This is a genomic window from Hippea jasoniae, assembly GCF_000744435.1.
Lineage (GTDB): Bacteria > Campylobacterota_A > Desulfurellia > Desulfurellales > Hippeaceae > Hippea > Hippea jasoniae.
Genome location: NZ_JQLX01000015.1, coordinates 57,672 through 115,342, shown reverse-complemented (window position 1 = coordinate 115,342; position 57,671 = coordinate 57,672). Strand labels below are relative to the sequence as shown.

Annotated in this window: 60 protein-coding genes and 1 other RNA gene (2 of these 61 cut by a window edge); 6 read left to right on the top strand and 55 right to left on the bottom strand. The window is 38.8% G+C overall.

The features are described from left to right. A protein-coding gene (locus EK17_RS07580) for an aspartate:alanine exchanger family transporter (protein ID WP_035589294.1) crosses the window boundary here: on the top strand, positions 1-955 show its 3' portion. 629 nt of this gene lie to the left of the window's left edge; the window shows 955 of its 1,584 coding nt (coding positions 630-1,584); the start codon falls outside the window, past its left edge; it ends in the stop codon at positions 953-955. Here EK17_RS07580 and EK17_RS07575 read toward each other — a convergent pair. Genes EK17_RS07575 through EK17_RS07560 form a run of 4 tightly spaced genes read right to left on the bottom strand, consistent with a single transcriptional unit; the run spans position 947 to position 3,985 of the window. Further along, on the bottom strand, positions 947-2,143 hold the full coding sequence (locus tag EK17_RS07575; RefSeq protein WP_035589291.1) for an MFS transporter: 1,197 nt from the start codon (positions 2,141-2,143) through the stop codon (positions 947-949). The two genes, EK17_RS07580 and EK17_RS07575, sit on opposite strands and share 9 nt — an antisense overlap. Beyond that, positions 2,136-2,966 carry a tyrosine-type recombinase/integrase gene (locus EK17_RS07570; RefSeq protein ID WP_035589288.1) on the bottom strand — a complete coding sequence of 277 codons (831 nt, stop codon included), beginning with the start codon at positions 2,964-2,966 and terminating at the stop codon, positions 2,136-2,138. The genes EK17_RS07575 and EK17_RS07570 overlap by 8 nt, the downstream gene beginning before the upstream one ends. Continuing rightward, positions 2,944-3,432, bottom strand: a complete 489-nt coding sequence (gene rfaE2 / locus EK17_RS07565; protein WP_035589285.1) for a D-glycero-beta-D-manno-heptose 1-phosphate adenylyltransferase — start codon at positions 3,430-3,432, stop codon at positions 2,944-2,946. The genes EK17_RS07570 and rfaE2 overlap by 23 nt, the downstream gene beginning before the upstream one ends. Beyond that, entirely contained in the window at positions 3,422-3,985 is a 564-nt protein-coding gene (locus tag EK17_RS07560; RefSeq protein WP_035589282.1) for a D-sedoheptulose-7-phosphate isomerase, read from the bottom strand. Before EK17_RS07560 ends, rfaE2 begins: the two co-directional genes overlap by 11 nt. A 12-nt stretch (positions 3,986-3,997) precedes the next feature. On the opposite strand from EK17_RS07560, the gene EK17_RS07555 reads away from it, so the two are divergent. From EK17_RS07555 to prmC, 4 genes are read left to right on the top strand one after another with little or no spacing between them, the layout of a single operon-like run. Then, positions 3,998-5,026 (top strand): amino acid--tRNA ligase-related protein, encoded by a 1,029-nt coding sequence (locus tag EK17_RS07555; protein WP_198018174.1) that lies wholly within the window; start codon positions 3,998-4,000, stop codon positions 5,024-5,026. Further along, a complete protein-coding gene (locus tag EK17_RS07550; protein ID WP_035589278.1) occupies positions 5,011-5,907 on the top strand; it encodes a lysylphosphatidylglycerol synthase transmembrane domain-containing protein in 897 nt (298 codons plus the stop codon). The genes EK17_RS07555 and EK17_RS07550 overlap by 16 nt, the downstream gene beginning before the upstream one ends. Beyond that, a complete protein-coding gene (gene tilS, locus EK17_RS09125; RefSeq protein WP_051904514.1) occupies positions 5,864-6,835 on the top strand; it encodes a tRNA lysidine(34) synthetase TilS in 972 nt (323 codons plus the stop codon). The genes EK17_RS07550 and tilS overlap by 44 nt, the downstream gene beginning before the upstream one ends. After that, entirely contained in the window at positions 6,832-7,635 is an 804-nt protein-coding gene (gene prmC / locus EK17_RS07540; protein ID WP_035589277.1) for a peptide chain release factor N(5)-glutamine methyltransferase, read from the top strand. Before tilS ends, prmC begins: the two co-directional genes overlap by 4 nt. Here prmC and EK17_RS07535 read toward each other — a convergent pair. From EK17_RS07535 to EK17_RS07310, 47 genes are all read right to left on the bottom strand, one after another. Beyond that, positions 7,619-8,407 carry a TIGR00282 family metallophosphoesterase gene (locus EK17_RS07535; protein ID WP_051904513.1) on the bottom strand — a complete coding sequence of 263 codons (789 nt, stop codon included), beginning with the start codon at positions 8,405-8,407 and terminating at the stop codon, positions 7,619-7,621. The genes prmC and EK17_RS07535 overlap by 17 nt on opposite strands. Then, positions 8,397-9,959, bottom strand: coding sequence for a ribonuclease Y (gene rny, locus EK17_RS07530; protein ID WP_035589275.1), 1,563 nt, complete (start codon positions 9,957-9,959; stop codon positions 8,397-8,399). The genes EK17_RS07535 and rny overlap by 11 nt, the downstream gene beginning before the upstream one ends. Continuing rightward, on the bottom strand, positions 9,946-10,497 hold the full coding sequence (locus EK17_RS09120) for a 5-formyltetrahydrofolate cyclo-ligase (protein ID WP_051904512.1): 552 nt from the start codon (positions 10,495-10,497) through the stop codon (positions 9,946-9,948). Before EK17_RS09120 ends, rny begins: the two co-directional genes overlap by 14 nt. A 35-nt stretch (positions 10,498-10,532) precedes the next feature. Continuing rightward, positions 10,533-10,722, bottom strand: a non-coding RNA gene (gene ssrS, locus EK17_RS09295) — 6S RNA. 6 nt (positions 10,723-10,728) lie between these two features. After that, the gene (locus EK17_RS07520; RefSeq protein ID WP_035589272.1) at positions 10,729-11,475 is read right to left on the bottom strand and encodes a GltB/FmdC/FwdC-like GXGXG domain-containing protein; all 747 of its coding nucleotides are present in this window, start codon (positions 11,473-11,475) and stop codon (positions 10,729-10,731) included. Then, complete coding sequence (locus tag EK17_RS07515) at positions 11,468-12,595, bottom strand: class II glutamine amidotransferase (protein WP_035589269.1); 1,128 nt, start codon at positions 12,593-12,595, stop codon at positions 11,468-11,470. Before EK17_RS07515 ends, EK17_RS07520 begins: the two co-directional genes overlap by 8 nt. Before the next feature lie 12 nt (positions 12,596-12,607). Next, the gene (locus EK17_RS07510; protein ID WP_035589266.1) at positions 12,608-13,867 is read right to left on the bottom strand and encodes an NAD(P)/FAD-dependent oxidoreductase; all 1,260 of its coding nucleotides are present in this window, start codon (positions 13,865-13,867) and stop codon (positions 12,608-12,610) included. A gap of 10 nt (positions 13,868-13,877) precedes the next feature. Next, a complete protein-coding gene (locus tag EK17_RS07505) occupies positions 13,878-14,318 on the bottom strand; it encodes a 4Fe-4S dicluster domain-containing protein (RefSeq protein WP_035589264.1) in 441 nt (146 codons plus the stop codon). Between the two features lie 12 nt (positions 14,319-14,330). Beyond that, entirely contained in the window at positions 14,331-15,836 is a 1,506-nt protein-coding gene (locus EK17_RS07500; RefSeq protein ID WP_035589262.1) for a glutamate synthase-related protein, read from the bottom strand. Between the two features lie 118 nt (positions 15,837-15,954). Continuing rightward, complete coding sequence (locus EK17_RS07495; RefSeq protein ID WP_035589259.1) at positions 15,955-16,422, bottom strand: N-acetyltransferase; 468 nt, start codon at positions 16,420-16,422, stop codon at positions 15,955-15,957. Next, a complete protein-coding gene (gene hisD, locus EK17_RS07490; protein WP_035589256.1) occupies positions 16,388-17,680 on the bottom strand; it encodes a histidinol dehydrogenase in 1,293 nt (430 codons plus the stop codon). Before hisD ends, EK17_RS07495 begins: the two co-directional genes overlap by 35 nt. After that, complete coding sequence (gene coaBC, locus EK17_RS07485; protein ID WP_035589252.1) at positions 17,677-18,885, bottom strand: bifunctional phosphopantothenoylcysteine decarboxylase/phosphopantothenate--cysteine ligase CoaBC; 1,209 nt, start codon at positions 18,883-18,885, stop codon at positions 17,677-17,679. Before coaBC ends, hisD begins: the two co-directional genes overlap by 4 nt. Next, positions 18,869-19,588, bottom strand: coding sequence for a 3-deoxy-manno-octulosonate cytidylyltransferase (gene kdsB, locus EK17_RS07480; protein ID WP_035589250.1), 720 nt, complete (start codon positions 19,586-19,588; stop codon positions 18,869-18,871). The genes coaBC and kdsB overlap by 17 nt, the downstream gene beginning before the upstream one ends. Continuing rightward, positions 19,585-20,520 carry a D-glycero-beta-D-manno-heptose-7-phosphate kinase gene (gene rfaE1, locus EK17_RS07475; RefSeq protein ID WP_035589248.1) on the bottom strand — a complete coding sequence of 312 codons (936 nt, stop codon included), beginning with the start codon at positions 20,518-20,520 and terminating at the stop codon, positions 19,585-19,587. The genes kdsB and rfaE1 overlap by 4 nt, the downstream gene beginning before the upstream one ends. After that, positions 20,521-21,204 (bottom strand): flagellar brake protein, encoded by a 684-nt coding sequence (locus EK17_RS09290; RefSeq protein WP_035589244.1) that lies wholly within the window; start codon positions 21,202-21,204, stop codon positions 20,521-20,523. It abuts the gene before it with no gap. Continuing rightward, a complete protein-coding gene (locus tag EK17_RS07465; protein ID WP_035589242.1) occupies positions 21,201-23,729 on the bottom strand; it encodes a bifunctional uridylyltransferase/uridylyl-removing protein GlnD in 2,529 nt (842 codons plus the stop codon). The genes EK17_RS09290 and EK17_RS07465 overlap by 4 nt, the downstream gene beginning before the upstream one ends. Further along, the gene (locus EK17_RS07460) at positions 23,729-24,067 is read right to left on the bottom strand and encodes a P-II family nitrogen regulator (RefSeq protein ID WP_035589240.1); all 339 of its coding nucleotides are present in this window, start codon (positions 24,065-24,067) and stop codon (positions 23,729-23,731) included. The genes EK17_RS07465 and EK17_RS07460 overlap by 1 nt, the downstream gene beginning before the upstream one ends. Further along, the gene (locus EK17_RS07455; RefSeq protein ID WP_156957535.1) at positions 24,068-24,472 is read right to left on the bottom strand and encodes a DUF6115 domain-containing protein; all 405 of its coding nucleotides are present in this window, start codon (positions 24,470-24,472) and stop codon (positions 24,068-24,070) included. Further along, the gene (locus EK17_RS07450; protein WP_035589236.1) at positions 24,465-25,025 is read right to left on the bottom strand and encodes a PilZ domain-containing protein; all 561 of its coding nucleotides are present in this window, start codon (positions 25,023-25,025) and stop codon (positions 24,465-24,467) included. The genes EK17_RS07455 and EK17_RS07450 overlap by 8 nt, the downstream gene beginning before the upstream one ends. After that, entirely contained in the window at positions 25,018-25,869 is an 852-nt protein-coding gene (locus EK17_RS07445) for a 4-hydroxybenzoate octaprenyltransferase (protein ID WP_035589233.1), read from the bottom strand. Before EK17_RS07445 ends, EK17_RS07450 begins: the two co-directional genes overlap by 8 nt. Next, on the bottom strand, positions 25,856-26,374 hold the full coding sequence (gene pgsA / locus EK17_RS07440) for a CDP-diacylglycerol--glycerol-3-phosphate 3-phosphatidyltransferase (RefSeq protein ID WP_035589231.1): 519 nt from the start codon (positions 26,372-26,374) through the stop codon (positions 25,856-25,858). Before pgsA ends, EK17_RS07445 begins: the two co-directional genes overlap by 14 nt. Continuing rightward, positions 26,368-27,003, bottom strand: coding sequence for a lytic transglycosylase domain-containing protein (locus EK17_RS09115; RefSeq protein WP_084675119.1), 636 nt, complete (start codon positions 27,001-27,003; stop codon positions 26,368-26,370). Before EK17_RS09115 ends, pgsA begins: the two co-directional genes overlap by 7 nt. Then, positions 27,000-28,616 carry a tetratricopeptide repeat protein gene (locus EK17_RS07430; RefSeq protein WP_035589228.1) on the bottom strand — a complete coding sequence of 539 codons (1,617 nt, stop codon included), beginning with the start codon at positions 28,614-28,616 and terminating at the stop codon, positions 27,000-27,002. The genes EK17_RS09115 and EK17_RS07430 overlap by 4 nt, the downstream gene beginning before the upstream one ends. After that, positions 28,600-29,664 carry a flavodoxin-dependent (E)-4-hydroxy-3-methylbut-2-enyl-diphosphate synthase gene (gene ispG, locus EK17_RS07425; protein WP_035589357.1) on the bottom strand — a complete coding sequence of 355 codons (1,065 nt, stop codon included), beginning with the start codon at positions 29,662-29,664 and terminating at the stop codon, positions 28,600-28,602. The genes EK17_RS07430 and ispG overlap by 17 nt, the downstream gene beginning before the upstream one ends. Before the next feature lie 5 nt (positions 29,665-29,669). Continuing rightward, positions 29,670-30,746, bottom strand: a complete 1,077-nt coding sequence (rseP, locus tag EK17_RS07420; protein ID WP_035589226.1) for an RIP metalloprotease RseP — start codon at positions 30,744-30,746, stop codon at positions 29,670-29,672. Next, a complete protein-coding gene (gene dxr / locus EK17_RS07415) occupies positions 30,747-31,889 on the bottom strand; it encodes a 1-deoxy-D-xylulose-5-phosphate reductoisomerase (RefSeq protein ID WP_035589224.1) in 1,143 nt (380 codons plus the stop codon). After that, on the bottom strand, positions 31,868-32,647 hold the full coding sequence (locus tag EK17_RS07410) for a phosphatidate cytidylyltransferase (protein WP_051904510.1): 780 nt from the start codon (positions 32,645-32,647) through the stop codon (positions 31,868-31,870). The genes dxr and EK17_RS07410 overlap by 22 nt, the downstream gene beginning before the upstream one ends. Then, positions 32,644-33,345: an isoprenyl transferase gene (locus EK17_RS07405; RefSeq protein WP_035589222.1), complete on the bottom strand. Its 702-nt coding sequence runs from the start codon at positions 33,343-33,345 to the stop codon at positions 32,644-32,646. Before EK17_RS07405 ends, EK17_RS07410 begins: the two co-directional genes overlap by 4 nt. Then, positions 33,345-33,914 (bottom strand): ribosome recycling factor, encoded by a 570-nt coding sequence (frr, locus tag EK17_RS07400; RefSeq protein ID WP_035589219.1) that lies wholly within the window; start codon positions 33,912-33,914, stop codon positions 33,345-33,347. Before frr ends, EK17_RS07405 begins: the two co-directional genes overlap by 1 nt. A gap of 11 nt (positions 33,915-33,925) precedes the next feature. After that, positions 33,926-34,639: a UMP kinase gene (gene pyrH / locus EK17_RS07395; RefSeq protein ID WP_035589217.1), complete on the bottom strand. Its 714-nt coding sequence runs from the start codon at positions 34,637-34,639 to the stop codon at positions 33,926-33,928. A 2-nt stretch (positions 34,640-34,641) separates the two neighbouring features. Continuing rightward, a complete protein-coding gene (gene tsf, locus EK17_RS07390) occupies positions 34,642-35,238 on the bottom strand; it encodes a translation elongation factor Ts (protein ID WP_035589215.1) in 597 nt (198 codons plus the stop codon). Continuing rightward, positions 35,238-36,014 (bottom strand): 30S ribosomal protein S2, encoded by a 777-nt coding sequence (gene rpsB / locus EK17_RS07385; protein ID WP_035589213.1) that lies wholly within the window; start codon positions 36,012-36,014, stop codon positions 35,238-35,240. The genes tsf and rpsB overlap by 1 nt, the downstream gene beginning before the upstream one ends. Positions 36,015-36,127: 113 nt before the next feature. After that, positions 36,128-38,125: an STT3 domain-containing protein gene (locus tag EK17_RS07380; protein ID WP_035589211.1), complete on the bottom strand. Its 1,998-nt coding sequence runs from the start codon at positions 38,123-38,125 to the stop codon at positions 36,128-36,130. Further along, positions 38,122-38,733 carry a fumarylacetoacetate hydrolase family protein gene (locus tag EK17_RS07375; RefSeq protein ID WP_035589209.1) on the bottom strand — a complete coding sequence of 204 codons (612 nt, stop codon included), beginning with the start codon at positions 38,731-38,733 and terminating at the stop codon, positions 38,122-38,124. Before EK17_RS07375 ends, EK17_RS07380 begins: the two co-directional genes overlap by 4 nt. 11 nt (positions 38,734-38,744) lie before the next feature. Continuing rightward, positions 38,745-39,569, bottom strand: a complete 825-nt coding sequence (locus EK17_RS07370) for an MBL fold metallo-hydrolase (protein WP_035589207.1) — start codon at positions 39,567-39,569, stop codon at positions 38,745-38,747. After that, on the bottom strand, positions 39,566-40,291 hold the full coding sequence (gene hisA, locus EK17_RS07365) for a 1-(5-phosphoribosyl)-5-[(5-phosphoribosylamino)methylideneamino]imidazole-4-carboxamide isomerase (protein WP_035589205.1): 726 nt from the start codon (positions 40,289-40,291) through the stop codon (positions 39,566-39,568). The genes EK17_RS07370 and hisA overlap by 4 nt, the downstream gene beginning before the upstream one ends. After that, positions 40,288-40,911, bottom strand: coding sequence for an imidazole glycerol phosphate synthase subunit HisH (gene hisH, locus EK17_RS07360; RefSeq protein ID WP_035589202.1), 624 nt, complete (start codon positions 40,909-40,911; stop codon positions 40,288-40,290). The genes hisA and hisH overlap by 4 nt, the downstream gene beginning before the upstream one ends. 3 nt (positions 40,912-40,914) lie before the next feature. After that, entirely contained in the window at positions 40,915-41,661 is a 747-nt protein-coding gene (gene murI / locus EK17_RS07355) for a glutamate racemase (protein WP_035589200.1), read from the bottom strand. Continuing rightward, positions 41,645-42,283 carry a histidine phosphatase family protein gene (locus tag EK17_RS07350; protein ID WP_035589198.1) on the bottom strand — a complete coding sequence of 213 codons (639 nt, stop codon included), beginning with the start codon at positions 42,281-42,283 and terminating at the stop codon, positions 41,645-41,647. Before EK17_RS07350 ends, murI begins: the two co-directional genes overlap by 17 nt. Then, positions 42,255-43,361, bottom strand: a complete 1,107-nt coding sequence (locus EK17_RS07345) for an FtsW/RodA/SpoVE family cell cycle protein (protein WP_035589196.1) — start codon at positions 43,359-43,361, stop codon at positions 42,255-42,257. The genes EK17_RS07350 and EK17_RS07345 overlap by 29 nt, the downstream gene beginning before the upstream one ends. Then, entirely contained in the window at positions 43,339-44,649 is a 1,311-nt protein-coding gene (murD, locus tag EK17_RS07340; protein WP_035589194.1) for a UDP-N-acetylmuramoyl-L-alanine--D-glutamate ligase, read from the bottom strand. The genes EK17_RS07345 and murD overlap by 23 nt, the downstream gene beginning before the upstream one ends. Positions 44,650-44,651: 2 nt before the next feature. Then, positions 44,652-45,746, bottom strand: coding sequence for a phospho-N-acetylmuramoyl-pentapeptide-transferase (gene mraY, locus EK17_RS07335; protein WP_035589192.1), 1,095 nt, complete (start codon positions 45,744-45,746; stop codon positions 44,652-44,654). Further along, positions 45,743-47,035 carry a UDP-N-acetylmuramoyl-tripeptide--D-alanyl-D-alanine ligase gene (locus EK17_RS07330; protein ID WP_035589190.1) on the bottom strand — a complete coding sequence of 431 codons (1,293 nt, stop codon included), beginning with the start codon at positions 47,033-47,035 and terminating at the stop codon, positions 45,743-45,745. The genes mraY and EK17_RS07330 overlap by 4 nt, the downstream gene beginning before the upstream one ends. Continuing rightward, positions 47,020-48,396 carry a UDP-N-acetylmuramoyl-L-alanyl-D-glutamate--2,6-diaminopimelate ligase gene (locus EK17_RS07325; protein WP_051904509.1) on the bottom strand — a complete coding sequence of 459 codons (1,377 nt, stop codon included), beginning with the start codon at positions 48,394-48,396 and terminating at the stop codon, positions 47,020-47,022. Before EK17_RS07325 ends, EK17_RS07330 begins: the two co-directional genes overlap by 16 nt. A gap of 77 nt (positions 48,397-48,473) precedes the next feature. Beyond that, the gene (locus EK17_RS07320; protein WP_035589188.1) at positions 48,474-50,168 is read right to left on the bottom strand and encodes an AMP-binding protein; all 1,695 of its coding nucleotides are present in this window, start codon (positions 50,166-50,168) and stop codon (positions 48,474-48,476) included. A gap of 8 nt (positions 50,169-50,176) precedes the next feature. Beyond that, on the bottom strand, positions 50,177-51,850 hold the full coding sequence (locus EK17_RS07315; RefSeq protein ID WP_035589187.1) for an acyl-CoA synthetase: 1,674 nt from the start codon (positions 51,848-51,850) through the stop codon (positions 50,177-50,179). A 115-nt stretch (positions 51,851-51,965) separates the two neighbouring features. Further along, the gene (locus EK17_RS07310; RefSeq protein WP_035589185.1) at positions 51,966-53,315 is read right to left on the bottom strand and encodes a pyridoxal phosphate-dependent aminotransferase; all 1,350 of its coding nucleotides are present in this window, start codon (positions 53,313-53,315) and stop codon (positions 51,966-51,968) included. 253 nt (positions 53,316-53,568) lie between these two features. On the opposite strand from EK17_RS07310, the gene EK17_RS07305 reads away from it, so the two are divergent. After that, complete coding sequence (locus tag EK17_RS07305) at positions 53,569-54,801, top strand: hypothetical protein (RefSeq protein ID WP_035589183.1); 1,233 nt, start codon at positions 53,569-53,571, stop codon at positions 54,799-54,801. 56 nt (positions 54,802-54,857) lie between these two features. On the opposite strand, the gene speE is transcribed toward EK17_RS07305, so the two are convergent. From speE to EK17_RS07285, 4 genes are all read right to left on the bottom strand, one after another. Next, positions 54,858-55,712 carry a polyamine aminopropyltransferase gene (speE, locus tag EK17_RS07300; protein WP_035589181.1) on the bottom strand — a complete coding sequence of 285 codons (855 nt, stop codon included), beginning with the start codon at positions 55,710-55,712 and terminating at the stop codon, positions 54,858-54,860. Between the two features lie 83 nt (positions 55,713-55,795). Then, positions 55,796-56,368, bottom strand: coding sequence for a 2-oxoacid:acceptor oxidoreductase family protein (locus EK17_RS07295; protein ID WP_035589179.1), 573 nt, complete (start codon positions 56,366-56,368; stop codon positions 55,796-55,798). A gap of 15 nt (positions 56,369-56,383) precedes the next feature. Continuing rightward, a complete protein-coding gene (locus EK17_RS07290; RefSeq protein WP_035589176.1) occupies positions 56,384-57,331 on the bottom strand; it encodes a 2-oxoacid:ferredoxin oxidoreductase subunit beta in 948 nt (315 codons plus the stop codon). Beyond that, a protein-coding gene (locus EK17_RS07285; RefSeq protein WP_035589173.1) for a 2-oxoacid:acceptor oxidoreductase subunit alpha crosses the window boundary here: on the bottom strand, positions 57,331-57,671 show its final stretch. It continues 856 nt past the right edge of the window; only the last 341 of its 1,197 coding nucleotides appear in the window; its start codon lies off the right edge, out of view; its stop codon occupies positions 57,331-57,333. The genes EK17_RS07290 and EK17_RS07285 overlap by 1 nt, the downstream gene beginning before the upstream one ends.

Sequence of the window (57,671 nt, the reverse complement as noted above, 5' to 3'; positions counted from 1 at the left end):
ACTCACATCAACGGTAATCGAACGCATAGAATCCCAATACCCCATAGACCCAACAAAGGAGGATGTGATCCTGCATCACGGTGATATTGTAAGGGTATCTGGAACACCCCAGCAGCTTGAGCATCTTAAGATCATTTTTGGTGAGGAGATTGAGGGAGATGTTACATTTCACGACGATATGAAGTCATACAAAATGCTTGTAACAAACAAGGATATTGTAGGTAAAAAGATTGGCGAGTTGAAAGAGTTAAAACTACTTGGTGCAGTTATAACAAAAATCAGACGCTCCGGCATCGACATCCCACCCTATCCTACACTTACACTTATGCTTGGCGATAAGCTTTACATTGTGGCACCGGAAAAATACAAAAAGAAGGTATCAAAGATTATAGGTAACGATCTGTTAAAATACCCTGCCGCTGATTTTTTACCTATATCGCTGGGTATAGTGCTTGGCATATTTATAGGTAGCATACCCATTGGTATTCCCGGTGTGGGAAACATCAAATTTAGTTTTGTGGGTGGTATTTTGATCACAGCTTTGGTTCTTGGTCGTCTTGGTAGAACAGGAAAGATCGTATGGCAATTATCTCCCCATTCAAACTCTTTGATGAAGGTGTTGGGTCAGCTTATCTTTCTTGCAACAATAGGCACAAACTCTGGCAAATTTTTAATAGAATCCCTAAAAAATCACGGCTACATCTCTATAATCATCGGCATTGCAGGAATCTTGATACCACTTTATCTTATTGCGTTGCTATCAAAAAAGCTTTTAAAATTGAACATCATAGAAATAATAGGCATGATCAGTGGTGCGATGACTTCAACCCCGTCTTTAGGTATGGCAAACAGCTTTATAGGCAAAGATTATGCATCAATCAGCTATGCAGCTGTATATCCATTTGCAATGGTTATCTCTATTATCCTTGCCCAGTTAGGTTTACAGCTATTTTAACCTTAAAGAAAACAGAAGCGACAGCAATGCAAATGCAGATGAAATTACAAATAAAGCATCGTAGGATAATTTGTCAGCTATCAACCCGCCAGCTGTGGGTAAAAAATAGGATAATGCATTAAAACTACCACGAATACTCACATAGGTTGGACGTTTCTGTTGTGGCGCTATTTTTAAAAGGTAGTTGGTATAACCTATAAATACGCCGTGAATATAGGCTCCCATTAAGAAAAATACCAGGATAAAGGATAGCGGTGTTTTAAAAAGAGCACTCAAAACAGGAACAGAAACGGCAAGCAAATTAACGCTGATAATGATAAATTTCGCGCCCTTTCTATCTGCAAAATAGCCCCAGAACAGATTTGATACTATACTACCAACCATCTGAGCCGATACAAAATAGCCAATCATTAGACTTTCAAAATGCAGTTTTTTTGTTGTATAAAGCACGATAAACGGCATACACAAAAAGATAGAATGACTCAAAAACTCACTTGTAATCAAAACCCTGAAATCTTTATGGTTTTTAAAAATCTCATAGGCCTTTGATAGAAACTCTTTAAAACTCTTATTCTTTTTCTGTTGAACCCTGCCCTCATCCATCAAACCCAGACTCAAAGATGTTAATCCAAATCCAACCATTGCAAAAACAAACAGCAGCTCATAGCCTTCAGGATATCCGTATTTTGCAAGCACAATCTTTACAATCCATCCGCTACCAACAGCTAAAATTCCACCAACAAACTGCCTAACAGCCCAGAACCGTCCAAGTAGATCAGCTGGGATGTTGTATGAGATAATATCGTAAAACGGTATTACTGCAACGCCTGCTGCAAATGAAAATATACTGATACAAACAATAAACAAAATCAGCTCAAGCAATGGATGATCAGGCAAAAACAGATACGAACCAACAGCAATTGCCACCCAGGAGAGAAACCTCACCCACAGTGCAGCAACCAGATAAGGCTTTTTTCTTTTTCCTTCAAGATAGAAAGCGCTTATGAGCTGAAAGAATACCGATCCACCTCTGGCAATGGCTGCTACAAAACCGATCACCATATCTGAGTTGAGCAGATATTTTAAAAAACTTGGTAAAACGGTCGTATAATCAACAAACGCATTTGATGCAAAATAGAAAACGCCGTGCAATACGCCTAAGATATAGTTTTTTCTTTTTCTATTCATCTTTTGATAGTGGATGGCTGTTATCGTAAACCTTAGCAAGCTGCTTTAAGTTTAGATGCGTATAGATCTGCGTTGCCTTTATGGTGTTATGACCCAAAAATTTCTGCAACAGTCTTAAATCCATGCCGCTGTTTAAAAGATGTGTAGCCCTGCTGTGCCTTAAGGTGTGCGGTGAGATATCCTTGGCAATAGTTTTGAGGGCATATTTTTTTACGATTTTTCTTAAGCTTCTGTCAGACAATCTCTTTCCATATCTATTTAAAAAAACAGGACCCTCTTGCCTGCCGTTAATGTAGGCTTTTAGATAGTCTGAAGCACGCTTTGATATGGGTATATACATCTCCTTTGCACCTTTGCGCCTGACTCTTATCTTAAGTTTATCAAAATCTATATCCTCAACATTTAAACCTAAAACCTCGCTTGCCCTCAAGGCAGAAGAATAGATCAGCTCAAGCAAAGCTCTATCTCTGAGATTTTTAATATTCTCAAGCAGTCCAACAATCTCATCAACCTCAAGAAAGGCAGGCAGGTATTTATCGTTTTTTGGTTTCTCTGTTAGTTTAACATAGTTTTTATCAACAACACCCCTGCTTTTTAAGAATTCAAAGAAAACACTCAAAGATGCAAGCTTTCTGTTTATCGTGGAAGCTGATTTCTCTGTGTCTAATAAATCGAATATAAATTGCCTGATACCTTCTTTATCAAAACTATAGCCCTTTTCTACAAACTCTTTTGCATCACTCAGATATGATTTTATCGTATATTTTGAGGTATAATGTTTTTTTAAAAATAGCTCAAATTCATCTACAATCACAATAGACATCAACAATTCTCTCAATCATATTGGTAGTTGAGCGTCCTTCTAAATAATCGATAAACTCAACCTTTCCCCCGTTTTCAATAACAAAATCAGCCCCTACTACCGTTTTACCCTTCCAATCTGCACCTTTAAACAGAATATCTGGAGTTGTGGTTTTTATCAATCTAATTGGTGTTGGCTCATCAAATATAGCTATGTAATCAATACTTTCAAGTGCTGCAAGCACAATCGCCCTGTCGTTTTGATTGTTTATAGGTCTGTTTGGACCTTTTATCTGCTTTATGGAGCTATCTGAGTTTAAACCCACAATCAGCACATCAACAAGTTGCCTGGCTTTTGCAAGGTAAAGCACATGCCCTGCATGCAAAATATCAAAGCAGCCGTTTGTAAAACCTATTCTTCTGCCAGCGTTTTTTAATCTATCAACGATACTTTTAAGCTCCTCAGTAGATTTAATCTTATTCAGCAAGGTTATCCTCCACTATCTCGCATAACAGATGAATCAAAAATCCATGCACCTCCTGAATCCTTGGTGTTGAATGAGAATTTACCACAAAAGAGTAGTCACATACCGATTTGATTTTTCCCCCGTCTTTTCCCAAAAGACCGATTGTGGTTGCCTTTTTTTGCTTAGATAAAGCAAGCGCCCTAAAGACATTTTCTGAGTTGCCTGATGTGCTTATACCGATCACAACATCACCCTCTTTTACTAAAGCCTCTACTTGTTTTGCAAATACATCATCAAAGCTATAATCGTTGGCAATACTTGTCAAAACAGAACTATCCGTTGTCAGGGCAACTGCCGGATATGGTTTTCTTTCCTTTAAAAACCTGTTTATCAGTTCAGCTGCAAAGTGCTGGGCATCTGCAGCAGAGCCACCGTTACCACAGACATAAACAACCCTACCATTGCTTATTGCATTGCTGATAAGGCTGGCAATTTTATCTACATAATCAAAATCCACAGACCTTATAAGCCCAACTAACTCCTCTGTAGCTTGCAAAAAATCCTCTTTTTTCATAACATACCCTCCGTGGTTGGAAGAATAATTAAAAAAACAGGCAATTCAACGGTTATATTTGCAAACGGCAGACTCTTTAGCCTCCCGTTTGTTTCAAAGCACAACACTGGCGATATAATTGATTCAAACGACAACCTGCTTAACAATTGCCTCAATACAAAACCGCTTAACATCTTAAAAAAGGCTCATGAGTATTATACAAAAAAATTTAGATTTCTAAAGTCTATCAGGGACTTTTTTACAAAAGAGGGCTTTATAGAGGTTTTTACACCAAAGTTAAAAGAAAATATTATCACAGAGCCAAATATAAACTACATAAAAACAGCAAATGGCATACTTGCGCCATCACCAGAGGTTGAGATAAAAAAACTTCTAAGTCTGGGATTTGATAAAATTTTTGAGCTTTGCTGGGTTTATAGAGATGATATGAAAGATAACCTGCATAAACAGGAATTCTTGATGCTTGAATTCTATGAGGTTTTAAGCAAGCCTTATGAAATTATTAATCTTTTAATAAAACTAATCAAGCATATTTCAGATAAATCTTTTAAAGAAAGATACAATTTAGACACAGTTGAGTATATCGAATACAAAGAGGCTTTTAAAAGATTTGCCAGTTTGGATACAGACAAAACAGACTTAGAAAAACTAAAGATTGAATTTAATATAGAGGGTGATGTATCAATTGATGAGATTTTAGATCTGATTTTTGGCCTAAAAGTGGAAAAACAACTGGGCAAAACCCACCCCATGGTTATTTATAACTTTCCAGCAAGTAGGGCTTCGCTTGCAAAGGTTATAGACAACAAAACCCAGCGGTTTGAGTTTTATTTAGGCGGTGTTGAGCTTGCAAACTGCTATTTAGAACAGATCGATGCAAAAGCAATAGAGGAAAGGTTTTGTTGCGATGAGGTGTTTTTTAAAGCAATGGAGTTTGGTCTGCCGCCTTTAAGCGGTATTGCTGTGGGCGTTGAGCGATTGTTTATGGTTTTAGAGAGGTTTGATGGTATCCTTGAGGAGTGGATATGGCAAAACTTTTGATAAAAATATCAATAAGTGCCATCTTAATAGCCTTTATATTGACAAAAATAGATATCTCTCAACTACAAAAGATGATGTTAAAAATAGGTATATTTCATTTTGTCGTTATGGTTGTGCTCTTGATTTTTGCTCAGTTTATAAGCAGCATCAGGTGGTCTAAAGTGATAAAATCGATAGGTAAAACGGTTGATATGTTGACATTATTTAAACTCTACATGATGGGGATGTTCGCAAATCTTTTTCTGCCTGGCATTATTGGTGGTGATGTTTTAAAAGCCTATCTTTTATCGAAAAAAATCGGCTGGCAGAAATCTATATCATCGATTTTTCTTGAGCGATACAACGGCCTTGTGGCTTTGCTGTTGCTTTCTTTTGCAAGTGCTGTTATCTCTGAAAAACTGCTTGGCTTAAAGATTGCAGCAGCTATTGCATCTGTTAGTATCGCTGCCATTGTTGCTGTTTTTCTGCTTAAATTTATCAAACACACAAAGGTGCAAAACTTTTACAAAGATATCGTAATATTCCACAAAAGTAGAGAGTTTTTTTCAGTATTTATACTTTCGTTTGTTGTTCAGCTAATCTCTGTAGGGCTTTACATCTATGTAGCAGTCAGATTCGGCTATCATATAAATATCGCCTACTTTTTTGCCTTTATACCAATTATCACTTTAATTAGTTTTATTCCTATTTCATTTAACGGCATAGGTGTTAGAGAGTTTTCTTTCATATATTTTTTTAGATTTGCTCATCTAAACGCTACCGAGGCTGTGAGTTTGAGTTTGGCTGTATTTTTTGTGGGTGTTGCTGCAAGCTTAATTGGAGGATTGTTTTACTTAAATGAAAAAGGCATTCTTAAAGAGGCTAAATCAATTCATAGATAAGTTTAAGCTTATATCCTGTTGTGAAAGGATAGGGGTAGCCGTATCTGGAGGTCCAGATTCTGTATTTTTGTTAAATCTACTCAACGCCATAAAAGAAAACTACAAAATAGAATTGGCTGTTTTGCATTTCAACCACAGATTGAGAAAAGAGGCCTATGCAGAGGCAAATTTTGTTGAAGATCTTGCAAATTCACTTAATATAGAATTTTTGGCTGGCAGTTTTGATGTTGGCGAGTTTGCACGCCTAAATAAGTTATCTACAGAGGAGGCAGCAAGAAAAAAAAGATATGAATTTTTCAAAGAGGCAAAAAAGAAGCTAAAGCTTGATAGAATAGCAACGGGGCATACAAAAGACGACCTTGTTGAAACATTTTTTATGAATCTGTTGCGTGGTGCCACCATTGAGGGTTTAACATCACTAAAACCCAGATATTCCATTTTCATTAGACCGATTCTAACTTTCTCAAAAAATGAGATTGTTGAATATTTAAAACAAAATAACATAAAATTTGTTATAGACAGCAGCAACTTTGATACAAAATACACAAGAAACAGGATCAGGCATGAGTTGATAGAGCAACTAAAAACCTTTAACCCCAACCTTGTAGATACGATTTTTAACAACTATCTTGTTATGCTTTCGCAGGCAAAAATTATTGATGAGCTAACAACCATAAACATTGCTAAACATGTAAGGTTTTATAGCGATTACTGCTTGATTGATGTAAAAAATATAAAAAATCCCGCACTTATTGGCTCAATAATTAAAGAAGCGATAAAAAAACTCCTAAACAACCACTACTCCTTAAGCAGCATAAATATAAATAGAATCGTTGATGAGGTTGTATTTAGACACAAAACCGTACATCTAAGAAAACTCTTAACTGCATCGACCAAAGACGGTGTTGTAAAAATAAAAAAGCTATGACTGCAAAAGAAGCACTGCAGTTTGCAATATCTCAGCTAAAACAAGCCAATATAGCCACATACCACATCGATGCTTTAATAATAACAAAAATCGCTCTATCGATCAGTGAGGTAAAACTTTTAACCTATCCAGAGATAAAGCTCACAGATGAGCAGAAAAAACAACTATTTAATCTGATTGAAAAAAGAAAAAAATTCTACCCGATGGCTTACATAACAAAGCATAAGGAATTTTACGGTTTTGATTTCTATGTAGATGAAAGAGTACTTATTCCGCGGCCAGAAACAGAATTATTGGTTGAGGAAACAATAAAAATAGCTAAGACTCTGCCAAATCCCATCATAGTTGATGTTGGTACAGGCAGTGGTTGTATAGCAATTACACTTTCAAGGTTGCTTGGTATTCATGTAATCGGTCTGGATATTTCAAAAGATGCAATTGATGTGGCAAAAATCAACAAAAACAGATTAGAGGCAAAGGTTTCTTTTGCTGTAGGCGATAAACTAACAGCGATAAAAAGAGCCGATATTGTTGTTTCAAACCCTCCATACATTACAAAACAGGAATATGAGAAATTATCAAAAGATGTTAAGTTTGAGCCACGGTTAGCCTTAATCGATAAAAACCCCAATCAATTTTTAAAAGAACTGATAGAGCAGGCAAAAAACAAAACTCATTACTTAATAGTTGAACTTGGCTACAATCAATCCGATTTTGTAAGGAGTTTTAAAGAGTGCATCACTATAAAGAGGGATTTAAATGGTATAGAAAGGGTGGCTATTTTTAATTTTGATCGTTGAAGTCAACACTAACCCTGAAAATCTCTGTAGCCTTACCCGTTTGAGTATCAAATCTTACAACCACACCCTGCATTTTAAGATTTGTTTTGCAAACCTTTAGTCTGTTGTTTAAACCCGTTAAAAATCGCTCAACAGGCTCTTCATAAGAAAACCCCAACACACCATCATGACAACCTGTCATTCCCGCATCGCTAATATAGGCGCATCCTTTGGGTAAAATCCTCTCATCTGCTGTTTGAACATGGGTGTGTGTGCCAACAACGGCAGAATAAACACCGTCAAGATACCATCCAAGCGCCTCTTTTTCACTTGTTGCCTCTGCATGGAAATCGACGATTTTGATTTTTATATCATTAAACTCCTCTGCAAGCATCTTCAGCCTGAAAAACGGATTCTCACTTGGATTCATAAATATTCTACCAATTGCATTGGCAACAAGCACCTTAGCGCCTTTAATATCAACCACCTTAAAACCAACACCCGGCACATTGCAGCAGAAATTGATGGGTCTTATAAGCTTAACCATATTGTCGATTTCTGGCAGTATATCATCCCTATCCCATGTATGGTTGCCCATGGTGATAACATCGGCGTACTTTTCGATTTCACGATAAATTTTTGGGGTAATACCAAAACCATCGGCAGCGTTTTCGCCATTTACAACAACAAAATCAGCCCCCACAGAGGCTTTCGTCTGCTCTATGAGGGCTTTAAATGCTTTTCTGCCATACTTTCCTACAATATCGCCTATAAAAAGCATGCTAATTTGCATACTCAATCGCCCTGTTTTCCCTTATAACGACAACCTTTACCTGACCTGTGTATGTAATCTTTTCTGTTATATCCTTAACAATATCCCTTGCAAGCATAAAGCTTTTGTCATCGTCAAGCATTGTGGGTTCAACAATAACCCTGAGCTCTCTACCTGCCTGAATAGCGTATGCCTCTTTAACACCCTCTTTGGATTTTGCAATACCCTCAAGCTCCTCAAGCCTTTGTATATAGCTTTCTAACCTCTCCCTTCTTGCGCCAGGTCTTGCAGCAGATAGGGTATCTGCAATTGAAACAAGAACGCTTTCTGGACAGTTGGGTTCAATCTCACCATGATGGGACATAATAGCATTGATCACATATTCATTTTCGCCGTATTTCTTGGCTAAATCTGCGCCAAGTTTTGTATGAGAGCCTTCCACCTCTTGATCCAGTGCTTTTCCTATATCGTGCAACAGGCCCGCCCTCTTTGCCAGTTTCACATCCAATCCCAGCTCTGCAGCCATCAATCCGCTTAAATACGCCACCTCCACAGAGTGGGCAAGAACATTTTGAGTATAGCTTGTTCTGTACTTCAACAAACCTAAATACTTTATAAGCTCTGGATGCAGATTACCTATATCTAAATCAAATACAACCTTTTTAGCCTCTTCTTCTGCCTCTTGATACAGTTCCTGTTTAACACTCTCAACGGTTTCCTCTATCCTTGCTGGATGGATCCTGCCATCACTGACCAACCTCTCCAACGCTATGCGGGCTATTTCTCGCCTTAGCGGGTTAAAGCTTGAGATTACAACAACCTCTGGTGTATCATCGATTATTAAATCTGTGCCTGTTTCCTTCTCAAAAGATCTAATATTTCTACCTTCTCTACCGATTATCCTTCCCTTCATCTCATCATTTGGCAGGGTTACGGTGGCAACAGTCCTTTCTGCAACATAGCTGCTTGCGATTTTTTCCATGGCCGTTGTTATAATATCCTGAGACAGTCTTCTTGCCTCGCTTTTGAGTTCCTCTTCGATTTTCTTAATCTTACCAGCTGCCTCTCTTTTTGCCTCCTCTTCAATACTTTTTACAAGTTCATCTTTAGCCTGCTGCTTTGTCATGCCGCTTATCTGCTCAAGTTTTTCCTCCTGCTTTCTAATCAGCTCATCAACCTGCTGCATCTTTGTTTCAAGCTCTTTTTCTATGGCTGCTATATCTTCCTGTTTCTTATTGATCAGCTCCACTTTTTCATCAAGATATGCCTGTCTTTTTTCTAAGTTATTCTCTTTTGCCTGAAGCCTTTTTTCCCACTTCTGCAGTTCTTTTTTAGATTCTCTTTCTTCTGCCTCAATCTCATTCCTTGCCTTGATCAAAAACTCTTTAGCCTCGATCTGGGCAGCCTTAATAATATTTTCCTTTTCCTTTTCAGCATCTTTGATGATATCCTCAGCTTTCTGCCTGGCATACTCTTTTTTCTTAACAAAAAACTGATGGTAACCGAATATACCAACTAAAGCTCCTAACATAACAGACAATACAACTATCAATACAACTTCAACTGTTCCCATTTTCCCTTCTCCTTAATTTACAATATATTGTCCTTCTTTCACTTATAATCACATCAACAGGCACATCATGAGGTTTTTTTAAAAAACTCTTCTCAATACAGCAATCGAATGCAACACCAACCTTAAAAACCCTTAAACCCTTCAAAAATCTGTCGTAATATCCACCACCGTAACCCAGCCTATAGCCCCTATAGTCAAATCCAACAGCTGGCACAACTACAGCATCAATCTCTTTTCTCAAAACCCTTCTTTTGAAAGCAAAAGGTTCAAGAATGCCTTTTGAAGACCTCTTCAATACACCTTTGTAAAATTCCATATAACCCTTTGATATAATTTTTGGAAAACACAGAGAGGAAAAATCAAAAAAAAGATTGGGGTCTGGCTCGTTGTTGTAGGCAGAAAAAGAGGCAATACAAGAACTTTTCTTTAATAAATCAAAAACTTTTCTGGATATTATGAGGCTTTTATGTTTAATAAACGATCTATTTAATGCCCCCCTCTTCTTTAAAAGGGCGGCTCTTTTTTGTTTTTTATCCAACGCTGTCCTCTTTGCCAGAGGCAAAATTTATTTATTAAAACCCCGGGGACACCGTGTGTGATCTTCTTCCTAGAACCTAACAACGATAGGTGGGAGCCCTGGGTGTGCAAGCAGTGTGTCCTCCCACTGAGGCGGAGGCATGCCTGCTATGCACCCCAAGCCAGCCCCCCATTGTTAGGTGTTGGCTCTAAGGAAAAAAGCCCATCACGCATGCCCCAGGGTCTTATTGGCTTAAGGCCCTGGAATATAGAGATGTCCGTAAGGTCGTGTCGATTTTGGCACAACTTTTACGAACTCCTCTTCCATAATCATATTATAATCAATTTTAAACAAATTGCAAAATTCTTTAACCTCTGAAGCTATTTTTTTCATCTCACTCTCGTCTGGCTCAACTACAACAGCTTCACTCCACAAAAGATGCTTATCAACGCCGCCTCTTATAAATATTTTACCACCGTGCATGCCCGTGGCAAGATAAACTCCAGATATTGGTTTGTTTTTTTTCTTTGTCAATCCAAGCAAAATCAAAGTGCCACCTGCCATATACTCACCCATAAACGCACCAGAGCAACCCCCGATTACAACAGTGGGGTTCATCTGCTTATAGGCTTTCATATGTATGCATGCCCTGTAGCCCACATCCTTTTCAACAAAGATCTTTCCACCCCTCATGCTGTATGCCAATACATCACCTGCGCTGCCGTATACAACAATTCTTCCGCCGTTCATCGTATTGCCCACACCGTCTTGAGCATCGTCATTAACAATAATCGTTGGGCCGTTCATAAATGCACCAAGGTCGTTACCCGGCACACCGTTTATCGTTATCTTCACATCCTTATCATCAAGACCGCAACCTATATAATATTGACCACAAACATCATTTAACACTATATCTTTTTGGTGATTTTTGATTGCTTCCCTGATTTTTTCATTCAGATTTTTATAGTAAACACCCTTTGCATCAATTTCATACATAGCTCCTCTCCTTACTGCCGTAAACCTTTTCGTAGGCCTCATCCGTTAACATAGCTATCACTGGCTCTCCAGCCTTTGGCATATAGATCTCATCAAGATCCCGTGCAACAAACCTGATTGCTGACTCCTCACTAGCCATATACACACTTGAGCCTTTTTTTGCCACAACAAGCGGTCTTAATTTTATTCTATCGTTTAAACCAAACATACCACCCTTAAAACCCACAATAATAGAAAACGGTCCGTTGAGCATTGCACCGCCATAAACCATTCTTAAGGTTTTGTAGAGCTCTTTTTCTTCTTCATCCATCAATTCAATCTCACTCCACAGCGGCGGTGCAAAGATCTTGGCAACAATATTCAACGGTAGATTGTGCTTTCTAACAAGCAGATCCAATAGATATGCCACAACCTCTGTATCGGTTTTTTGAGTACACTTATATCCAAACATCTCAAGGTATCGCTTATTAGCTCCGTATGATGAAATCTCACCGTTATGCACAACGCTAAAGCCAAGCAGTGAAAACGGATGAGCTCCACCCCACCAGCCGGGCGTATTGGTTGGAAACCTGTTATGCGCAGTCCAGCAGAAAGCCTTATATTCATCCACCCTGAAAAAGTTGGCTATCTCATCAGGAAAACCTACACCTTTAAACACACCCATATTTCTACCACTTGAGATAACAAAGGCACCATCTATATTTTCATTTATAAACATTACAAGCTTAAATATAAACTCATCAGCCTCCTCAAGCCTGAACTCCTCACTCTCTGCTTTGGTGCTCTGCTCCCTTGGCTGAACAAAATATACGAAAAACATGGGTCTTTTCTTTTTTATGGGTCTTGTGGGCATACCTCCATGCTGCTCTATATGCACCTTCCGCTCTAAATACTCCTCTGTGTTTTTCCTTGCTATCTCATCATCATACATTATGTGTAAAGCGTAAAACTCTTTAAAGTCAGGATAGATTCCATACGCTGCAAATCCTGCACCAAGACCGTTTCCTCTATCCCTCATAAGTGTTATTGCATCAACAATATCTTTACCAGAGATCCTTTCTCCGTCGGTATTGATATAGCCCGCTATACCACAACCCGATATATCCTTAACAAGTTCCATATCAACCACCCGCTACTTTATTTTTCTATCCAGCCTTAGAACCCTGAAGGCTTTATTAAAATACTTCCATCCAAAATCGCTATTCAAAAAGGTATCCTTAATCCAGGAAACATCGAATCTATTTTTAATCATCCAGTGAAACATTCCCGCCTTTTCGATATTACCAACAAGAATCATACCCTTTAGTCTGTTGTCTTCATCTATTAAGAATTTTCTATACTCTCCATCTTTTTTAATTTTCAATACCTCAAGCTCATCTGAGTCAACTATACCCATAGAGATAAAGCTTACGTCTCCAATCGAGATAGAATTCGAAGCAAAGCCACCCCGATACTTTACACCCAAAGAAAGCATGTTCAATCCTGCTATCCTGCCCTGAGCAGCTGCAAGCGGCAAAATAGGTATCGGTCTTTTCTGACCCAAAACAAGGTCATAGGCTTCGGCAACATCTCCTGCTGCAAAGATATCCTCATTGCTTGTTTGCATAAAGTCGTTTACAACCACACCCCTATTCACCTCAAGGTTTGCATCCTTTGCAAGCTGGGCATTGGGTGCAACACCAACGGCTACAATACATCCATCGGCATCTATGGTTTTACCACTTTTTAGTTTTACGCTTTTAACCCTTTTGTCGCCATCAACAGCAACAACAGAGTCGTTTAAAATAAGCTCAACGCCTAATTTTTTAAGTTCTTTATGGATCAAGTTAGCTGCCTCATCATCCAGGACAGGAAACAAAACCCTTCTTGCAAGCTCAACAAGCACAACCTTTTTACCTTTTTTGGCAAGTTTCTCTGCTATTTTACTGCCTATAAGGCCAGCTCCTACCACAACAACCCTATTAATATTCTTCAAATCTTTTCTAAGCTTATCTGCAGCTTTGATATTTGTAAGTGTATGAACACCTTCAAGCTCAAGCCCGTCTATCGGTGGCTTAACCGGATTGCCACCAACAGCAAGCAACAGTTTGTCGTACTCTATCTTCTGTGCATTATCAAGTTTAACAGCCTTTTGTTTGGGTAGAATCTTTACAACCCTTTTGCCCAGAATCGTTTCTACCTTAAATTCTTCATAAAACTTCTGTCGCCTGTAGTAAAATCGCTCCTCTGATCTTGAAACCTCTCCAATAACTAAATTGGGTAGCAGTGGATGGGAATAAGCTCTGTAGTTCTCATCCGATATAACAGTTATGGATGAAATCTTATCCTTTTCTCTAATAGCCTCTATGGCATTTATTGCGGCTACCGAATTTCCCACTATTACGATTCTCATCTCTTTCCCCTTACAGTTCTTCATAGGTTAATGCTTCGTTTGGACATGCCTCAACGCAGGCAGGAATCTCCCTATCGGGACACAAATCACACTTTGTTGATAAGCCAAACACCTCTCTGCGTGTATCCCTTTTTATTACCCCGTAGGGGCAGGCCATTATACACATCCAGCATCCCACACAGGTATCGGGGTTCACAACCACATAACCCCTTTCATCCCTATGCATGGAGCCGTTCTGGCAGGCCTCTATACAGGGGGCATCATCGCAATGTCTACACATTACAGACAGCGAAACAGGGTAGTTAAATTCAACACTACAGCGTGCAATCGGTCTTTCTTCTCTCTTAAAAGCCTTGATTATATCTTTTGATTGAGAATGCTCAACGATACATGCAACCTCACAAAGATGACAATATACACAGTTATCTTCCTTTATTTTTACGACTTTCATCGATAAATCTCCTTACTCTCCAGCTGGCAGTATGCCAAGAATTTGAAGCTCCCTTTCTGTTAATCCAACACCTCTAAGATTCAATCTATTGCCTCGCAGGGATTCAATTGAATTTATGCCCATCGCTCCCAATGTTTCTTTTATTTCTAAAGCCCACACCTCTAAGAGATTGATGAGCCTTTTGCTTGCTATGTCAGGATTCACCCTCTTTGAAAGATGGGGATCCTGCGTTGATATACCCCAGGCGCATTTGCCTGTATGGCATTGCTGGCACATTGTGCAACCTATCGCAACAAGAGCCGCTGTTCCTATATAGACAGCATCAGCACCCAAAGCTATGGCTTTAACCACATCCATGGAGTTTCTTATACCGCCACCTGCAACAATCGAAACATCCTGCCTGATACCTTCCTGCCTCAATCTTTCATCGACAACAGCAAGCGCTATCTCTATAGGCAAACCCACATTATCTCTAATCACCTGAGGGGATGCTCCTGTGCCACCCTTAAATCCATCAAGCACAATAATATCTGCACCAGCTCTTGCTATACCACTTGCTATGGCTGCAACATTGTGAACGGCTGCTATTTTAACGGCTACAGGTTTTTTGTACTCCGTTGCCTCTTTTAAAGCAAAAATCAGCTGTCTTAAATCCTCTATCGAGTAAACATCATGGTGTGGCGCAGGGGAAATAGCATCAGAACCCTGCGGCATCATACGGGTTTCAGAGATCGTTTCAGAAACCTTCTCGCCCGGCAGATGACCACCAATACCGGGCTTTGCTCCCTGCCCGATCTTAATCTCTATGGCACTACCCACATCTAAGTAATCCTTATGAACACCAAATCGCCCACTTGCAACCTGAACAATAATATTACCTTTGAATTTATAATGGTCTTTGTTTAAACCACCCTCTCCTGAGTTGTAGTATGTACCCATAGCCTTGGCTGCCCTACCCAAGGCCTCAATAACATTATAACTTAAAGCACCATAACTCATGGCAGCAAACATTATTGGCACTTCAAGCTCAAGCTGGGGTGTAATTTGTGTTTTTAGAGCGCCATCACTTATATGCAAAGCCGAAGGTTTTCTGCCAAGAAATGTCTTTAACTCCATAGGCTCCCTTAGTGGATCGATCGATGGATTTGTAACCTGAGAAGCATTCAGTAAAATATGGTCAAAATAGATGGGATAAGGCCTATCGTTCCCCATCGAAACAACAGGCGTGCCACCAAACATAGCTCTCTTTTTTAAGCTATCTATATGCCCGCTCCAGTTGTGGTTGTAGCGATATGTTGGATCTGCTCTTTTTACGGTTATAGCCTCTGTTGGACATATTGCTGCACATCTGTTGCAGCCTACACAGTTTGCATTCCAGTTCCAGACCCTATCTTCATCTTCATCATAGAATGTTGCATCAAATGAACACTGCTCAACACAAGCCTTACATCGAATACATCTATAATCATCCCTGACAACTACAAAAGAGGGCGGTATATAGTCCCGTAGATTTTTCATCCATTTCACTTCTCTCCTCCTAAAAAAGCTTTGGATTGCTATGATATAAAATTGATAGTTTTTTGTCAATTATACTACATTTTTGTTTTAAACTGTGGAAAAGTAAAATTAACAATACTTAATAAATGTGGTAGATGACGGCTTCTTCTTTGCAGGAGGGAAACAAAGGACAGTTTATACAATCCTCCCATATCTTTTTCGAGGGTAGAAGTTTTTTATCGATTAACTCAAAACCTAATTTTAAAAAAAACTCAACTCTAAATGTGAGGGCAAAAACATCCTTCACCTTTAAGATTTTTGCTTCATTCAAACATGCTTCAATCAACCTTTTTCCCAAATTTCTGTTTTGATATTGCTCATCTACAGCAATTGTTCTTATCTCTGCAAGCTTGGGATAAAATATTCTCAAACTTGCAATACCCACAACCCTATTATTATCCTTAACACACACAAATTCCCTTATCCGTTCAGATATATTCTCCCTGCTACGCGGCAGTATGTCACCTTTTTTAGCATAAAAATCTACAAGACTATATATATCATCAACATCATCAAGCGTTGGTTTTAATACTTCTAATTCTTTCATCTATAGCATCCTTATGGGCAAAAAGACCCTCTAAAGCTGCAAACTTTGAGGCGCACTCTGCTACTTTTTTAAAGCCCTCATAAGAAAAGTGAATAATTGAGGTTTTTTTCAAAAATGTTTCTGCAGAAAGGGGTGAAAAGAAACGAGCTGTTGATGAGGTGGGCAGAGTGTGATTTGGACCTGCAACATAATCACCGATAGGCTCTGGTGTAAATTCACCTATAAAAATAGCACCGGCATTGTTTATTCTGTTCATAAATTCATAGGGGCTGGCTAAATGAAGCTGAAGATGCTCTGGTGCAACAATATCCACGACTCTTGAGGCAAGCTCAACAGAATCTACACAAACAAACAGGGCATTTTTGGCTGACTTATTGGTGATTGAGCTACGCGGATTGTTTTTTGCAAGCTCAAAAAACCTCTTCTCAACTGCTTCAGTTAATACTTTATCAAAACCCACAAAAAAACAGCCTGCAAGCTCATCATGCTCAGCCTGACTGAGCAGGTCTTTTGCAACATACTCAATATGAGCACTGCTGTCTGCAACAACCATAATCTCAGAAGGTCCTGCAACTGAATCGATACCTACATCACCAAAAACAAGCCTCTTTGCCAAAGCAACATAGATATTGCCAGGTCCAGCTATAACATCAACCTTTCTAACGGTCTGGGTTGAGTATGCAAATGCAGCTATAGCCTGCGCTCCACCTATTTTATAGATGTCCTTAATACCAAAAAGGCTTGCTATGTATAAAACATAAGGATTTGGAATACCGGATGGGGAAGGTGTGGCAATCTGTATATCCTCAACGCCTGCTACAACTGCAGGAATAATTGTCATCAGTGCCGTTGAAGGATACGCCGCCTTGCCACCTGGAATGTATAAACCGCATTTTTTTACAGGCGTGATTCTATTGCCTAAAATCGCACCATCTTCTTCTATAAAGCAGCTTTTTGGCAAAAAAGCTTTATGAAATCGCTCTATTCTTTCTTTTGCACAGTTTATAATCTCTTTATCCTCATTAGAGATCTCTTTTGAAGCAGTCTCGATTTCTTCTTCCTTAACCTTTATGTTATCTTTTGTTGCTTCAAAATTATCAAATCTGCTTGTATATTTGCATAAAGCCTCATCGCCCATTTCTTTCACATCATTCACAATCGTCAAAACATCTTTTAAATATCTATCAAAGCCCTGCTGGCGATTCTTTATGGCATTTTCTATAATTTTTAAATCACTTTCATTTTTAATTTCTATCATACAACTCTCCTCAATATTTCAAACGCAATCACTTCTTTTTTATCTTTCTTTAAAAGCTCACTTCTGCCATCGGGATAGATAATCATCGCCTCGTTAAAATCACTGCCAAATGCTATATCATCCCTTTTGACATCGTTTGCCACGATAAACTCAAGCCCCTTTTTTGCTATCTTTTGTTTTGCATTTTCTATTATATTATCTGTCTCTGCTGCAAATCCAACAATCCTTAAATGTTTCGATTTTTCAAATGCATAATCTCTAACTGAAGCTGTTACATCGGGATTTGAGGTAAGCTCTATTTGTATTTTTTCTCTATCGCTGCGTTTTATCTTGGTTTGAGCATAGTTAGCAGGTTTAAAATCTGCAATGGCAGCTGCCATTACCAAAATAATCTCACCATCCAGACCATCAATTGTGGTTTTTATAGCATCAAGCATCTCTTGGGTTGTTGAAACATCGATCCTCTTTACACCAAAAGGCGTTTTCAGACAAACAGGACCGCTTATTAAATGCACATCAGCACCCATGAAGTAGGCGATTTTTGCAAGTGCAAAACCCATCTTTCCGCTTGAATGGTTTGTCAGATACCTCACAGGGTCGACAGGCTCAATGGTGGGACCCGCTGTAACAATTACATGCCTACCTGCAAGCTGTTTTAAATAGAGGGCAGACTCAATAGCATCAGCAATATCCTCACAATCTGCAATATGTCCAATTCCTTCAGTATTGCATGCAAGCATACCCTCTTTCGGTCCAACAAACACAAAACCATGCCCTTTGAGTTTTGCAATATTCTCCTGAATAATTGGATTTAAATACATCGATGAGTTCATTGCAGGTGCTATAATTTTAGTCGCCTTGGTTGCAAGACCTATAAGACTTACAGGATCATCTGCTATACCACAGGCCAGTTTTGAAATTATATTTGCCGTAGCAGGCACAACTGCAAATACATCCGCCCACTCAGCCAAGGCAACATGCGTGATATTGGTTTTTTCAAAATCGATCTCTTCTAACACATCGCTATAAACCTTCTGATTGGTAATAGCCTCAAACACAACAGGTGATATAAACTCTTTAGCCTCCCTGCTCAACACAACCCTGACAGAAAAGCCCCTTTTTTTTAAAATACTTATCACCTCTAAAGCCTTATAAATGGCTATACTTGCCGTTACACCAATTAATACATTAGCCTTCTTTACCATCTAAATACTCCAAAAGCCTCTCTAAATCTTTCTTTGTATCAACGCCAATTAAAAACTTGTCTGTAAAACATGTTTTTATCTTAAACCCGTTTCTTAAAGCCCTTAACTGCTCAAGCCCTTCTGCTTTTTCAATCTCATCAACCTCCATTGAAGAAAGCTTAATTAAAACATCCCTTTTATATGCATAAATACCGATATGCTTTAAATAGCTTTCAAAAGGCTTGCGGTTGTATGGTATGGGCAGACGGGAAAAATAGAGAGCAAAACCATTCTTATCCACCACAACTTTAACAACATCCCTATCATCCACCTCATCTGTGCTGCACAACCCAACAAGCGTGGCTATATCAGCACTGCTTTTTTTTAAACAATCAATCAAAAGATCGATTGTTTTGCCATCTATCAAAGGCTCATCAGCCTGTAAATTTACAACAATATCAAAATCTTTATCCTTTACAAAGTAAGCTACCCTATCGCTTCCGCTGTTAAAATCACCATCAACCAAAAAAACCTCTCCTCCAAACATTTTAACAGCATCATAAACCCTCTTATCATCTGTCAAAACCGCAACAAAATCAGCACAAGAAGCAGCCGCTGCTTCATAAACCCATTCAACCATCGGTTTTTGCTTGATATCTACAAGCACCTTTCCCTTAAATCGTTCTGATGCAAATCTTGCAGGAATCAAGACTGCTGTTTTCATAGGTATCTTTTTATCTCCTCAAGGCTAACAACGGCCGTTCCGATCTTTCCAACAACAATCCCTGCTGCAACGTTTGATAGATAAACTGCATCTTTTATATTAAAACCGCTTGAGATCGCAGCAGCAACAGTGGCTATAACAGTATCACCGGCTCCTGTTACATCATAAACATCCCTTGCAAATGATGGTTGATAAACAATTAAACCGTCTTTATCAAATAAACTCATACCCTTTTCGCCCTGGGTTATCAACAGGTATCTGCAGTTTGTGGTTTTTATGATCTTCTTGGCTGCAAGCTCAAGACCGTTTTTAAACGATTCTATCTCAATACCACTAATCTGGCCTGCCTCTTTTAAATTGGGTGTAATAATATCCACATTTTTATACGCATAGGCGTTGACAACCTTGGGATCAACGCAGACAAATAAACCCATATCAACAAGCAACGATATGAGATAATCGCTCACAACACCTTTTCCGTAATCAGAAACTATAACGGTATTTACGCCGCTTTCTTCTATGCCTTTTGCCATCTTTGTGGCATATTTTTTATCAAGCTGAAGGATCTTCTCCCTATCGAACCTTACAATCTGTTGGGATTGTGCTATAATGCGGGTTTTTAGGGTTGTTGGCCTATCATCAACAACAAAAATATTCTCAATATCAACGCCTCTTTTTTTTATCATGTTTAGCAGTCTTTTTCCGCAGCTATCGTTACCCACAACACCAAATAGATGTACCTCGCAGCCAAGACTCTTTAGGTTCATAGCTACATTGGATGCACCACCTGGAAAATACTCCTCCTTTGTTACCCTAACAACAGGTACAGGCGCCTCAGGTGAAATCCGCTCCACGCTTCCCATTACATACTTATCACAGATCAGATCACCAACAACTGCAACCTTTGCCTGTTTAAGTTTATCTACATCCATCTATTCAAGACCCCTCATCTTTCTTGCAAGTTCAAGTTGTTTTGATAAACAGAACTTTATAATCTTATCCTCCTGCTCTTTTGTCAAATCGGTAAACATCAAGCCGTAGTGGTTTATGCCCTCTTCGCCTGTTATAGCCTTTCTCACTACTTCAGCCTCTATATCCTCAAGCATCTCACCACCAAGCTCAAAATTCAACACCAGTTTATCCCTGACTTCTAATTTATCATCACAGGAGAGTTTAGCACCACCAGCACTGATATCTAAAATCGTGCCTGTAGATTTTACTATCTTACCACCTTTGAATATATAAAATTCTGTCTCTATCATCACAGGCACTCTGAAATTTTCTCTCAACTCAACCCTAAAGAGTTTCTCTGGCTTTAAAAGCTTGTATATAACCTGATTGCCCTTCTTTTCGATTTCTCCTAATCTTGCAGAAAATCCGATTCTATAACCCTTTCTATCGACAAAACTAACCTCCACAGTTTCGCCTTCCCTTACAACAGCCTTCAAGCCCTTCTCATTTGTTGGCATTGAGATATGTATATATCTATCGTCGATATCGTATATAAAGCTGGAATAAGTGCCTTTAAAATTGCCCTGTTCAACATAAACCATAACCTTCTGTCCAATCGGGATATATTTTTCTATATCGCTGACCCTGATAGGCTCTCTTCTCAAATCAACACCTCATAAAGCTTGCCCTTAATAAGGTCTATCAATTTTGAAGCATATATCTTTCTAAAATTTTCGTCAACTACATAAAATGTATCCACAGCCATGCTGCCGCGCGTATCTAAAATAAACATACCAACCTGCAGTTTTAGATCCACAAAAACCTTGGTTATAAAATAAACCAATCCGACCTTATCAGGGGCATATATTCTTATAACGGTATAGATGTCGCTTGCATCGTTGTCTATCAAAACATCAACATTGGTTACAGATATCTCAAGCTTTGCCCTCTCAAGCCTGCTTAAATATCTATTGTTTTTATTATCCATGCATCTATCAAGGTCAAATTTGCCTTCTTTTGCCTGATATAGCATATCTTCAACCTCAAAATCACTTATAGGCTTATCGTCAGGCAACTGAACACTGAATATATCCAAAATATACCCATTGGACAGATTGTAGGATTTTGCCGTTACGATATTTATATCAAAACAGGCAAGAACACCACTGATTTTATTAAAAAAGCCAAAAACATTCTTATAATAAACAACAATCTTTGAGATACCATCCTTTTTATACACAAACACATGTCTTTTTGTATCTTTGATCGTTTTTATATATTCAGCCATGCTATCTGAATCGATATCCTTAAAGATGGAATCGGGAAAAACATCTATCAAATCATTGTAATTTTCACCCAATATACCCCTTATTTTTCTTTTTGAATCCTCAGCATATTGATGCAAATACTCATCATAGCTTCTATTTTCAAAGCTAAATGTTGCCTTTAAATAAAGTGCCTCTATCAAATCCTCCTTCCATGAAGTCCACACATTATCGTTAACCGCCTTCATATCAGCATAGGTTAAAAGCATAAGAAGATTAAGTTTTTCCTTATTATCAACAACCTTCAAAAACTCCTCTATTGTTTTTTCATCATCGATATCACGCGTTGAAATGAGCCTGCTGATAAAAAGATGATGCTTAATCAAAAAATAAAGCATCTCTGAGAGATCTTTTCCGAGTTTAAGCCTTTTTGCTATATCCTTTGAAAGCTCTGCCCCCACAATTTCATGTTTCTGTTTCTTAATCTTTCCAATATCATGAAGCAGTAAAGTAAGTCTTAAGATAAACCTCTGATGGGGTTTTAAGCTTTTAAAGATATGGGCAAGACGGGTAATAAATGTCTTTGGAGTATCATAATCATAAAGTTTTTCTATCTCTTCAATAGATTTAATGGAGTGTTCATCCACGGTGTATTTGTGGTAAAGGCTATCCTCTGTTAAGCAGTATATATTTCCAAATTCAGGTATATATCTATCAAGCAGGCTAACTCCATGCATATCCCTTACAATCCAGCTAACGGGCTTATTTACAGACAGAATTTCCCTGAAAATCAAAGCTGAGGTTGTTGACGATCTTTTGGCTGGAATTTCGGCAAAAATCTTTTTACTTATCTGTTTAATGGTTGTATCAAGGGGTTTTTGATATACAGCTGCATAGTAAAAACAAAAAAGCAACTCATCAAAATCTTTAATATCCCTGCATTCAAGTTTATCATTGATTGACATCCTATCAGATATAAAAAATAGATCTGTGCTTCTGGTTTTATTGTTATTTAGAAATAGTTCAAGATAAAACGAAACGATATGTTGAATATTTCCTGCACTGTAATAAAACTTGCGCATCAGTCGCTCAACCTTTGAAAACCGCCCTTCTTCTGAAAAGTCAAGCTGAGTGGCAATTTTTTCCCTCATATCAAGAAAAAGAATATCGTTTTTTCTGTTTGAGGCAAAATGCAGGGCGTTTCTTAGCTGCCATAAAAAATACAGCGCATCCCTGAAGCGAGAATAATCCTCCTCGATTATTTTTCCTTTCCTTTTTAAATCAATGATGTTTTTTGAATTAAACAACACCTTCGAAATCCACAGAAGCGTATGGTAATCCCTTAAACCCCCAACGCCTTCTTTAACATTGGGCTCAAGCATAAATACAGTTGAGCCATACTTTTTATGCCTATTTTTAAGGTATTCAAGATGAGCCTCTATAAATTCATCCTTTTTGTACTCCAATATTTTTTTATAAACTTTACCAAACTCATCAAAAATATCCCTGCTGCCATATATGAAACGCGCATCAAGAAGGGCTGTTTTGATTGTTAAATCCTTTTGTGCATCTACAAAACACTCAGCTGGCGTTCTAACACTAACAGAACAATCATACCCTAAATAGAAAAATAGGTCGGAGAGTTTACTCGGAATACCTTCTACTGAGGCAGGATTTTTACAAACAATAAGTATATCGATATCGGAGTGGGGATTCAGCTGTCTTCTGCCGTATCCTCCTACGCCAACAACAGCTAAATCATTACGATGGTCAATATACCTGAAGAATTCAGCTAAAGTAACATCAACCCATTTTGTATGCTGTTTTACAACATATCTGACCCACCTTCTTTTGGTGTTGTATTGTTTGAATTTCTCAAAGAGAATCTGCTTTTCTTCAAGTTTTTTTTCTCTAAACTCATCCATCAAACGGCAGATGGGCCTCTTTCTGATGTTCTGATTCTAATCGCATCCTCAATAGGTATGATAAATATCTTTCCATCACCAATCTTTCCCGTTTTGGCAGTTTCTATAATCTTTTCAACCACAGCATCTACCATATCATCATCCACAACAACTTCTACCTTAACCTTTGGCAAAAAATCCACAACATACTCTGCACCCCTGTATATCTCTGTATGTCCTTTCTGTCTTCCATATCCTTTTACCTCAGAAACCGTCAGACCCTTTATACCAATCTCTGTAAGCCCTTCTTTTACAGCATCAAGCTTAAATGGTTTGATAATAGCTTCAACCTTTTTCATCTAAGTATCCTCCTCATAAAGCTTTATAATCAACTCAACCTCACCCTTGTTCATCTTAAGCTGCTTTGCTATCTCATCTGTTGATTTGCCGCTTCTTGAAAGCATGATAATCTGCTCTTTTACATCTTTGCCAAGCGTTTTAGCATTTATCGTGCTCAAAAGTTGTGTCAAAAGTGTGTTTTTCTTCTGAATATCATCGAAGATCCTGCCCAGTCTCTCCTGATGCTCACTGATTCTTACATTGGCTATCTCTATAAGTTTTTTCTGTTTTTCTACAAGATTCCTCAAGCTCTCCACAAGCCTTAAGAGGCTTTCTTTTTCTTTCTTTTCTATATATCTGCTAAACAAAATATAACCCACAACGCCTATATCAAACATAATCTGAAAAAGCCAAAAATTATCCATCATGCTCGAGCTTGTTTTTTGCTATCTTTCTTTCAACAAAAATCATATAGTGGATAATGAGTTCTTTGTTTTCGTAGCTTATATCTTCAAACTCAATACCGTAGCAGGATTTTGAGTTAATAGATGTCTCTCTTACCACTCTTCCAACAGCCTTTATACAGTGATGCATAGCAATAGGCAAAAAGATCTTTAGATAAACAGCATCACCCTCTTTTAAGCCTTCTGCCACAAACGATAAGCCTTTTGATGATAAATCGCAGCTGTAGCTTTTTTCAAATCCCTCAAACTCATCTATTCTGCCGTTATCCCTTAAAAGCTTAATCAAATAGTTGAGCTTTGAATCCATCTGCTTCATCATCAAAACAAACGCTTTATTCAAATCGCCAAAGCTTGAATCCAGCTTTTTTAAAGACATAAAAAAACTAAAGGAATCATCCGGCTCTACGGTTGTATAAATCTCATCCTTTGCCTCATCAACCTGACCGTTATCAAGCCTTTTATAGTAAACATCAACCCTGTTTTTTATTCTTCTATCATGCCTTTTGTCATCCATAAAACTTTCCTAACAGAAAAGTAAAGAATAATACAATGCTAATATAGCTGTTGATATTAAAAAAAGCAAGATTAATCCGTTTTGGGTCGTTGGGGTCAACAAGCTTATGCTCAACAACAAGCAAAAACGCCACAATCAAGGCTCCAGCATAGGCAAAAACTGAAAGATTAAACAGCTTTATGGCAAACAGTAAAAAACCAAAACCTATAATATGAAAGACCCTTGCAATCCACAGCGCACCCTTTATGCCAAAACTAACAGGGATTGAATGCAAACCATGCTCTTTATCAAACTCCCTATCCTGCAGGGCATACAAAATATCAAAACCAGCTATCCAAAGCATAACAAACAGGGCAATATACCATATTGGTCCGTTTATGCTGTTTGATGCTGCCACATAACCCCCAAGTGGAGCTATAGCATCTGTTGCGCCTAAATATAGATGACACAAGGATGTAAACCTTTTGGTGTAGGAGTAGGTAATAACAAAAAACAGGGCAATCGGCGATAACTTAAAAGCCAGATCATTAATAAAATATGTTGATAGCTCAAAAATCACAATAGATAAAAAGCTAAAAAAATAGGCATCTCTGAGTTTTATCTTGCCAGCTGGTAGCTCTCTGTTTTTTGTTCTTTCATTTAATGCATCGTATTTTAAATCGATAATTCTATTTAAAGCCATAGCTGCAGATCGGGCAGAAACCATCGCAACAGTGATAAGCAAAAATACTCTCCACGAAAAACTACCCTTTAGGCCCAGTATCATGCCCACATAGGCAAACGGCAGGGCAAATATACTATGTTCCACCTTTATCATATTCAAAAATTTTTTAAGCGAAGACATCGTTATCCTTAAAATAGTTATAAAAATAGATATAGCCAGAAATCAGGGTTAAGATTACAGCAATAAACAACAGATAAATACCTATCTGTCTATATCCTAAAATCAAAACACTCAAGGCAACAAACTGCGATGTTGTTTTCAGCTTACCCCAGATATTTGCCGATATTACAATATTCTCACTTGCTGCCACAACCCTCAAACCTGTAACGGCGCACTCCCTGAAAACAATAACAATAACCATCCAGTATGGAATATCCATAATCTTTATTAAAGCTATCAGAATGCCTATTACAAGGATCTTATCGGCAAGCGGGTCTAATATTATACCGATCTTTGTAACGGTTTTATGCTTTCTTGCAAGATAGCCATCCAGCACATCGCTTGCAATTCCAAACAAAAACAGAACAAAACCGTATATATTTAAACCCTCATCAAGGCAAAGAATTATAGCTATTAAAACCAGGATTCTAAAGGCAGACAATAAGTTTGGTATATGTTTTACCATAAGCCACCAATATTGGTAAACACGCCGTTTTTTTCAATAACAGGTCGTGCTTTATAGGTAATATTTTTCAGGGCAAGTTTTTTGTTGCTATGGCCTAAAACCCTAAGCACCTTGACTACATAACGCCTCGTCTCTTTAAAAGGAGGAATCCCACCGTATCTATCCACCGCTGTTTCACCTGCATTGTATGCTGCAGCAACAAGCCTGATATCGTGATATTTATCTATCAAATGTTTTAAAAACCTCACGCCGCCTTCTATATTCTGTTTAGCATCAAAAGGGTCTTCAACGCCGTAGTAGCGCGCCGTTTGTTTCATAAGCTGCATAACCCCTTTAGCATTTGCATCTGATACGGCATTGATATCGTAGTTAGACTCAACCCTTGCAATAGCATCAACCAACTCAGGATTTACACCGTATCGTCTGGCGATTGTTTCAATTAATTTTTGAATTCGGGCTTTTGAGATATGTGAGTATTTATAAGCCCTCCTAAAAAACAGACCACCGATGCCCTCTGGCATATTGGTATAAACAACTTCTCCGTTTTTCAACACCTGTTTAATACTAAAACCCTCTGCAGCAACACTTACAAAAACTATAGCTACCACAATACCACAGATAAACCTCATTTATTTTTGGAAGAATAGCGTTTTATTAAATTGTTGAGTTTCTCTACTTCTTCTTTATTGTTTAATTTCTCATAAACTGCTTTTAAATGCCTCAGGCTCTCTAAAACAGCCTCCCTATCAAAAGGCATTTTTTTAAACAGCTCAACAGCTTTTTTTAAATACTTCACAGCGTTATTATAATCCTTTAATTTAAAATACCCCCAGCCCAAGCTATCAAGGTAATATGGATTGTTGGGTTTTATCTTTAAAGCCTTTATAACAAGCTGCATACCGCCTTTTACATCTATATCTTTGTCGATATAAAGATAACCCAAATAATTCAAAGCTTCAGCGCTTGAGGGGTTTAGTTTTATCGCTTTTTTTAGATATTCTATACACGAATTTATATCTTTAAGCTTATCAAAATATATATCGGCAATAAAGAAATAGCCCTCTGCTTTATCTTTATTGTTTTTGCTTTTGTTTATAAAATCATCAACAACAGCAATGGCTTTTTTATATCTCCCTGCTTTAATCAAATAATCGGCAAGCATAAAAAATGTTTTTTTATCCTTTGCATATTTTTTTAGCTTTTCTATCTCATCATACCTGCCCTCTTTGAAAAAACAGTAAGACTCTCCATAGACAACATCGCCATAAAACTTTACCGTTTTATTTACCTTTGAAAAAACCTTATAAGCCTTATTGCAGTTATTATCCAACGCATAAGCCATACCAAGAATGGCAAGTAGTTTTTCAGAGCTGTTGAAATACTCGGGATAATCTCTTTTTAATTGATAAATCTTTTTGTAATCCTTTAAACTTAAGTAAATATATGCAACATGCTCCAAAAAATCGATTCTGTTTGTTTTTTTAAAAGCCCTCATGTAGTAGTCTATAGCTTCCTTTGGTTTTCCACCCATATATAAATCGTTTGCAATGGCTACATCTATAAGGTAATTCTCCTTAAGAAGCTTATAAAACTTTACAGCCTCTAAATATTTACCCCTTCTTTCATAGATCTGCGCCATAAGAATGATCGTCTGCGGTGTTTTTTTAAGCCTTAAAGCATCAAAGCCATAAATCACAGCCTCATCTGTCTTATTTTCTTCAAGACATATCTTTGCAAGCCAGTAGTATGCATCTGCATCGGTTTTGATTTTGGAAACATATTTTTTTAGTTTTTTATACGCACCTTTATATCTTGCATGCCTTAGATCCTCTAAAGCCTCTTTTTTCAAAATTTCTGCATTGTTTTTAAAGAGTTTTTTGATTTTATTCATCAGAAGACGAGCTGATTCTTTTTTATTTTCAATTGTGTATAGATCAAATAGCTTGTAGTAGAACTCGCTTTTTTTGGGAAACAGTTTTATTGCGTATTTAAGTAGGTTTTCAGCTTTTTTAAGCTTACCTGAATAGATTAAAATATCACTGAGCTCATCATAAAACGATGGTTTTTTTACATATCGGTATACAAGATAAAGCTCATCTGCACCCTTTGAAAATTCACCCCTATACAGCTCATAATAGCCCTTCAAAAAGTGATAGTTTACATAGACATCGTCTGGCGAATAGGCAAATGCCGTATGAGCAATAAACAAAAAAATCAAAACAATACTAAATCTCTTCAGCATACTCCTCAACCACACTCACAAATTCATCAACAAGATTATCCTCTTTAACCTTTTTAACAATCTTTCCCTGTTTTATAATCAAACCAAAATGCCTGCCGCCTGCTATTGCAAGGTCTGCCTCTTTTGCCTCTCCAAGCGCATTGACCACGCAGCCCATAATCGCAACCCTTATGGGCTTTTTTATATGAGACAATCTGCTTTTAACCTCTTTTGTTAGAGCAATCAGATCTATTTCGATTCTACCGCATGTTGGACATGAAACAAAATCTATGGAGCGTTTTTTTCTTAAACCCAACGCATTCAGCAACTCATAACACACATCGATTTCATTCTCTGGCGGCTCACTCAATGATATCCTTATTGTATCACCTATTCCTTCCCTTAGCAAAACAGCTAAAGCAGTTGCAGACTTAACAGTCCCCTCCATGCCGCTGCCAGCCTCAGTTACACCCAAATGAAGCGGATAGTCAACCTTTTCAGAAAGCAATTCATTTGACAGTATCGTTGTTTTAGGATCTGATGATTTAATCGAAATTTTCATATCTAAAAACCCGTAATCCTCAATTCTTTTTATCCAGCCCAAAGCACTTTCAACCAATGCCTCAAAAGAAGGATAACCGTATTTATCAAGCAGCCTTTTCTCAAGCGACCCACTATTTACACCAATTCTTAAAGGCATATTTCTTTCCTTTGCTGCCCTTAAAATCTCTTTAACCTTTCCAAAGTCACCGATGTTGCCCGGATTGATTCTAACGCAATCCACGCCGCTTTCTATAGACTTTAGTGCAAGCTTATAGTTAAAATGTATATCTGCAATAACGGGAATAGGGCTTTTTTGTTTGATCTGCCTCAAAGCTTTGGCTGCATTTTCATCTACAACAGCGCATCTTACAACCTCACAACCCTTTGCATAAAGCCTATTGATTTGATCAAGAGTGGCAGAAATATCACGGGTGTCTGTATTTGTCATCGACTGGACAACAATATCGGCATCTCCACCTATTTTTACTCCACCAACATTTATCTGCCGTGTTTTTCTTCTTTTTATCCAGCTCAACCCAGCCTCTCTATATGGGTTTTAATTGTTTCAAACACCTTGTAGCGCCTCAAATCGTTGGCAAATACAAAGATCATCAAAAGCACCAGTATTGCTATACCAATTTTCTGGAAATTCTCCTGCGTTTTCAGGCTTACAGGTCTTCTAATTATCGCCTCAATCGTATAAAACATCAAATGCCCACCATCAAGCACCGGAATGGGAAGAAGGTTTAAAATACCAAGGTTTATGCTAATTACAGCTATCAGTGCTAAAAAAGCGCCCAGACCTGCCTCTGCTGCCTCACCTGTAAATTTAACTATCATAATAGGACCGCCAAGGTCTTTTGCCGGTACAATACCAGATATCACCCAGTATAAACCCTGTACAGTCAATTTTGCATAATACACAGTATCGTTAATGCCTTTTATCAAAGCCTCAGCCGGTGAGTACCTTATGTGGATATAAACACCTTTGGGTTTAACACCCAAAAAACCGATCTCATCGTTTTTTCCAAGCATTCCTTTTCTGTGGCCCATTCTGCCTTTTAAGACAACAATATGGCCGTTTCTTACAACCTTTACAACAACAGCCTTATCGGGATTGTTTTTAATAACTTCTGCCATATCCGCCCAGCTTCTAATCTCCTTGTTGTTAATCTGCACTATCTTATCAGAGCTTTTTATGCCCATTTTTGCTGCAGCTGAATTACTCATAACCTCACCAACAACTGCCGCAAGCTGGGTTGTGCCAATAGAGTAGGCAAAGAAGAGAAAAATAACGGCAGATACGATATTAAAAACAGGTCCTGCAAGAACAATCAAAAATCTCTTCCATAAGGGCTGAATAAAAAAGGAATCCTTATCTGCGACACCATCCTGCTGCGTCTCCCCTTTGAGTTTTACATAACCGCCAAGGAGAATAAGCGATATAATATATTCAGTTTTTCTGCCCTTAACTGTTATAAGCCTTGGCCCAAAACCAATACTGAAACGCTCAACACCCACACCCAACATTCTTGCCACAATAAAATGACCAAACTCATGGATTAAAACCATCAAGGCAAGGCCCAAAAGTCCGTATACAAGAACCATTTACACCCTCACATAATCTTTATTTATCAATTCCACAATCTCCCTTTTTAGCCTTTCAATCTCATCCATTATAGCAAATATATCACTACTTTGATTATTTTCAAATATCTCCATGCTTCTTCTTAAGATATCAAATATATCAACAAAATCGATTTTTCCCTCAAGAAAATACTCAACGGCACACTCATCTGCAACATTCAACACAAGCCCCAAATTCCTATCTATATTTTCAACCGCCTTATAGGCATAAGCAAGCGTGGGAAATTTTTTAAAATTGGCTTTTTTAAAGGTAAGCTTAGAAAGCTCATCAAGCAAAATTCTATTTGAAAGTTTTATTCTTCTTGGTTTTGATAGAGCGTATGCTATGGGAATCCTCATGTCGTGGTCTGCAAGCTGAGCGATAATCGAGCCATCGATAAATTCAACAGCTGAATGGATTATGCTTTCTGGATGAATAACAACCGATATCTTATCGCCACCAAAATCAAATAGCCAGTAAGCCTCAATAATTTCAAAGCCCTTATTCATCATGGTAGCAGAATCGATAGTGATCTTTTTTCCCATATTCCAGTTTGGATGGGCAAGAGCATCTTTAACAGTTATACCTTCAAAACTATCCTTCCCAAAAAACGGACCACCTGATGCTGTAAGGATTATTCTTTCAATATCCTCTTTTTTTCTACCCTCAAGGCATTGATAGATAGCTGAATGCTCTGAATCTACCGGCACGATTTCCTTTTTTACCTTTTTTGAAAGCTTTGTCAAAATATTACCTGCAATCACAAGGCTTTCTTTATTTGCCAGTGCCAGGGTTTTTTTATTCTTTAAAGCTGTGTAGCTCGGCAGAAGACCGGCAGATCCAACAAGGCCATTAACCACCACATCTACATTTTCAAGATTACACAACTCAACAAGACCGTCACTTCCAATTAACACCTTAACAGGCAAATCTTTAAGATATTCTCTATCGGCATTCTCACCAATACACACATATTCAGGCTTAAACTGTTCAACCTGCTTTCTCAATAACTCAACATTTCTGTTGCAGCTTAAAGCCACAACCTCCACATCCATATGCGATAAAACATCAAGCGTATTGACACCTATGGAGCCGGTGGAACCTAAAACAACAACTCTCTGCATCTCAACACCAGATAAACAAAGAAAACTACAAATGAGAAACTATCCAGTCTATCAAGTATACCCCCATGGCCGGGTATCAAATGCGAAGAATCCTTTACATTAAAAAACCGCTTAACAACCGATTCAGATAGATCGCCCAGTACTGCAACAACTGAGGCAATTAAACTTACAAAAACAAGAAATAGCAGATTAAAATCAAAATAGATACCCGCCACAACGCCAAAAAAAATACCACCTAAAATACCACAAACAGCCCCCTCAATAGTTTTGTTGGGACTGATCAATGCTGCAAGTTTATGTTTGCCAAAGGCCTTGCCACCAAACATGGCAAATGAATCGCCAGCCCATACAACCACCAAAGCGACAAATAAAAGCTCTCTTCCTTTATTAAACTCAACAACTTTGCCCGCAAAAAGATACAGCAAAACATATAAAATACCACCAAACAGATAAAAATTTTCAAAAAGCCTTTTTTCTTTCAAAGACGAAAAGGAAAATATCAGATGCACAGCAAAGACAAAAAACAGACACTCAATAAAGCAATTCTCAAAAAAAAGAAAGCTTACTGAAATAATATTCAGAATAAAAAAGTAAAAAATTTTATCTTTCGTTGAAACACCAACAAAACCGCTCCACTCATAAAATCCTAAATTGGCAACACCGATCAATACAGCCTTAATTACATACAGCTTTGCATAAAACAAAAGCCATATAACTAACGGTATAAGAATAGCTGCGGAGATAATCCTTTTTATCACAATCCGCCAAATCTACGCTTTCTTTGTGAAAACTCCTCAATCGCCTGCCAGAGATCCTCTTTTGTAAACTCAGGCCAGTATTTATCAAAGAAAACAAACTCAGCATAGGCAGCCTGCCACAGCAAAAAATTACTGATCCTTTTTTCGCCCCCCGTTCTTATCAAAAGGTCAACATCAGGCATATTAGCTGTATAAAGATGGGCTTCAAATAGCTTTTCGTTTATATCTTTAGAAGAAAGTTCTCCATCTTCAACCCTTTTAGCTATGGTTTTTGCAGCCCTGAGGATATCCAGTTTACCGCCGTAGTTTAGAGCAAGTGTCAATACAACTGCTTCATTATCCTTTGTTTCATCCATAAGCTGCATAAGTAGGTTTTGTATTATTTCATCAAATACACTCACATCACCAATTACATTAAACCTTACATTGTTATCTTTAAATAGCTTTCTTTTCTTTTTTAAAGATGACTTCAAAAGTCCCATTAAAAACCTGACTTCGCTTTTTGGCCTTTTCCAGTTCTCTGTGGAAAATGTATATAAGGTTAGATATTTTATTTTAAACTCAACCGCCGCTTTTGTTATATCATCAACAACCTTTGAGCCTATATAATGGCCGTATGTTCTTCTTCTGCCATGACTTTGCGCCCATCTGCCATTGCCATCCATTATAATTGCAACATGTTCAGGAATCCTTACCATCAAATACTCATTATCTCTTTCTCTTTTGACTCGTAAAGCTCATCAAGCTTCTTTGAATATTCATCAAGCTTGTTTTTAATGTCTTTTTCTGCCCTCTTTGACTCATCCTCTGAGATAACCTTGTCCTTTTCAAGATCCTTTACAGACTTAAGTGCCTTTTTTCTGGCATTGCGCAGAGCAACCCTATAGCTTTCTGTTTCCTGTTTCAATAACTTTACAACCTTTTTTCTATCCTCCTCCGTCATTGGAGGAATAATGATTTTTATCGTTTTTCCATCATTCTGAGGCGTAAAACCGATATTCGCTTTTAGAATTCCCTTTTCTATATCTTTGAGTGTGCTTGCATCCCATGGCTGGATAATAACCGTTGTTGCATCCGGTGTTGACAATGTTGCAAGTTGCTTTATCTGCATCTGCTGACCGTATGCCTCAACCCTGAGATTCTCAAAAACAGAAACATGAGCCCTGCCTGTTTTTACCGTCGTAAGATACTTTTTATAAGACGAGATGGTTTTTTTCATCGCCTCTTCCAGATCCTTTAAAATCGCATCCAATCCAGCCTCATCCATTGCACACCTCCCTATCTAACTACTGTGCCGATATTTTCACCCAAAACAATCTTTTTCAGTGCTCCATACTGCTTGATTGAAAAAACAATTATCGGCATCTTATTTTCCATACACATTGAAATAGCCGTTGAATCCATAACCCTCAAATTTCTGTCTAAAACCTCAATGTAAGTGATGGATTTAATCAATTTGGCATCTGAATAAACAAGCGGATCTTTGTCATACACACCATTAACCTTAGTGGCTTTCAAAATAACATCAACACCCATCTCCATAGCCCTTAAAGATGCAGCAGTATCTGTGGTAAAATAGGGATTGCCCGTGCCTGCCACAAAAATGATAACCCTTCCTTTTTCAAGATGCCTCAAAGCCCTCCTTCTTATGTAGGGCTCTGCAATCTCACGCATCTCAATGGCACTTATTACCCTTGTTGGCACCCCTATCTTTTCCAAAGCATCCTGCAGTGCCAGACCGTTAATAACAGTGGCAAGCATTCCCATGTAATCAGCACTTGCCCTGTCCATACCCATTGCTGCACCTTTAACGCCTCTGAAAATATTTCCTCCACCAATTACCGTGCAAACATCAACACCCAACTCTCTTACATCCTTAATTTGCTGAGCGATGCCTTTAATCGTATCCTCACAGATACCATAGGAAAGGGAGCCCATAAGGGCCTCCCCGCTTAATTTCAGCAGTATTCTTTTAAAGACAGGTTTTTCCATTGCTATTCACCCACTTTAAAGCGTGCAAATCTCCTGACAACAATATTCTCACCCAACTTTGCTATCGTATTCTGAACGAGGTCTTTTACCTTCATATCAGGATCTTTGATAAACGGCTGCTCAAGCAAGCATACCTCTTCGTAGAACTTTTCAATTTTACCTTCAACGATCTTATCAAGTATATGCTCAGGCTTGCCCTGCTGCTTCAGCTGTTCCTTCATGATATTTTTCTCTTTTTCAACAACATCCTGCGGTATCTCTTCCCTTGATACATATTCAGGTGCTGCTGCTGCTATATGCATGGCTATATCCTTGCAGAGTGCGTTAAAGTCATCGGTATTCGCAACAAAATCTGTTTCACAGTTAATCTCAACAAGAACACCTATTTTGCCACCTGCGTGGATATAACTTGCAACCTTACCTTCTTTTGCTTCCCTACCAGCTTTTTTGGCAGCAGATGCAAGACCCATCTCTCTGAGTTTATCGATTGCCTTTTCTATATCTCCGCCTGTTTCCTCTAAAGCCTTTTTGCAGGCCATCATACCTGCACCGGTTCTATCCCTTAACTCCTTAACCATTGCAGCTGTTATATTTGCCATTACTCCTCTTCCTCCTGTAATTCTGCCTCTAATTTTTCTTCTCTGCCTTCCTCAAAAGCTTCCTCTTCGGCTTTCAGCTCAAGCTCCTTTTCATACCTTGCCTGACCGTTTTTAATGGCCTCTGCAAGCCTGGTTGCCATAAGTTTTATAGAACGGATTGCATCATCGTTTCCGGGAATCACATAATCGATCGGATCTGGGTCGCAGTTTGTATCAACAAGGGCAACAATGGGAATCCCCAATTTTTTTGCCTCTTTTACTGCAAGCTCCTCTCTTTTGATGTCGATAATCAACACAACATCGGGCAGCTCCTTCATATCCCTGATGCCTGTCAAATACCTCTGCAGCTTCTCTTTCCTTTTCCTTAAAATCTTTTGCTCCTTTTTTGTGTAAGCCTCAATTTCTCCTGATTCCTCCATCTCCTCAAGACGCTGTAGCTTTTCGATGCTTTTTTGAATTGTGCCAAAGTTGGTTAACAGACCGCCAAGCCATTTTTCATTGACATAGGGCATATTGCAGGATGTAGCAGCCTCTTTAATCTCCTCTTTACCCTGCTTTTTTGTGCAGACAAACAGAACCGTTTTGCCCTGTGCAGCCTGTTCTTCTAAAAATTCATAAGCTCTGTCAAAATAAACAATGGTTTTCTGAAGGTCTATGATGTGAATATCCTTCCTCGCCGCAAAGATAAACGGCTTCATCTTGGGGTTCCAACGCTTGGTCTGATGGCCAAAATGCACACCCGCCTCAAGCAGCTCCTTCATCGTTACATAAGACATCTACCAAACCTCCTCAAAGGATTTTTTCCACCACCCCTCACCCTAAAAAGGGATCCTTTTTAAGGGATGTGCGTGGTCAGCATTTTATATACAAATCAGACAACTTTTACAAGCTATTTAACCCTATACATCCTCACAAAGGGGAAGTTGTTATAAACCTCCTCAAAGTATTTGTCGTTATAATCGCCCATAATAAATAACCTGTTGAAATTGCTATCTACCACCTCTTTGTTTGTTAAAAGACCAAACAGGAATGTGAGTTTTTTGCCTTTTTTAAAACAAAGCTCAAGATAAGCTCCTCGTGGATACTCAAAGCTCTTTGTTCTTGCTACATATCCATCTTCAATAAAGTAGAGTGTTTTTATTGGTATAGCTCTTTCGCCAATAATAACAAGACCCCGATTTATATCGATATTACCCTGCCTGCAGAAAAACATACCGTTTTTAAATCCACTACAATTAAATATCTCATAGGATAATGGATGTGATTTCTTTCTTTTAAAATCCCACCTGCCAAGAAAACTGATAGAGTAAAACTTTCCAATCATATCGTAGCTAAACAGCAAATAATTATCACGGCTGCCTATAGGCTTTGAATAATCAAATACCCTCTCAACAGCTTTCCTTGTAGAAATATTATCATGAATCGCCTTCATAACAGGTTTTACACCAAATCGATCCATAAACGACACTGTATGGTATAGTAGTGTCTGATTATCAACACTTAATGCATGCGCAACAAGGTATGTGCGTGCACCACCGTGTGCGCCTCCATCCTGATATGTAGCAAAACCCGCTATATCCTCAATGGCATATCCGTAATCCCACCAGGTAAAGATTACCCCCTTTTTAAATCTGTTGTGTATCTCCTCAAATGATTTAATTATAGGGGCTGCAATAGAAGGTGCAGGCACAAATCTGTAAGCACCAAACTGAAGAAGGCTAAACGATACAGCAAAAGCAATAATTGCAGCAGAAATCTTCAAAAACAACTCATTTTTATTTCTTTGAGCAATAAACCTCATAACCATATCAAGCAAAAAACCCCATCCCAAACCAACAAATGGCGCAAGAAACATCACCATCCTGTTTGAACTTCTAAACGATAAAAGTCCAAGTAAAAATATGGGCAGTAGGGGAATTGCATCCCACCTCATAAACAACAATGCAGCTATTGCAAAGACAATTCCCAGTGTGTCAAACAATGGATTTGACAGCATATATTTAAGCGTCTTTGCAATATTTAGATGCTCTGCTTCGGTGATAGTAAGTTTAACGTTTGGGAAATTACCCGAAACGGTTTTTATTTTATTATAACTGTTGAAAAATTCAAAAACACCGCTAAAGCCACTAAAAACCCACAAAGGATTGGCAAAGATAATAAACAATAAAACAGATGTGGCTATCTGCTTTGCTGGAACCTTTCTGATAATAAGCATAACAATCAAAACAAGAAGATACACAACATCTATACCAAAATGTGCATACCACCAGCCAAACAAAAGGAAGTTTAAGCCTAAAAGAAAAGAATAGATGTATCGCCTTTTTTCGCTTTCGGTTTTAGATACAGCAAAAACACCTAAACTGCCTGCAAAAAGAAAAAACAGCTGCAAAAGATCGGTATCAACCCTGCCCATCGCCGTTCTTATCGCATACATCCATGCAAAACTACCCACAACAGAAGCTGCAATCCCTGCAATCGGCATCTCTTTTCTATAAAGATAAAAACCAAGCGGAAAAACAAATAAACTGGCAAAAAGGGGAATGATATATAAGCCGCTATAGTAGATCCCCGTATTGAATATTTTGGATATCCAGGCAATTATAAAACTTATCAAAGGCACAGGTTCTGGCTTTTTTGTACCTTCAGGAAATGCTCTGAGTGTATCATTATCATTGATATAATAGCTGCCGTTTTTATACTCCTTTGCATACCTAAGCCAGTAGTAGGCATCAAGCGTTGTCATAGCAGGATGGTCTGTGCCGATCATGTAAACCTGGGGATACTCCTCCCACACCTGATATTGATGGAATCTGTAATAAAAAGAAGCCACAAAAACGGCAAAGATAAAAACGATAAAAATTTTAAGCGGCATATACTTACTGCTCATTTTACAACCCACCGTTTCTCAACAATCACCTCTCCATCATACAGAATCCTGCCTAAAAACTCATCGTTTTTCTCAAAACTACCAACACCCTTTGGTGTGCCACTCATCAATAAATCGTAATCATAAAAAGTAAAATACCTTTTTGCCTCGTCTAAAATAGCATCGGGTTTGTTTATCATCAAAGACACATCACCCTGCTGTTTCAAAACACCGTTTATGTAAAGCTCAATACCCAATCTATTTATATCGCCATCAAATCTCACAAACTCACTAAACACAGCAGCACAATCAAAGGCTTTGGCTTTCTCCCACGGCAGGCCTTTCTCCTTCAGCTGTCCCTGAATATCCCTTAAGGTTAGATCAAGACCAAACCCAACACCTGCAAATCCTCCATTTTCTATAATGAATGTTATTTCACCCTCGTAATGGCATTCTCCAAGTTCAGGTAAAATCAACTCATCACATATTGCGCTGTTTGGCTTTATAAACAAAGCCATCTGATCGGGCATTTCGTTTTTCAACTCTTCAATATGGGCAACATAGTTTCTGGCGATACATACAACCTTTGAAGGAATAACCTCCTTTTTATCAAACACAACAGCCTTCATATCTGCCCCCTTTAAGCAATCAATGTTATAGTGCCAACATTATTGAATACCACCGCCTCTTTGAATTCACAGTATAGTTTTGCTGTCATAAGCATCCCCGTACAATGAGATGGACCCATTATGGAAAGATCCATAAGTTTAAGCTCTTCTATTGTTCTTTGCTGCTGCAATTCGCCTGCTACACCAAGATGCGTGCCGCCCAAAAAACCAAAAACTTCTTTGGAAAATTTCTTTTGTGCATCCAGCATAATATTGATTATTCCCCTATGTGCACAACCAAACAGCACAAGCAAACCCCTGTTCGTGTCAATCACAAGGCTCATGTCATCATCCACATAATCCTTAAAAAGCTTATCGCCTTTATAGTAAACAAAATTTTTATCCACTTCCTCAAAATCGGTTACCATCTTCTCAAAGCCTGTCGTATAGATGCCATCTGCCACCTCCACAGGCTCACTGCTTAAAACAAACTCAGCCCCCAGCTGTTCATAAAACTCTCTATCCTCAATACCAATATAGCGTAAATTTCCATCATCACTGAGCTTTGAATATCTCTTTCTGAAGATCTCTGGATGCGCATAAATCTTAGGTTTTGCAATCTCAAGCAGATACTTCAAACCTCCGGCATGGTCGTAATGCCCATGCGACAGAACAACCTTATCGATTTTTGAAAGATCTATACCAAGCAGCTTTGCATTGTGAATCAAGGCATCCGTCTGACCTGTATCAAACAGCACGGTCTCTCCATCGCGCTCAACAAGCATACTCAATCCATGCTCTGCTTTAAATCTCGCTTTTGTTGCAGTATTTTCCACAATAGTGGTGATTTTAATCATCCTGCCACCTCTAAGGCCTCTTCTAAAGAAATGGTTTTTTCATAAAACGCCTTACCTATAATAATCCCTTTTATGCCGTATTTTTCAATCTTTTTAGCTTTTTTTATATCCGCTATATCTTTCACACCACCAGAAATGATTATCTCTAAGTCTGTCTTTAGCGCTATATCCTTATAAAACTCAAAATCTATGCCCTCAAGCATGCCATCCTTTTTTATGTCTGTAATAATCGCTTCATTAATACCCATATCCCTCATCTTAAGCAAAAAAGCTATGTAATCGATATGAGGATTTTCTTCCCATCCAGAAATTTTAACAAAACCATTTTCAACATCCACACCGGCTATAATCCTATCAGAAAAACGCTCAGCGACCTTTTCAAACTCTCCAGGATTTTTTACAGGCATTGTGCCTACTACAACCTTATTCACATAACAACACAAAAGCTCCTCCACATCAAGCAAACTCCTAACACCGCCGCCAACCTCAACAAAGGCCTTTGCCCTGCTTGCAAGTTTTCTTATCAATTCCCTGTTGTTTTTTCTACCACCACTAAATGCAGCATCTAAATCCACAATATGAATTCTATCAATCCCTATATCGTTGAAATAATCTACTATTTCAAGCGGATTTTCGCTATATACAACAGCCGTATCCTTTTTGCCTTTTTTAAGCCTCACAGCCTTTCCATCCATAATATCAATAGCAGGAATAACAATCATAAAACACCCTCACAGATCTTGCAGAAATTCTCAATAACCTTTAGGCCAGCTTTTTGGCTTTTTTCTGGATGAAACTGAACCCCCCACAGATTGCCTTTATTCACAGCTGCAGTAAATTCAACAATATAATTACACTTTGCTATTTCTGAATTATCTAAAGCCACCCCATAAAAGGAGTGGACAAAATAGAAATAGTTTCCGCTTTCGATTCCATAAAAAAGCTTATTGTCTTTAACAAACTCAACCCTATTCCAGCCCATATGCGGAATCTTGAAGCCTCTTTTTGAGGGAAATCTTTTCACCTCACCTTTAATAAGGCCAAAACCCCTATGCTTTCCAAACTCATAACTTGTCTCAAAAAGCAGCTGATGCCCCACGCATATACCTAAAAACGGCTTTTCACTATCTATAACATCCTTAATCGTATCAACAAGGTTGTATTTTTTAAGTTTGTCCATGCAATCACCAAATGCACCAACACCGGGCAATATAACACCGTCGCTGTTTTTTATAATGTCGCTATCATGAGTTAAAACCCCTTCTGATCCCACAAATTCAACCGCTTTAAGCACGCTTCTTACATTGCCACTATCATAATCAACTACAGCAATTCTAACCATCTCTCAACCTAAATCCACAAGTTTTACACTGTTAAAGTCCTCACCCAAAAACATCCTGCCCAAAATAGCGAATTTTTTCTCAGAATCCGTTGTATAAAAGGAAAGTTTCAAGCTGCCTTTAAATATATCCTCATACTCATCAAGCGATTCTGCAAGGCTTTCGCCGCAATCTATCAACACCGTATCGCCCATAACGCTTTTTATTACGCCTTTTAGAAGTGGATAATGCGTGCAGCCAAGTATCATCGCATCGCATCTTATACCCTTTAAATAATAATTAGCCGCAAGATATGTAATCTCATGATCAATCAGTCCTTCCTCAACAAGCGGCACAAACAAAGGGCATGCTTTCTGCCTAACCTCGCATTTATTGTTAAACAATTCGATTTTTCTCTTATACGCATTACTATTTATCGTTGAAGTCGTGCCGATCACACACACACTCCCAAATTGGGCTGCCTTTTTTGCCGCAGGCTCAATAACACCAAACACAGGTAGCTCAAAAGCTTCTTTGATAGCATCTAAAGCAACGCTACTTGCCGTATTGCATGCTACAACAATAGCATCAACGCCGATATTTGTCAAAAATCTTGCATTCTGCAGAGCGTATTTTACAACCGTCTGGGCTGATTTTGTGCCGTAGGGTAAACGCGCCGTATCGCCTAAATAAACGATGTCTGATTTAAACCTCTTAATCAGATGCTTTACAACGCTCAAGCCACCAACGCCAGAATCAAAAACCCCTATCAAAACACACCTTCCCGTTAATCATCTTTGCAAGCACATATCTACCGTCTGTCTGGAAGTGGTTTAAGCAGACATAATCTTGAGAAATTGACAGAATCGCATCCTTTTTTATATTCAATAGTTTTGTAATCAAAACCCTGTTAACACCGCCGTGGGCTATGACAATGGCATTTTTTAAGCTGCTAAAGTAATCATTCAAAAAACTCTCCCCCCGCTCAAACACCTCTTTAAAACTCTCACCCTCAGGCGGTTTATAGTTAAACGGATCTTCCAAAAACGCTTTAGCCTCTTTAGGATACCGTTTTTCAATCATCTGCCAGCTTAAAGATTCAAAAACACCAAAATTTCTCTCCTTAAGCCTCTCATCAACAACAATTCTGCATATATCTTTAAATTGCTCTGCAACAATCCTGCAGCGTTTAAGAGGAGATGTATAAACAACCTCTATATCTTTATCGTAAAAATACTTCTTTATAGCTTCAGCCTGCTTGTAACCCTTTTTGCTTAAACCAACATCGATTGTGCCGTTAAACACATAATCGGCATAATTCTCAACCTCAGGATGCCTGATGATAAACAGATCAATAGGTTTATATCTAAACAGATAGCTTACCTTTTTTTCCACCACCACACCTCGAATATATACTCAGCAGAATCCCCACATAGGCACCATGAACAATCAAACTCGTTCCACCATAGCTAACAAACGGCAGCGTAATACCTTTTGGTGGAATTAGATGCAGAACGCTAAAGATATTCATCAAAGCCTCAATCGATATAAACAGTGTAATACCCAATGCAAGCACACTGCCAAACAAATCCCTGCAGCGTTTTGAAACCTCAAAACCAAACCAGATAATACTCAACAAAAGCAAAAGCACAAAGGCAACACCCACAAAGCCAAAATCCTCTCCAATGCCTGCAAGAATAAAGTCGTTGTACGAGTCTGGCACAAAAATCGTTTTATAAACGCCCTTTGCCACACCCTGGCCAAACACACCACCACTGCCTAAAGCCACAAGCGCCTGATGAATCTGATAATTAACCTTCTTTGTTATAAAAAAATTGATTATTCTTTGAAGCTTTTCGGGGTGGCTATATATAATTAAAGCAACAATAACCGCAATGGGCAAACCAAGTAAAATAATACTCTTAAACCTAAAACCATACACATAGATAACGCCCATAAAAACAAGAGCAACAAGAACAGCCGAACCCACATCGGGTTCTGTTACAATCAAAACAAAAAATATACCAACAACTAAAGCAAACGGATACAGGCTTTCAGAAAGCTCCTCCCCCCTGTTTATCCTTTTGGAAATAAAATGTGCCATATAAACAAGCAAAGAAAACTCAGCCACAAAGGATGGCTCAAACCTGTGCCCTGCTATATTTAGCCAGCGCGTTGCACCCCTTATGTTTACCCCTTTAAAATGCAGTAAAACCAATAAAAAAAGAGAAAAAACAACAAGTAAAACGGTTAACTTATCAAGAAACCTGTAATTCAAAAAACTAAAAAAAACAGCAACAACAAGCGACACCACCACATACTTAAGCTGCCAGAAAAAGAAAAAATTGGGGTTGTGGTGAAACCTGTATGCAAAATAGTAAGATGAAGACCATACCTCCAAAGCCCCGATACTCATCAGTAAAAAATATGGCAGAACAATAAACGCTGGATTATATAAGAGGGGCTTTTTCATACTCCTCTTTGAATACCTTTACCTCCTTTTTAAACGCCTCACCACGCTCTTCAAAATTCTTATAAGGCTCACACGATGCACCACCAGGCGAAAATAAAACAACATCACCCTTTGCAGCCACCTCAAAAGCAGCCCTTACAGCACCCCAGATATTTAAAGCAGGCAGAGGAACAGGTATAAATTTTTCTAAGTCCTTCAAAATCATTTTTCTATCCTCACCATAAACTACCAAAGCCTTTACCCTCTTTTGCAGCAGTGGCAGAAGCTTTGCATAGCTTTCGCCCTTATATTTGCCACCCAAAATCACAACAAGCTTTACAGATTCATCAAATGAGTTTATAGCGGTTTCTACTGCATCAAGGTTGGTCGCCTTTGAATCGTTGTAAAACTTAACCCCATCTATCTCATCCACATACTCAATCCTGTGCTCCAAATTCTCCATATTCTGACTCACCTCCTTTATAATTTTTTCATCCACTCCAGCCAGCAATCCACACATTGCAGCAAATGCTATATTTTCAAACGCCTTTGAACCAAACATAGCTGTTTTTTCTATTATAAACCTTTTGGGTCTATTTACAACAGCATAATCCTTACCAAAAAAGGCATCTGCCTCTTTATCCATTGATGAAACCTCAAACAATTCAGCCCTGCCATCAAAAATATATTGATCCTCTCTGTTTTTTATAAAAAAATCATTTTCATTCTGATTCCCAAATATTTTTCTTTTTGCTGCTATATAGTTTTCCATGCTGCCATGCCAGCTTAAATGATCAAAAGCGATATTTAAAATCGCAGCTATATGCGGCCTAAAACTATGCGTATAGTAAAGCTGAAAACTGCTTGCCTCAACCACAAACCACTCAAAATCTTTATCAGCAACATCGCAAAATGCAAGACCGATATTCCCGCATGCTATCGCTTCTTTTCCCTGCTCTTTTAACATTTTTTCAACAAGCTTTACCGTAGTTGATTTGCCGTTTGTGCCTGTTATGGCTATAATTTTTCCTTTTGCATATTCAAACCCAAGCTCAAGCTCACTTATAACCTCAATTGTGTTTTTTTCAGCATACTGCACAAATCTATGGGATGGTTTAACCCCCGGGCTTACAACAACTCTGTCAAAATCAAAATCAAAAAAACGCTCTGCATCCAGACCAAAAAACATATTATCACTGCTTTGCTCTTTTAGCTTTTCATCAAACACAAAAGCCTCTATATTGTGCCGCTTAAGAATTTCATAAGCCGCCCTTCCACTTTTGCCAAAACCAATAACAGCAACCCTCATCTCTACCTCAATTTAAGCGCTGTCAAAGATAACAGTGCAAGAACAAGTGAAATAATCCAGAAACGCACGATTATTTTAGACTCAGGCCAACCCTTCAGTTCAAAATGGTGGTGAATCGGAGCCATCCTAAAAACCCTTTCGCCTGTTGTTTTATAGCTTGCAACCTGAATAATTACCGAAAGTGTCTCCATAACAAAAATACCGCCTGCAATGGCAAGCACAACCTCCTCTTTTATAGCCACAGCAATAATCCCCAAAAAAGCCCCAATGGCAAGTGAGCCTGTATCGCCCATAAAAATCTCAGCCGGGTAGCAGTTATACCACAAAAAACCAAGCAGAGAGCCAGCTAAAGCACTCAAAAGAATACTCAACTCACCAGCCCCCCTAATGTAGGGCAGATGTAAATAATGCGCAAAGATCACATTGCCAGAAATATAGGCAAATATGATAAGTGGCATAATCGTTGTCAGCGTGGGGCCTGTTGCAAGTCCATCAAGACCATCTGTGAGATTTACGGCATTGGAGCTTCCCACAATCACAAACACAGCAACGGCAATATAAAAAACACCCAAATTGATAATACCATTTTTAACAAACGGTAAAAAAATACAACCTGCACACAAACCGTTTAACTTATGGTATTCAAACAACAGATATGCTACCAAAATAGCTGCTAAAATCTGCAGACTGAATTTTGTTTTGGCTTTAAGACCATTATTTTTACCCCTTTTCACCTTTAAAATATCATCCAAAAACCCAATAGAGGCAAAAACAAAAACACCAAAAAGCACTATCCAGTTTAATCTTACATCAAATCTTATCCACAAAAGTGCGCTGATAAAAAAACCGCCCCATATAATCAATCCGCCAATCGTTGGTGTTCCACTCTTTGTTTTGTGTGATTGCGGCTCAAAACCCTTAAACTGATCGCTAAGCTGCATACGCTTTAAAAAAGGAATAATCTGCCTGCCCAGCCACAGCGACAAAAACAGCGATGTTAAAGAGGCCATAATCATCCTGAATGTAATGTAGTGAAATACATTAAACGGCGAAAACAGATGGTGCAGTTTGAGATAAAAAATATAGTAAAGCATTATTTTTCTCCTTTTAAAGCAAAATACACATCTTCAAGCCTCATACCGCGTGAGCCTTTAAGCAAAATATAATCATAATGTTTATAAATCTCTCTAATATGAGATATCAATGCATCCTTTGAGCTAAAAATAACCGATCTACCTTTAAAAATCTCTTTTGCCTGGCGCATCTCTTTTCCAAAAAACACAACATCAACATCCGTATCGTTCAAAAAAAGGCCTATTTTTCTGTGTAGTTCTTTTGAGAGACTCCCAAGCTCAAGCATATCACCCAAAACGGCAAGCTTTTTGCCATCAAATCTATCCAAAACCTCAATGGCATACATCATCGAATCGATATTGGCGTTATAACAATCAACGATAAATTTAACCCCATCAATATCCTTAAAATTCATCCTCAAGCCAGGAGGATTAAAATCGTAATATCTATCCTCAACGCACTCTTTTTCATTACCCGATCCAAAATACAAAAAACCGCTCAATGCTGCAGCAAGGCAAACCGGATGAACTTGAGGCTTTATAGAAAAATCAAAACCACTTAGCCTTAATCTTTCATCTGTAATACTATACACAAAATCGCATCCACTATGTTTACCAAAACAGGCTTTATCTAAAACATCTTCAAAACTACTCCTTAATAGATCATCATCGCCATTAAAAAGCAGCTTTGTATTGCTGTTTACAATCTTTGATTTCTCTTCAAATATCTCCTCAATTGAGTCAAAAAACTCTGTATGCGTGTAGCTTACATTCAAAAACAACACTCCATAAGGCTTAAAAAACTCAGCAATTTCCTCCATCTCACCCTTGTGATTTATACCCACCTCAACAACGCAAAACTCCTCATTCTTTATAGAAAGCAGCGTCTTTGATACTCCTATAACATTGTTCTCATTGGCAGTTGTTCTACATGTTTTAAATTTGCAATCCAGAAACCTATAAAGCAGCTCCTTCGTTGTTGTTTTGCCCACAGAACCCACAACGGCTATCGCTTTTGCTTTGCTTTTTTTTAAATTTAAAGCAGCAAGTTTTTTTAAAGCTTCAAGCGTATCATCAACAACGATGTGGGGGCAGTTAACAGCTCTGTCTGTTATGCAAAACGCAGCACCCCTCTCAAAGGCATCTTCAGCAAACTCATTTCCATTAAAACGCTTACCCTTTAGGGCAATAAATACCTCTTTCTTTTTAATGCTACGCGAATCTATACTAAAACCTTCAAAATCTATATCTTTTTCGATATTTATCTTTTTTGGTGAAACGGCTTCTAAAAGCTCCTCTAAGCTAATCCCCAAAGCTTCTTAACCACCTCTGCATCATCAAAGTGAATCGTTTTATCCTTCAGAATCTGATAATCCTCATGCCCTTTGCCCAGAATCGCCACGATATCGTTTTTTTGGGCTATCTTGAGTGCCTTTTTTATAGCCTCAAACCTGTCTGGCTCAACAATCACCTTCTTTTTATCTTCAATTCCGCCCAGAATATCTTCAATAATACGCTCTGGGTCTTCGCTTCTTGGGTTATCGCTTGTTATAACAACAAGATCGCTTAAGCTTTCTGCCACCCTGCCCATCCTTGGACGCTTTAAGCGGTCCCTATCACCACCTGCTCCAAATACCGTTATAATCCTGCCTTTTTTTACACCATTTAGTGCCTCAAGTACATTTTTCATTGCATCATCAGTATGGGCATAATCCACAACAGCATAAACTCCATCATGTCTGTAGAATTCAAGCCTTCCCTTTGCCCCTCTGTTTTTTGCAATAGCCTCCTCAATCTTTGCAAAATCCACACCAAAGAATACAGCCACACCCACAGCAGCCATAATGTTGTATATGTTGTATCTGCCTATAAGCGGCGAATGTATTTCCATAGTCCTGCCGCCAACCTTTAATCGTGCCTTTATGCCATCAAGCGAATACTCAAACTCATCAGGTCTTATAAATGCACCACTGTCAAATCCATAGGTTATCGCTCTTTCATCAATAAGCAGTTTGCCGTATTCATCATCGATATTAACAACCTTATAATCGCCTTTGTTAAAAAACGAGAGTTTGGCTTTTGCGTAATTTTCCATTGTTTTGTAAAAATCCAGATGGTCCTGAGAGATATTCGTAAACACCTTAAGCTTAAATTCTATCCCTGCAATTCTATTCAAACTCACAGCATGACTTGAAACCTCACAAAACGCCCACCTGCTGCCGTTTTTGTAAATCTCTGCAAAAATCCTATGTAGATCAATAGACTCTGGCGTGGTATTTTTTAGCTTAAACAGTTTATCTTTAATCGTATAACCGATAGTGCCAACAACCTCACTGTTATCAAAGATACCCTTTAGAAGGTAGGTAGTTGTGGTCTTGCCGTTTGTGCCTGTAATGCCAACGACATTGAGCTTTTTTGAAGGATAGCCAAAAAACCAATCAGCCGCTTTTCCCATGCACTCCTTAACATCATCAACCCTGATACATCGACTATCGCTAAAATCCCTCTGACTTACAACAAGCACCCTGCCTTTTTTTAAAACATCTTCAACATAATCGTTTCCATCGGCATTAGCACCCTTATAGGCAAAAAACACAAAACCTTCTTTTATATTTCTTGAGTCGTATGACAGATCTGCAGGGTTAAAATTTTTAATTACATCAAGACAGCTCATTGTCTTTTAAATTCCTATATTTGGTAGATTTTGTCAAGCAAATAAAAAGGAAGGCAAAAGGGGCAAAAGCCCCTGTCTCAAGCGGTTTTTATCTTTGCAACATCCTCAAGACCCAGTTCTTTTATTGAAATCTCTCTCATCTCAACCTTTCTGATCTTACCCGTTACAGTCATCGGGAAGGAATCGGTGAACTTTATATAACGTGGAATCTTGTAATGTGCAATCTTGCCCTGACAATACTCTTTAATCTCTTCCTCTGTTGCCGTCTCACCCTCTTTAAGCCTGATCCAGGCGCAAACCTCCTCGCCGTACTTCTTATCCGGCACGCCTATAACCTGAACATCTGCAACCTTTGGATGTGTGTATAAGAACTCTTCAATCTCCCTTGGATAGATATTCTGACCGCCCCTGATTATCATATCCTTAATTCTACCGGTAATCTTGAAATAGCCATCCTCAGTCATCGTTGCTAAATCACCCGTATGTAGCCAGCCGTTTTCATCTATAGCCTCTCTTGTTGCCTGCGGGTTGTTGTAGTAATACTTCATCACATTATAGCCACGAGCGCAAAGCTCCCCCTGCTCTCCTACAGGCAAAATCTCCCCTGTCTGCGGATCGATTATCTTAACTTCAACAAACGGCAGGGGTCTTCCCACCGTTTCTGTTCTATGCTCAAGCGTATCATCAGCCAAGGTCTGTGTAATAACGGGGCTTGCCTCAGTTTGGCCATATGCTATCTCTACCTCGCTCATATGCATCTCATTATTCACCCGCTTCATCACCTCAACTGGACAGGGCGAACCTGCCATAATGCCCGTGCGTAGGCTGGATAGGTCAAACTTTTTAAAATCCGGATGCTCAAGCTCTGCAATAAACATAGTGGGAACACCATGCAAAGCCGTGCATTTCTCTTTTTCAACCGCCTTTAGCGTGGCAAGCGGGTTAAAATACTCGCTGGGTAGAACAATTGTTGCACCGTGCGTTACACATGTAAGATTGCTCATAACCATGCCAAAACAGTGATAAAACGGCACAGGCACGCACAACCTATCCTTATCCGTAAACTTCATAGCCTCGCCAACAAAGAAACCGTTGTTGAGTATGTTAAAATGTGAAAGTGTGGCAGCTTTGGGAAATCCTGTTGTGCCCGAAGTGTATTGAATATTTATCGCATCGTCAAAATCAAGGCTTGCCTGTCTGTCTCTAAGCTGACTATCATCCACCTTTGAAGCCATATCCAATATATCCTTCCACTTAAACATTCCCGTGTGCTTTGTATCGCTAATACAGATAACATTGCGCAGATGAGGTAGTTTATTTGAATGGATCTGACCGGGAATTGCACCTCTAACAAATGGAGCAACCTGATAAAACATATCGATGTAATCGGAGGTTTTAAACCTCTCTATCAAAATCAGCGTGTTTACCTCAGACTGCTTTAGGGCATATTCAAGCTCATTTGTCCTATAGGCAGGGTTTACAGTTACTAAAACTGCACCGATCTTTGCCGTTGCAAACTGGGTTAAAACCCACTCAACATTGTTTGTTGACCAGATAGCAACCTTATCGCCTTTTTTAATACCAAGTGCTAAAAGACCCTTTGCCAGTCTATCAACCTCTTCTTTAAATTCCTTATATGTCATCCGTATGTCTTGATGTAGTGCAACTATACAATCGTTATTTGCATACTTCTGGGCTGCCTCATCCAGTACATCACCGATTGTTTTTGCTATAAATTTGGTCGTTGACCCTTCAAATGCATAACTTAACATGGCAAACCTCACACAATTTCATTGTTGTTCTTTTTACCCAATTTCCTCTCTATCTCCATCCTTCTCAAAACGGCCCGTTTAATCTTACCACTTATTGTTTTTGGCAGCTCTTTTACAAACTCTATCTCCCTTGGATATTTATACGGAGCTGTTTTATTCTTTACAAAATCCTGAATATCTTTAATCAACTCCTCAGAGGGCTCATAACCATCGGCAAGTATAATAAACGCTTTAACAATTGTTCCCCTGATTGGATCAGGGCTTCCTACAACAGCGCTTTCTACAACCGCAGGATGCTCTTGAAGCGCACTTTCAACCTCAAACGGACCAATCCTGTAGCCTGAGGATTTTATTACATCATCAGCCCTACCGTAGAACCAAAAATATCCATCGTTATCCATATAAGCCCTATCACCAGTATAGTAAAATTCGCCCCTGAATGCCTCAGCCGTTGCTGCATCATCCTTATAATAGCCGCGTGTTAAACCAATTGGATGCTCTGGTTTAATTCTCACAGCTATATGGCCGGGCTCGCCAGTTGGCATATCGTTGCCATCATCATCCACAATCCTGACATCAAAGCCCGGCACAGGTTTGCCCATTGAGCCGTATTTAATCGGCATGCAGGGATAATTAGCCACCAACAAAACACTTTCTGTTTGACCATAACCATCGTAAATCAATGTGCCTGTTGCATTCTTCCACGCTTTAATAACCTCTGGATTTATAGGCTCTCCAGCTGATGTGCAATGTCTTAAGGATGAAAAGTCATACTTACTTAAATCCTCCTGAATCAGCATTCTATAAACCGTTGGCGGTGCACAAAATGATGTTATACCCTGCGTTGTTAAAAGCTTAAGCGTTATTTTTGGATCAAAATGAGCACCGGCGTTGTGCATAAACACAGCCGATCCTATCTGCCATTGACCATAAAGCTTACCCCACACAGCCTTTCCCCAGCCGGTATCAGAAATCGTCCAGTGTAGATCGGTAGGCTGAAGGTCATGCCAGTATTTTGCCGTAACAATGTGTGCAAGAGCATAGGATTGCTCATGCATAACCATTTTTGGATATTTTGTAGTGCCCGATGTAAAGTATATCAACAACGGATCTGTTGACTTTGTGGGCTCTATATCATCTTTATTTAACTTATCGCTTGCCCTATCCATCTGATTTTCATAAGACAACCAGCCTTCAAGGTCACCGTCTATTATCATCTTTACCTTCAGTGAAGGGCAGTTGTCGTTTTTGCAGGCTGCATCAACTTTGGAGGCATTGGAAGCCGAAGCAATCGCCATCACAGCCTCAGCTTTTCTGATTCTATAGGCAATATCCTCTGGCATCAAAATATTTGGCGCAGGCAGTGCAACAGCACCAACCTTATTCAAACCAAGCATCACTGCATACCACTCAACTATACGCGGCACCATAACAAAAACATTATCGCCCTTTTTAATGCCAAGATTCAGTAGTACATTGGCAAATTTATTCGACATAACAGATATATCCCAGAAGGAGTACTTCTTTATCGTTCTGCCGCGTGTATCAGCCCACACAAGGGCAAGTTTTGTTCTATCTTCTGCCCACCTATCCACAACATCAAAGGCAAAATTGTAATACTCAGGCACCTCAAGTCTAAAGTTTTTAACCTCTTCTTCGTAATTTTCCATGTTATGCTTCATTAAAACAACCCCCTACCATTTTTTGATTTTTATATGAAAAAATATAAAAAAAGTCAATATCCTTTACAATTAAAAATTTAACATCCTTGCAATAATAAATAATTATATAAAAAAGTTATCTTCTTGATTTTAAATACTGTTCAAGCAACTCCTTAAACAGCTTTGGAACAAGCCTCATCTTATCCTCAGGCTCAACACAGGCGATTCTAACCTGCGTATGACCGGGATTTCTGCCCTCGATAACATTGTAAAAACCCCACATAGGACTCACAAGCAGTGTATATCGCTTGCCGTTAATATTTACCTCTCCTTCTTTTGCACAGAACATAACAAAATCCTCTGCATCAAAGTCATCACCAACAATCTCTCTTAAATCGACTACCATATATATAGAGGCTTCGGGCTTTGAAACGATAGCGTTAGGCATAAGTTTTTTAAACTCATCATACATATATTCAAGCAAACCTTTATAATAATCCCTCAAAGAGGAAATCCAGCTTCTGATCGATTCCTTTGATTCATCATACAGTGCCTCAACTATATGTTGGTCAATGATTGAAGGGCATAGATAGGTTGTATTTGCAAAGGAAGCTTTATCCCTAAACTCCTCATTATCCGTTACAAGCGCACCCATTCTCAAACCGCACGCGTTGAATGTCTTTGATAAACTCTCTATACTGATCCTGATTTTTGCTTTTTCAATACCGGGTAAGTCTTTATCTGTTATCTGCCAGATAGAGGGCGGCGGCTCATCAACATAGTAAAGCCCCCTATATGCCTCATCGCTTATGATAAATATGTTGTTCTCAAGACAGATTCTGGCGTATTCGTTGATTGTTTTCTGCCTCATCAGCTGACCCGATGGGTTATCATAGGGAATGATAAGCAATGCACCGGGTTTGTATTTTTTAACAGCCCTTTCAATCTCCTCCACCGCCACATGGTTAAAATTACCGCTTCTGTCAAGATATCGCTCAACAGCAACGATCTTTCTGCCAAGCTCCTCTGCTACAGCTTTGTAGTTTGTGTAGGTGGGGTTCATGACAAGCAGAGGCCTATCATCGCTGCCAGCCTCACCACACAAACCAAGCACTGCCGTTCTCATCGCTCCCGAGCCACCATCCTGAACAATCGAATAAAGCTCAACAGGATTATCATCATCCAAAAAAGCCCTAATTATTTTTATAAACACATCATTTGCCTTTTGCGTGCCCGGTGTTTCTCCATATCGCCAGATACCGTTTATTAAAAGCTCATCTTTTGGGTTTAAATACCTCTCAAGTAGCTTTGGATGTGTTTTTAAGGACACGCTACCTATTGCAACATTAACCGCCTCTATTGCGTTTTTGCCTTCTGCTTTATCCTTTTGGGCTCTTTTTTCAAATACTGTCTGGGCAAGCCTCAAACCCGATGGTTTTATACTGTTAAAAAATTTAGAAAACCTACCATCTTTAGCCTCAAACATCTTATGTATCCCCCCTTTATCTATAGTGGCTAAATTTTATTTACAAATTTTACACTGTCAAGTAATTAAAAATTAAATCTCAATAAAAAAATGTTGACAAAGCTAAAAAAAAGAGTAAAATTTAGTAAAACTTGTTTTAAAAGGGGGTGAGAGGTAAGAAAAATATGCAAAAAAACTTGACAAAGTGGATAAACGGGCTTATTATTGCATTGCGATGCAAAAACTTAAAAATTTTTAGTGGGAGGTTTTAAACATGAAGAAAAGGTTGATTTCATTGGTTGCAGCAGCAGCATTGGTAGGTGGTATATCCATCGCACAGGCTCCAGCTGCAAAGGCTGGAACGGTAACGGTAGCTGGTGACACACAGGTTCAGCTCTACGGTGGTGTAAAGATCTATACGGGCTGGACAAAACAGCTTGATAGCTACGGCAATGTTGGAAATAAGGTATGGGCTGATAATGCAATGGCTACAGATAAGGCTGTAGACTACCAAAAACTAAACAAAACAAACTTCCAGGACTTCTCAATGAGTAGTGCCGGAACAAAGTTGGGCGTTAACTTCTCAAACAAAGATGCCAATATTAGCGGTAAAATTGAGATCGGATTGAATGCTGGCGGAAACTATCTCAGACATGCATATATTAAACACTCATTTAATAACGGTTTGTATGTACTTTTAGGTCAGACAAGTGTTCCCTATGAGCAGCATTCATTCTCTATAGCACCCAATGTAACAGCTGGCTGGAATATATTATCATCCAGAACACCAGAGGTTATGGTTGGCGGCAACTTAGATATAGCTGACAGTGCAAGCCTTGATTTCAAATTTGCTGCATTTACACCTGGCTTGTGGACACCTAATGCCCCAGATGCAACTAAAAAAATGCCTGCCTTTGGACTTGATTTAGGCGTAAACTTTGATACAGGTTTTGGTGCACCTGCAAGGGTGTATGCAGCGACACTTGTTTCAACCCAGAAATACACATATTATGATAATGTTACAAGCAAATATAACGCAACAAACAAAACAAGCTATGCATACACAGCAGGTTTAGTATTGCCCGTATCAATGGTTACATTCCAGACGCAGTATCAGCATGCAAAAGGTATGAGCAAATTGGCAGGTGTTAAGGGTGCTGGCGCTGAAGGAGTAGCTCCTGATGTTTATATAAACAAAAATGAAAACGGCATAACACAGTCTAAATTTGATGCATGGAATATCGAAGCAAAAGTTGCGCCAATGCCATGCGTTTCAGTAGCATTAGGTTATGATTACATCAAGTTCAAAAATTTAACAGATCAACCTAATACTTATACTGGTTTTCTTAAGAAAAATAGTGCATATTTCATCAATGCAAATATCAAAACAACAAAATACACAACGCTTGGTCTTGAATGGCAGCATGATTCAACAAAATATGACAAACAAAAAGACAGCAAGGCTAAAGGTGATCTCTTCTACGCTCAGTATACCTACAGCTTCTAATTAACTCCAACAAAAAACTCAAAGCGGCTCTAATGAGCCGCTTTTTTTATTATCCTTTAGCTGTTCTGTTTTAAAATCTCCTCTACAAAGTTGGGCAAAACAAAAGCTGCCTTATGAATCTCAGGGTTGTAATATTTCAAATTTAAATCCATCTTTTCAAATCGCTTTTGATCAAAGCTTTCTTTTGGGTGTTTGCCCTTCCAGCCGATAGAAAAAGCCCACATGCCTGAGGGATATGTTGGTATGGCAGCCTGATAGATAGTAACATTTTTGCCAAAGCTCTTTCTCATGTTGTTCACCGATCGCATCATCCACTTCGGGTCGTAATAGGCGTTTTCTGCCTGAGCAACAACGATACCATCATCCTTTAAAATTTTATAAACATTGGCATAGAATTCCTTGTTGAACAGCCCTTCAGCCGGTCCAAACGGATCTGTTGAGTCGATAATAACAACATCAAATTCATTTTCTTTATTCTTCACAAACTCTATGCCATCGCCGATAATTAAATTAAGGCGAGGGTCGTCAAAACTACTACCAACAAATGGCGTGTATTTCTTTGAGTTTTTCACAACAACTTCATCTATCTCAACCTGCACGATTTTTTCAAGATAGCTGTGTTTTAAAACCTCTCTTGCTGAACCCCCATCACCTCCGCCAATAATCAAAACACTTTTAGGTGAAGAGTGTGCAAATAATGGCAGATGCGTTATCATCTCATGATAAACAAACTCATCCCTTTCGGTAAACATAATCAATCCATCAAGCAGCATCACCCTGCCAAAATCGTAAGTCTCAAGAATATCAAGTCTCTGAAGTTTTGAATATTCGGTATGCAACACCTCTTTAACCTTAAATGTAAAACCGCAATTTTGGGTATATTTCTCTGTATGCCACAACTCTGGATTCATACTCACAACTCACCTCCTACACAAAAAAATAAGGGGTCGCAGGAAAGCCTGCAACCCCTTTAGATAAACTTTAAACCTGCAAATTACTTCTTTGTCGGACCTTCGGCTTTAAACTTTCTTCCAGCCTCAAGACCCATCTCAAAAGCCTTCATATTCATGTCGATAAAAGCAGGCGGCACTTCCTCTTTGACCGTCTCCCTCACAGCATCAACAGGCAACACCTCTGTCAATCCAAGGCAAATCCCAACAGCAAGTATATTCATCGTAACGACATTGCCGATCTCATACTTTGCCGTATAAACAAGCGGATACTCATAAATCTTGTATTTCTTTGCATCCTCATCAGGCACAACAACAAGACCTGGATCAACAAGCACATCAGCGCCTTCTTTCAAATCCCACTTATAGGCATCGTATGCCTTCTGATGCGTGGCAAGGAAAAAGTCAACATTGGTTGACTCAGGAAAAACAATAGGCTCATCAGAAATGATTATATCAGCTTTTGCAGCACCACCCCTAACCTGAGAGGTGTATGTTGGCACCTGTGTCGCGTAGTAATTTGTGCGGAAAACCGCTGCATGGGCAAGTATGGTTCCAGCTGTCAGAGAACCCTGTCCTCCAACTCCTCCAAATCTCAATTCGTAATGATATGCCATTTTCTTACCTCTTCCTTATAGTTTTTTCCATTCTTTTAATGGTGTTTCAACATCGTAGGGATAGAGACCCTTTAGCTCCTCTCTGCTGATCTTATATCTATCCTCATCGGTTAATCTTCCCGTAGCATACTTTGCCCAGTATTCATCTGATGCCTGAGCCTTCTTTACAAGCTCCTGATAAGACTGCGTAAGCTCTGGTTTTTCCTCATCTTTATGTAATACGCCTGTTATAAACTTGCCTTTAAGCTCCTCTTCAGACATCTTCTTGGCTTTGGCTGAACTTACAAGGAAGCTCTTCATATGTTCAAGTAGTTTGGCAGGATCGCCAAGTTTGTTTCTTCGTCCAAAGTTGATAGGACATGGGCTGAAAACATCGATAAGGCTGAATCCCTTATACTCAAGTCCCTCTTTAATCAACTTTCTCAACCTGACAGGATCGCCTGCAAAACCCCTTGCAACATAGCCAGCGCCAGCGCCAATTGCCATTTTACATACATCGATTGTTGGCTCAAAGCTTCCCCTCGGCGCTGTTGTAGCCTTTGCACCGGGTGGTGTTGTACATGAGTGCTGACCACCTGTCATACCGTAAATCCAGTTATTTATCAAAACTACTGTAATATCTACATTTCTTCTGCATGCATGAAGAAGATGATTTCCACCGATATGAACGATATCGCCATCACCGCCAAACACAAATACATGCTTATCCGGATGGGCCATTTTAATACCTGTTGCAACAGCTATAGCCCTTCCGTGAATTGTATGCAATGTGTGGAAATCAACATAACCTGTAACCCTTGCAGCACATCCAATACCAGATACCATTGCGCAATCATCCTTGCTCCATCCAAGCTCATCAATTGCCTCAAGGTAGCATTTCAAAACTATACCATCGCCGCAGCCTGGACACCAGTAAAGCGGCATCTTCTCCATTCTTAAATATTTTGTGTAATCTACAGCCATTATTCGCCTCCTCCAAACCTCTTTATCTCATCATCTGTCATGATGAGCTCAACCTTCTTAGACGGATCCTTGATTTTATCAAGAATCTGGGATGGTCTAATCAGGGTACCTGTCATCTGATTTATGCCGTAAACCTCTGCTGTATCACCCACAATCCTTTGAACCTCAAGTATATATTGACCCAGATTCATCTCTGCAACGATTATATTTTTAACATTTTTGGCTATCTCTTTGATCTGCTTTTCTGGGGATGGCCACAGCGTGATTGGCCTGAACATACCAGCCTTTATGCCCTCTTTGCGTGCCTCATCTATTGCAACCCTTGCAGATTCTGCCGTTG

Coding starts and splice junctions, on each gene's coding strand:
- rfaE1 (WP_035589248.1), bottom strand. CDS start 20,520: ATGGATGTAGATAAACTTAAACAGGCAAAGGTTGCAGTTGTTGGTGAT.
- prmC (WP_035589277.1), top strand. CDS start 6,832: ATGACTGCAAAAGAAGCACTGCAGTTTGCAATATCTCAGCTAAAACAA.
- EK17_RS07450 (WP_035589236.1), bottom strand. CDS start 25,025: ATGGATGACAAAAGGCATGATAGAAGAATAAAAAACAGGGTTGATGTT.
- EK17_RS07550 (WP_035589278.1), top strand. CDS start 5,011: ATGGCAAAACTTTTGATAAAAATATCAATAAGTGCCATCTTAATAGCC.
- EK17_RS07430 (WP_035589228.1), bottom strand. CDS start 28,616: ATGCTGAAGAGATTTAGTATTGTTTTGATTTTTTTGTTTATTGCTCAT.
- EK17_RS07375 (WP_035589209.1), bottom strand. CDS start 38,733: ATGAAGGCTGTTGTGTTTGATAAAAAGGAGGTTATTCCTTCAAAGGTT.
- EK17_RS07515 (WP_035589269.1), bottom strand. CDS start 12,595: ATGGAACTTGTTAAGGATATATCGGGTTGTGGTATAGCGGGCTATATC.
- EK17_RS07380 (WP_035589211.1), bottom strand. CDS start 38,125: ATGAGCAGTAAGTATATGCCGCTTAAAATTTTTATCGTTTTTATCTTT.
- rpsB (WP_035589213.1), bottom strand. CDS start 36,014: ATGTCTTATGTAACGATGAAGGAGCTGCTTGAGGCGGGTGTGCATTTT.
- EK17_RS07495 (WP_035589259.1), bottom strand. CDS start 16,422: ATGAAAGAATTAGAAGTATTAAAACCAACGCTTGATGATGTTGATGAT.
- EK17_RS07295 (WP_035589179.1), bottom strand. CDS start 56,368: ATGGCATATCATTACGAATTGAGATTTGGAGGAGTTGGAGGACAGGGT.
- EK17_RS07445 (WP_035589233.1), bottom strand. CDS start 25,869: ATGTCTTCGCTTAAAAAATTTTTGAATATGATAAAGGTGGAACATAGT.
- EK17_RS07290 (WP_035589176.1), bottom strand. CDS start 57,331: ATGGCTGTAGATTACACAAAATATTTAAGAATGGAGAAGATGCCGCTT.
- EK17_RS07505 (WP_035589264.1), bottom strand. CDS start 14,318: ATGAAAGTCGTAAAAATAAAGGAAGATAACTGTGTATATTGTCATCTT.
- pyrH (WP_035589217.1), bottom strand. CDS start 34,639: ATGGAAAAACCTGTCTTTAAAAGAATACTGCTGAAATTAAGCGGGGAG.
- kdsB (WP_035589250.1), bottom strand. CDS start 19,588: ATGAAAACAGCAGTCTTGATTCCTGCAAGATTTGCATCAGAACGATTT.
- EK17_RS07315 (WP_035589187.1), bottom strand. CDS start 51,850: ATGAAGCATAACATGGAAAATTACGAAGAAGAGGTTAAAAACTTTAGA.
- hisH (WP_035589202.1), bottom strand. CDS start 40,911: ATGGTTAGAATTGCTGTAGTTGATTATGATAGTGGCAATGTAAGAAGC.
- EK17_RS07460 (WP_035589240.1), bottom strand. CDS start 24,067: ATGAAAAAGGTTGAAGCTATTATCAAACCATTTAAGCTTGATGCTGTA.
- EK17_RS07465 (WP_035589242.1), bottom strand. CDS start 23,729: ATGGATGAGTTTAGAGAAAAAAAACTTGAAGAAAAGCAGATTCTCTTT.
- EK17_RS07370 (WP_035589207.1), bottom strand. CDS start 39,569: ATGATTAAAATCACCACTATTGTGGAAAATACTGCAACAAAAGCGAGA.
- EK17_RS07575 (WP_035589291.1), bottom strand. CDS start 2,143: ATGAATAGAAAAAGAAAAAACTATATCTTAGGCGTATTGCACGGCGTT.
- coaBC (WP_035589252.1), bottom strand. CDS start 18,885: ATGGTAAAGAAGGCTAATGTATTAATTGGTGTAACGGCAAGTATAGCC.
- dxr (WP_035589224.1), bottom strand. CDS start 31,889: ATGCAGAGAGTTGTTGTTTTAGGTTCCACCGGCTCCATAGGTGTCAAT.
- hisA (WP_035589205.1), bottom strand. CDS start 40,291: ATGATTGTTATTCCTGCTATTGATATTATGGATGGAAAGGCTGTGAGG.
- frr (WP_035589219.1), bottom strand. CDS start 33,914: ATGGATGAGGCTGGATTGGATGCGATTTTAAAGGATCTGGAAGAGGCG.
- rny (WP_035589275.1), bottom strand. CDS start 9,959: ATGGGAACAGTTGAAGTTGTATTGATAGTTGTATTGTCTGTTATGTTA.
- EK17_RS07345 (WP_035589196.1), bottom strand. CDS start 43,361: ATGAAAAAGCCCCTCTTATATAATCCAGCGTTTATTGTTCTGCCATAT.
- EK17_RS07320 (WP_035589188.1), bottom strand. CDS start 50,168: ATGTTAAGTTATGCATTTGAAGGGTCAACGACCAAATTTATAGCAAAA.
- EK17_RS07305 (WP_035589183.1), top strand. CDS start 53,569: ATGAAGAAAAGGTTGATTTCATTGGTTGCAGCAGCAGCATTGGTAGGT.
- hisD (WP_035589256.1), bottom strand. CDS start 17,680: ATGATAGAAATTAAAAATGAAAGTGATTTAAAAATTATAGAAAATGCC.
- EK17_RS07325 (WP_051904509.1), bottom strand. CDS start 48,396: ATGAGCTGTCTTGATGTAATTAAAAATTTTAACCCTGCAGATCTGTCA.
- EK17_RS07455 (WP_156957535.1), bottom strand. CDS start 24,472: ATGGATAATTTTTGGCTTTTTCAGATTATGTTTGATATAGGCGTTGTG.
- EK17_RS07310 (WP_035589185.1), bottom strand. CDS start 53,315: ATGTTTGAGGCTAAAGATGGTAGGTTTTCTAAATTTTTTAACAGTATA.
- EK17_RS07570 (WP_035589288.1), bottom strand. CDS start 2,966: ATGTCTATTGTGATTGTAGATGAATTTGAGCTATTTTTAAAAAAACAT.
- EK17_RS09115 (WP_084675119.1), bottom strand. CDS start 27,003: ATGAGGTTTATCTGTGGTATTGTGGTAGCTATAGTTTTTGTAAGTGTT.
- speE (WP_035589181.1), bottom strand. CDS start 55,712: ATGAATCCAGAGTTGTGGCATACAGAGAAATATACCCAAAATTGCGGT.
- tilS (WP_051904514.1), top strand. CDS start 5,864: ATGAAAAAGGCATTCTTAAAGAGGCTAAATCAATTCATAGATAAGTTT.
- EK17_RS07405 (WP_035589222.1), bottom strand. CDS start 33,345: ATGGTAAGGATTCCTGAACATGTTGCAATTATAATGGATGGCAATGGC.
- pgsA (WP_035589231.1), bottom strand. CDS start 26,374: ATGGTAAAACATATACCAAACTTATTGTCTGCCTTTAGAATCCTGGTT.
- tsf (WP_035589215.1), bottom strand. CDS start 35,238: ATGGCAAATATAACAGCTGCAATGGTTAAGGAGTTAAGGGATAGAACC.
- EK17_RS07520 (WP_035589272.1), bottom strand. CDS start 11,475: ATGTATGAAATTGATGCAAAGGGTGTTTACTATAAAAATCTGAATGAA.
- EK17_RS07500 (WP_035589262.1), bottom strand. CDS start 15,836: ATGAAAAATCTACGGGACTATATACCGCCCTCTTTTGTAGTTGTCAGG.
- EK17_RS07510 (WP_035589266.1), bottom strand. CDS start 13,867: ATGAGAATCGTAATAGTGGGAAATTCGGTAGCCGCAATAAATGCCATA.
- rseP (WP_035589226.1), bottom strand. CDS start 30,746: ATGGTTCTTGTATACGGACTTTTGGGCCTTGCCTTGATGGTTTTAATC.
- EK17_RS07535 (WP_051904513.1), bottom strand. CDS start 8,407: ATGCAAATTAGCATGCTTTTTATAGGCGATATTGTAGGAAAGTATGGC.
- EK17_RS07560 (WP_035589282.1), bottom strand. CDS start 3,985: ATGAAAAAAGAGGATTTTTTGCAAGCTACAGAGGAGTTAGTTGGGCTT.
- murD (WP_035589194.1), bottom strand. CDS start 44,649: ATGAGGGTTGCTGTTATTGGTTTTGGCAAAAGTGGAAGGGCGGCTTAT.